46 protein-coding genes and 4 pseudogenes (1 of these 50 only partly in view) are annotated in these 57,671 nt (G+C 52.0%); 26 read left to right on the top strand and 24 right to left on the bottom strand.

Features of this window, described 5'->3' with window-relative positions; genetic code table 11:
- Positions 1-538: 538 nt before the first annotated feature.
- The gene (locus KAJ71_RS09310) at positions 539-1,507 is read left to right on the top strand and encodes an acyltransferase family protein (protein WP_248945453.1); all 969 of its coding nucleotides are present in this window, start codon (positions 539-541) and stop codon (positions 1,505-1,507) included.
- Here KAJ71_RS09310 and KAJ71_RS09305 read toward each other — a convergent pair.
- Positions 1,469-2,974, bottom strand: a complete 1,506-nt coding sequence (locus KAJ71_RS09305; protein ID WP_248945452.1) for a Na+/H+ antiporter NhaC family protein — start codon at positions 2,972-2,974, stop codon at positions 1,469-1,471. The two genes, KAJ71_RS09310 and KAJ71_RS09305, sit on opposite strands and share 39 nt — an antisense overlap.
- Before the next feature lie 201 nt (positions 2,975-3,175).
- Positions 3,176-3,304, bottom strand: a pseudogene (locus KAJ71_RS09300) (hypothetical protein); the annotation flags it as partial.
- Between the two features lie 101 nt (positions 3,305-3,405).
- On the opposite strand from KAJ71_RS09300, the gene KAJ71_RS09295 reads away from it, so the two are divergent.
- Positions 3,406-4,827: an MFS transporter gene (locus tag KAJ71_RS09295; protein WP_248945451.1), complete on the top strand. Its 1,422-nt coding sequence runs from the start codon at positions 3,406-3,408 to the stop codon at positions 4,825-4,827.
- A gap of 17 nt (positions 4,828-4,844) precedes the next feature.
- Positions 4,845-5,207: pseudogene (locus KAJ71_RS09290) on the top strand (flavin reductase); the annotation flags it as partial.
- Between the two features lie 5 nt (positions 5,208-5,212).
- Here the strand turns inward: KAJ71_RS09290 and KAJ71_RS09285 are convergent.
- A complete protein-coding gene (locus KAJ71_RS09285) occupies positions 5,213-6,091 on the bottom strand; it encodes a DMT family transporter (RefSeq protein WP_248945450.1) in 879 nt (292 codons plus the stop codon).
- Positions 6,092-6,186: 95 nt separating this feature from the next.
- Here KAJ71_RS09285 and KAJ71_RS09280 point away from each other — a divergent pair, with 95 nt between their 5' ends.
- Complete coding sequence (locus tag KAJ71_RS09280; protein WP_248945449.1) at positions 6,187-7,524, top strand: aminotransferase-like domain-containing protein; 1,338 nt, start codon at positions 6,187-6,189, stop codon at positions 7,522-7,524.
- 13 nt (positions 7,525-7,537) lie between these two features.
- Here the strand turns inward: KAJ71_RS09280 and KAJ71_RS09275 are convergent, their stop codons facing one another.
- Positions 7,538-8,236, bottom strand: coding sequence for a LysR substrate-binding domain-containing protein (locus KAJ71_RS09275; protein WP_248945448.1), 699 nt, complete (start codon positions 8,234-8,236; stop codon positions 7,538-7,540).
- A 195-nt stretch (positions 8,237-8,431) separates the two neighbouring features.
- On the opposite strand from KAJ71_RS09275, the gene KAJ71_RS09270 reads away from it, so the two are divergent.
- The 13 genes from KAJ71_RS09270 to bhsA all read left to right on the top strand — a co-directional run bounded on the left by KAJ71_RS09270 (position 8,432) and on the right by bhsA (position 29,284).
- Complete coding sequence (locus tag KAJ71_RS09270) at positions 8,432-12,307, top strand: DUF4132 domain-containing protein (RefSeq protein ID WP_248945447.1); 3,876 nt, start codon at positions 8,432-8,434, stop codon at positions 12,305-12,307.
- Between the two features lie 59 nt (positions 12,308-12,366).
- Positions 12,367-13,467: an ATP-binding protein gene (locus KAJ71_RS09265; RefSeq protein ID WP_021177950.1), complete on the top strand. Its 1,101-nt coding sequence runs from the start codon at positions 12,367-12,369 to the stop codon at positions 13,465-13,467.
- A gap of 12 nt (positions 13,468-13,479) precedes the next feature.
- Positions 13,480-15,864, top strand: coding sequence for a DUF5682 family protein (locus KAJ71_RS09260; protein WP_248945446.1), 2,385 nt, complete (start codon positions 13,480-13,482; stop codon positions 15,862-15,864).
- A complete protein-coding gene (locus KAJ71_RS09255) occupies positions 15,864-16,988 on the top strand; it encodes a VWA domain-containing protein (RefSeq protein WP_248945445.1) in 1,125 nt (374 codons plus the stop codon). Before KAJ71_RS09260 ends, KAJ71_RS09255 begins: the two co-directional genes overlap by 1 nt.
- On the top strand, positions 16,985-19,045 hold the full coding sequence (locus KAJ71_RS09250; RefSeq protein ID WP_248945444.1) for a YehQ family protein: 2,061 nt from the start codon (positions 16,985-16,987) through the stop codon (positions 19,043-19,045). Before KAJ71_RS09255 ends, KAJ71_RS09250 begins: the two co-directional genes overlap by 4 nt.
- Complete coding sequence (locus KAJ71_RS09245; RefSeq protein WP_248945443.1) at positions 19,036-19,248, top strand: hypothetical protein; 213 nt, start codon at positions 19,036-19,038, stop codon at positions 19,246-19,248. Before KAJ71_RS09250 ends, KAJ71_RS09245 begins: the two co-directional genes overlap by 10 nt.
- A gap of 234 nt (positions 19,249-19,482) precedes the next feature.
- Entirely contained in the window at positions 19,483-20,598 is a 1,116-nt protein-coding gene (locus KAJ71_RS09240) for an efflux RND transporter periplasmic adaptor subunit (RefSeq protein ID WP_283106691.1), read from the top strand.
- Positions 20,595-23,771 (top strand): efflux RND transporter permease subunit, encoded by a 3,177-nt coding sequence (locus KAJ71_RS09235; RefSeq protein WP_248945441.1) that lies wholly within the window; start codon positions 20,595-20,597, stop codon positions 23,769-23,771. Before KAJ71_RS09240 ends, KAJ71_RS09235 begins: the two co-directional genes overlap by 4 nt.
- A complete protein-coding gene (locus KAJ71_RS09230) occupies positions 23,768-25,237 on the top strand; it encodes an efflux transporter outer membrane subunit (protein WP_283106690.1) in 1,470 nt (489 codons plus the stop codon). The genes KAJ71_RS09235 and KAJ71_RS09230 overlap by 4 nt, the downstream gene beginning before the upstream one ends.
- A gap of 76 nt (positions 25,238-25,313) precedes the next feature.
- Positions 25,314-27,869 carry a heavy metal translocating P-type ATPase gene (locus tag KAJ71_RS09225; protein ID WP_248945440.1) on the top strand — a complete coding sequence of 852 codons (2,556 nt, stop codon included), beginning with the start codon at positions 25,314-25,316 and terminating at the stop codon, positions 27,867-27,869.
- Positions 27,870-28,239: 370 nt separating this feature from the next.
- On the top strand, positions 28,240-28,749 hold the full coding sequence (gene cueR / locus KAJ71_RS09220; RefSeq protein WP_174334053.1) for a Cu(I)-responsive transcriptional regulator: 510 nt from the start codon (positions 28,240-28,242) through the stop codon (positions 28,747-28,749).
- Positions 28,750-28,805: 56 nt separating this feature from the next.
- Positions 28,806-29,003: a heavy-metal-associated domain-containing protein gene (locus KAJ71_RS09215; RefSeq protein WP_024486782.1), complete on the top strand. Its 198-nt coding sequence runs from the start codon at positions 28,806-28,808 to the stop codon at positions 29,001-29,003.
- Positions 29,004-29,023: 20 nt separating this feature from the next.
- Positions 29,024-29,284 (top strand): multiple stress resistance protein BhsA, encoded by a 261-nt coding sequence (bhsA, locus tag KAJ71_RS09210; RefSeq protein WP_248945439.1) that lies wholly within the window; start codon positions 29,024-29,026, stop codon positions 29,282-29,284.
- A 141-nt stretch (positions 29,285-29,425) separates the two neighbouring features.
- On the opposite strand, the gene KAJ71_RS09205 is transcribed toward bhsA, so the two are convergent.
- Positions 29,426-30,604, bottom strand: coding sequence for a hypothetical protein (locus KAJ71_RS09205; RefSeq protein ID WP_248945438.1), 1,179 nt, complete (start codon positions 30,602-30,604; stop codon positions 29,426-29,428).
- A gap of 130 nt (positions 30,605-30,734) precedes the next feature.
- On the opposite strand from KAJ71_RS09205, the gene KAJ71_RS09200 reads away from it, so the two are divergent.
- From KAJ71_RS09200 to KAJ71_RS09190, 3 genes are all read left to right on the top strand, one after another.
- A complete protein-coding gene (locus tag KAJ71_RS09200; RefSeq protein ID WP_248945437.1) occupies positions 30,735-31,109 on the top strand; it encodes a DUF1801 domain-containing protein in 375 nt (124 codons plus the stop codon).
- A 626-nt stretch (positions 31,110-31,735) separates the two neighbouring features.
- Positions 31,736-32,347, top strand: a complete 612-nt coding sequence (locus KAJ71_RS09195; protein WP_248945436.1) for a DUF6630 family protein — start codon at positions 31,736-31,738, stop codon at positions 32,345-32,347.
- A 97-nt stretch (positions 32,348-32,444) separates the two neighbouring features.
- Positions 32,445-33,275 (top strand): HAD family hydrolase, encoded by an 831-nt coding sequence (locus KAJ71_RS09190; RefSeq protein ID WP_248945435.1) that lies wholly within the window; start codon positions 32,445-32,447, stop codon positions 33,273-33,275.
- A 339-nt stretch (positions 33,276-33,614) separates the two neighbouring features.
- Here the strand turns inward: KAJ71_RS09190 and KAJ71_RS09180 are convergent, their stop codons facing one another.
- The 4 genes and pseudogenes from KAJ71_RS09180 to KAJ71_RS09165 all read right to left on the bottom strand — a co-directional run bounded on the left by KAJ71_RS09180 (position 33,615) and on the right by KAJ71_RS09165 (position 36,728).
- Entirely contained in the window at positions 33,615-34,661 is a 1,047-nt protein-coding gene (locus tag KAJ71_RS09180) for an NAD(P)/FAD-dependent oxidoreductase (protein WP_248945434.1), read from the bottom strand.
- 59 nt (positions 34,662-34,720) lie between these two features.
- Entirely contained in the window at positions 34,721-35,275 is a 555-nt protein-coding gene (locus tag KAJ71_RS09175; protein WP_248945433.1) for a GNAT family N-acetyltransferase, read from the bottom strand.
- 59 nt (positions 35,276-35,334) lie between these two features.
- Positions 35,335-35,728 (bottom strand): annotated as a pseudogene (locus tag KAJ71_RS09170) (NUDIX hydrolase).
- A 67-nt stretch (positions 35,729-35,795) separates the two neighbouring features.
- Positions 35,796-36,728, bottom strand: coding sequence for a LysR family transcriptional regulator (locus KAJ71_RS09165; protein ID WP_248945432.1), 933 nt, complete (start codon positions 36,726-36,728; stop codon positions 35,796-35,798).
- Positions 36,729-36,794: 66 nt separating this feature from the next.
- Between KAJ71_RS09165 and KAJ71_RS09160 the strand changes: the two genes are divergently transcribed.
- Together KAJ71_RS09160 and KAJ71_RS09155 are read left to right on the top strand one after the other, a co-directional pair.
- A complete protein-coding gene (locus KAJ71_RS09160) occupies positions 36,795-37,412 on the top strand; it encodes a LysE family translocator (protein WP_248945431.1) in 618 nt (205 codons plus the stop codon).
- A 49-nt stretch (positions 37,413-37,461) separates the two neighbouring features.
- Positions 37,462-37,920, top strand: a complete 459-nt coding sequence (locus KAJ71_RS09155) for a GNAT family N-acetyltransferase (protein ID WP_248945430.1) — start codon at positions 37,462-37,464, stop codon at positions 37,918-37,920.
- A 92-nt stretch (positions 37,921-38,012) separates the two neighbouring features.
- Here the strand turns inward: KAJ71_RS09155 and KAJ71_RS09150 are convergent, their stop codons facing one another.
- On the bottom strand, positions 38,013-38,909 hold the full coding sequence (locus KAJ71_RS09150) for a PhzF family protein (protein ID WP_248945429.1): 897 nt from the start codon (positions 38,907-38,909) through the stop codon (positions 38,013-38,015).
- Between the two features lie 178 nt (positions 38,910-39,087).
- Between KAJ71_RS09150 and KAJ71_RS09145 the strand changes: the two genes are divergently transcribed.
- The 3 genes from KAJ71_RS09145 (at position 39,088) to KAJ71_RS09135 (ending at position 42,054) form a co-directional block, all read left to right on the top strand.
- Positions 39,088-39,843 carry an alpha/beta fold hydrolase gene (locus tag KAJ71_RS09145; protein WP_248945428.1) on the top strand — a complete coding sequence of 252 codons (756 nt, stop codon included), beginning with the start codon at positions 39,088-39,090 and terminating at the stop codon, positions 39,841-39,843.
- Between the two features lie 140 nt (positions 39,844-39,983).
- Entirely contained in the window at positions 39,984-41,132 is a 1,149-nt protein-coding gene (gene blaSFDC / locus KAJ71_RS09140; RefSeq protein WP_248945427.1) for an SFDC family class C beta-lactamase, read from the top strand.
- A gap of 448 nt (positions 41,133-41,580) precedes the next feature.
- A complete protein-coding gene (locus KAJ71_RS09135) occupies positions 41,581-42,054 on the top strand; it encodes a DUF2846 domain-containing protein (RefSeq protein WP_059200813.1) in 474 nt (157 codons plus the stop codon).
- Positions 42,055-42,170: 116 nt separating this feature from the next.
- On the opposite strand, the gene KAJ71_RS09130 is transcribed toward KAJ71_RS09135, so the two are convergent.
- Positions 42,171-43,496, bottom strand: coding sequence for a glycoside hydrolase family 10-like protein (locus KAJ71_RS09130; protein WP_248945468.1), 1,326 nt, complete (start codon positions 43,494-43,496; stop codon positions 42,171-42,173).
- Positions 43,497-43,825: 329 nt separating this feature from the next.
- On the opposite strand from KAJ71_RS09130, the gene KAJ71_RS09125 reads away from it, so the two are divergent.
- Positions 43,826-44,176 carry a hypothetical protein gene (locus KAJ71_RS09125; RefSeq protein WP_248945426.1) on the top strand — a complete coding sequence of 117 codons (351 nt, stop codon included), beginning with the start codon at positions 43,826-43,828 and terminating at the stop codon, positions 44,174-44,176.
- Between the two features lie 243 nt (positions 44,177-44,419).
- On the opposite strand, the pseudogene KAJ71_RS09120 reads toward KAJ71_RS09125, so the two are convergent.
- From KAJ71_RS09120 to tssH, 13 genes and pseudogenes are all read right to left on the bottom strand, one after another.
- Positions 44,420-45,346: pseudogene (locus KAJ71_RS09120) on the bottom strand (FAD-dependent oxidoreductase); the annotation flags it as partial.
- 266 nt (positions 45,347-45,612) lie between these two features.
- Positions 45,613-46,641: a hypothetical protein gene (locus KAJ71_RS09115; RefSeq protein ID WP_248945425.1), complete on the bottom strand. Its 1,029-nt coding sequence runs from the start codon at positions 46,639-46,641 to the stop codon at positions 45,613-45,615.
- Between the two features lie 52 nt (positions 46,642-46,693).
- A complete protein-coding gene (locus tag KAJ71_RS09110; protein WP_248945424.1) occupies positions 46,694-47,788 on the bottom strand; it encodes a DUF2169 family type VI secretion system accessory protein in 1,095 nt (364 codons plus the stop codon).
- An 18-nt stretch (positions 47,789-47,806) separates the two neighbouring features.
- Positions 47,807-48,607, bottom strand: a complete 801-nt coding sequence (locus KAJ71_RS09105; protein ID WP_248945423.1) for a hypothetical protein — start codon at positions 48,605-48,607, stop codon at positions 47,807-47,809.
- Positions 48,608-48,619: 12 nt separating this feature from the next.
- Entirely contained in the window at positions 48,620-49,372 is a 753-nt protein-coding gene (locus KAJ71_RS09100; RefSeq protein WP_248945422.1) for a hypothetical protein, read from the bottom strand.
- 5 nt (positions 49,373-49,377) lie between these two features.
- Positions 49,378-50,088, bottom strand: a complete 711-nt coding sequence (locus KAJ71_RS09095) for a hypothetical protein (RefSeq protein WP_248945421.1) — start codon at positions 50,086-50,088, stop codon at positions 49,378-49,380.
- A 20-nt stretch (positions 50,089-50,108) separates the two neighbouring features.
- Positions 50,109-50,516, bottom strand: coding sequence for a DUF4150 domain-containing protein (locus KAJ71_RS09090; RefSeq protein ID WP_248945420.1), 408 nt, complete (start codon positions 50,514-50,516; stop codon positions 50,109-50,111).
- Entirely contained in the window at positions 50,516-51,808 is a 1,293-nt protein-coding gene (locus KAJ71_RS09085) for a TIGR02270 family protein (protein WP_248945419.1), read from the bottom strand. Before KAJ71_RS09085 ends, KAJ71_RS09090 begins: the two co-directional genes overlap by 1 nt.
- Before the next feature lie 14 nt (positions 51,809-51,822).
- The gene (locus KAJ71_RS09080) at positions 51,823-52,275 is read right to left on the bottom strand and encodes a DUF6484 domain-containing protein (protein ID WP_248945418.1); all 453 of its coding nucleotides are present in this window, start codon (positions 52,273-52,275) and stop codon (positions 51,823-51,825) included.
- Positions 52,276-52,292: 17 nt separating this feature from the next.
- A complete protein-coding gene (locus KAJ71_RS09075) occupies positions 52,293-52,658 on the bottom strand; it encodes a glycine cleavage system protein H (RefSeq protein WP_248945417.1) in 366 nt (121 codons plus the stop codon).
- On the bottom strand, positions 52,648-54,933 hold the full coding sequence (locus KAJ71_RS09070; RefSeq protein WP_248945416.1) for a type VI secretion system Vgr family protein: 2,286 nt from the start codon (positions 54,931-54,933) through the stop codon (positions 52,648-52,650). The genes KAJ71_RS09075 and KAJ71_RS09070 overlap by 11 nt, the downstream gene beginning before the upstream one ends.
- Before the next feature lie 144 nt (positions 54,934-55,077).
- Positions 55,078-56,448 carry a serine/threonine protein kinase gene (locus tag KAJ71_RS09065; RefSeq protein ID WP_248945415.1) on the bottom strand — a complete coding sequence of 457 codons (1,371 nt, stop codon included), beginning with the start codon at positions 56,446-56,448 and terminating at the stop codon, positions 55,078-55,080.
- Between the two features lie 39 nt (positions 56,449-56,487).
- A protein-coding gene (tssH, locus tag KAJ71_RS09060) for a type VI secretion system ATPase TssH (RefSeq protein ID WP_248945414.1) crosses the window boundary here: on the bottom strand, positions 56,488-57,671 show its final stretch. It continues 1,483 nt past the right edge of the window; 1,184 of the gene's 2,667 nt are visible here — the last part of the coding sequence; its start codon lies off the right edge, out of view; its stop codon occupies positions 56,488-56,490.

Here is a 57,671-nt window from a genome sequence, read left to right as displayed (position 1 = left end):
ATAAAGTTTTGCGTAATTAAAGGATAACGTTACCAACCGACCTACGATTAAATCATAGTCATAACCGGAAAATTTTCCTGTCGCAAATAACTTTTTCTTCAACATCAGCACGGTTGATTCGTCGTAAAGGTGAAACCACTCCGTCTAATGGAATAAAAAACCAAATGCAGGAATATTCTTGATTAACAACTCGTTAAAGGAGATTAAATCAATTTAAATGCTTTATTTTGGCATGCGTAAACTTATTGATATAATCGGATTTAATATTTTTGTAAGTAAAATCAATGGGGTGTAAAAGGCTGGCGGATTGTTTCTAGCCAGAGAAATCAATGTGCTTTAAGCATGAAAATGAAGGTTTCATAAAAATAATTAACATATAAACCCAGTTCATTGATCCCTAGGAAAACTCCCATGGAGTGGGTATTCATTCGGATCATTGTTAAATATGCGCGTTGTGCCGTGGGTTTTAATGTACTAAGATTATTTTTATAAAAAACAGCAGGGTGTGTCACATCAACCCGGTGATGGATGGAAAACTATGATCAACAATGTTAGCCAGCAGGCATTAAAGAGTTTGAGTTGTTTTGCCGCTGTCACCTTCTTCTCGACCAGCCAAATGTGCGCCTTCGAGTGTTTCCTCCATGCCAATACCATGGGGGTGTTGTACTTCGTGTCTATTATTGCCAAACCGTTGTTTTTTATAATTATCGGTTACATGGATGAGGTAGAGAAACTCACCAGGAGGGAGATTGTGGTGAAAATAAAATCCATCATCCTGATCATTATTTTCTGGAACATCGTTTCATCTTTAATAAAAACCCAATACATTCATCAGGGTTATATTTTACAAAACGGCATATTATTGAGTATGGGTATTATCTATTTAATTTACCCCATCATCCTGAGGGCTATTAAGCATTTAAAAATAACTGCGGCCGTGTTTGCCGGGTTGGTTGCCGTAATTGCCCTGTTGGACATTTTCAGCCCTCTGGATACTCAGGACGATCCACTGTTTATCTCCAGCTATTCGTTCATTTGGATTTGGGGTGGCTATTACATTTTTGGCCACGTTTTGGGGGAAGCTCCGGGCCGGCGTTTCACTAAGAGACCAGGCGTGTTGTGGGCCGCCAGGGTGCTGGTGATCCCTATTGGTATCTCCATGTATTTCTACGAACGCTATCTATCAACCCATACCCAAATCAGCGTCGCCGGCTGGTTTGTGTTGGAGCACCTGCACCTGTTGGGTATGAGCCTGGCACTGTTTATCCTGTTTGATAATATCGCCATCCAGAGCCGATTGCTCACCCGCGTCGTTGAGTTTATTAGCCCTGCGATGGTGGGCGTCTATATCGTTCACTACAGCGTCTTCTATTTTATTACCACGCTGTATGATTTCAACGACGCCACGCTTAAGTTCACGCTGTTGATCCTGGTATTTATTGCCTCGGTGCTGATTTCCCGACTGTTGCTACTCAACCGCTTTACGGCTCGGATTATCTCCTTTTGACGGGGTGGCAATGGGGATATGGCGAATATTAAAGCCGGTGATACCTAGCGCCAGAGTGATCAGCGGTGCGGCAATATTAAAGATGGCAAACGGCATGTAGGCCATGGTCGAGACACCCAAAACCGCAGCCATATAAGCTCCGCAAGAGTTCCAGGGAATCAGCGGGGAGGTGACAATCCCGGCGTCCGAAACGATGCGTGACAGGTTTTCTGGTGCCAGCCCGCGCTTGGCAAACTCGGCACGGAACAGCCTGGTGGGCAGCAATAGGGCAATATACTGATCGCCTGCCGCAATGTTCAGCCCAATGGCGGTGGCAACCACCGAGGTAAACAGCTTGCCGACGGTTCTGGCCCGCAGCAGCAGCGGCGTAACCAGTTTGTTCAGCAGTCCGAAGTCATCCACCATAATGCCAAACGTCACGGCACCGATGATCAACCAGATCGTCAGCAGCATACTGTCCATACCACCGCGGGAAAGCAGGGCATCGATCTGCTCGATACCGGAGTTCTCCTGGAAACCGGTCGCCATCGCCAGCCAGGCCGCCTTGATGGCCAACAGCGGGCTGGCAAGATCGGGCTCGACAATAAAGCGTTCGATCACCTGCGGTTGCATAAAGGACGTCATGATCCCCGCCATCAAGGCTGAGCACATGATGGCCAACGGGGCTGGCACCTTGGCGACCGATAATGCCAACAGGAAAAGCAGCGGCAACAGGTTCCACGGTGTGATGTGGAACAGTTCGTTAAAGCGGGTCAGTTCGTTGTTGGTGACGGTGGCATCAAAGGCACTATGCTGATTTAGCCCTAACAGGATAAAAGCGATTAGGGCAATGACCGCCGCCGGAACGGTAGTCCAAAGCTGGGCGCGAATATGTTTATACAATTCGACGCCGTTGAGTTGAGCGGCCAATACGGTACTTTCAGACAGCGGCGAGATCTTGTCACCCACGTAAGCGCCGGAAATTACCGCCCCGGCCGTAATTTCTGGTGATAACCCCAGCATATTGGCCAGCCCGACCAATCCGACTCCCAAGGTGCCCGCCGTGGTCCAGGAACTGCCAATACTTAAAGAGACGCCAACGCAGACCAAAAAGGCTATCGGATAGAACCAGTTGGGGGTGATCAATATAATACCGTAATACACCATAGTGGGAATGGTGCCGGACATGTTCCAGGTGCCAATCAGCGCCCCGACGGAAAACAGGATAAAAATGGCCCCCGAGACGGTGGCAATGCCCTTGCGTCCAGACTCGGAGATCTCCTCCCAACTATGGCCATTCTTCAGGATGACTATCGCGGTGATCATGGTGCTGAGGATGATGGCCACCTGCAAAGGACCGTTGACGGCTTCAAGCCCAAACAGCGCAACGGAAGATCCGACCAGCAAAATCAACGTGACTATCGGCAGTAGAGCATCCAGATAGCTTGGGGCTTTAACAGGGCGGGGAGTTTTAGCTGATTTGCTCATGGGCACGGCTCCACAGACAGTTAAGACAGGAGGGTTCAGGCAACAGCGATACCTGCGGTAGCTACTGCGGTAAGTATAGCCACAGGCGGTATAGGGCAATGATTATTTTCACTATTGCGGGTCGCTGTTGAAGCTCTGTAAGCGTGCAACGATTTGCCGATCCAGTGGCAGACAGCGGAAATCGGTCATGATGTGCAGTTCTGCCGTCGAATTGATGGCGGCAAAGTAGTCAAAGTAATCGAGCATCAACCCGGCACAGCCGCCACCAATCGCCATGGCAATTTTGGTGATGAAATTGAAGAAGCCGTAAATGGCCCCCTCGGTACGCACATAAGGCGTTTGGTGCACTTATAAGTTGCACATCATGCGCCTTCCGCCATGTTATGGTTTGCCTTAGGCTGACTGAAAGTTTACTCAGGAGCCTACCCACCATGAAAACCGGCGCACAAAACGTCATCTCTCTGTCACCATCGGCTCTGCGCGGCGGACTCATTAGCCTGGCCTTGCCAACGCTGCTTTCCTCTCTGGGCAGCAGCATCACCAACGTTAGTCTACCCACATTAGCGCAGGTGTTCGGCGCTTCGTTTCAAGATGTGCAATGGGTGGTGATCGCTTATCTGCTGGCAATCACCACGCTGATTGTGGGCGTCGGACGGTTGGGGGATATCATCAGCCGTCGCACGCTGTTACTGGCCGGTCTCGGCCTGTTTATGCTCGCCTCACTGGGTTGTGCTGTCGCTCCGACCATCTGGTGGTTGATTGCGGCCCGTGTTGCGCAAGGGTTAGGGGGCGCAGTGATGATGGCCATCACTCTGGCACTAGTTGGCGAAACCATCAGCAAGGATAAGGTCGGACGGGCGATGGGGTTGCTCGGCACCTTATCCGCTGTGGGGACCGCGCTTGGCCCTACGCTGGGTGGCGTCTTGATTGCCGGATTTGGCTGGCAGTCAATTTTCCTGATCAACCTGCCGCTGGGGGGCGTCGCGCTGTTTTGCGTTTATCGCTATCTCCCGCAAACTGATCCGCAGCAGGTAACGAAACAGGCGCGTTTTGACTTCGTCGGAATGGCCTTGCTCGGTTTGACACTGGCGCTATTTTCGCTGGCCATGACGTTGGGGCACGGCCATTTCGGCTCGCTCAATAGCCTACTGTTGTTGGGGACAGCCGTTGCGGCCAGCGCCTTCGTCTGGGTTGAGAGAAAAGTGGCAAGCCCGCTGGTCCAACTGGCCCTATTGCGTCAGCCAATCCTGAGCAGCGGCCTGCTAACCAATATGCTGGTGAGTGCGGTGATCATGACGTCATTCGTGGTGGGGCCTTTCTATCTTGCACATGGGTTAGGTTTAGCGCCACAGATGGTGGGTTTGGTGATGTCCGCTGGGCCGCTGATTGCCGCATTGGCGGGTGTGCCATCGGGATATCTGGTCGACCGCTTCGGGGCACCGCAGATGATTAGCCAGGGATTACTGGGCGTTTGCCTGGGAGCATTAACCTTATCGATGGTGTCACCTACGCAGGGCGTTTTGGGCTATATCTTGCCGATCTGCCTGATCACCGCAGGCTATGCCTTGTTCCAGGCGGCCAACAACACGGCGGTGATCAAACAGGTTGGCATTGAGCGGCGTGGGGTGGTATCTGGTCTGTTAAATCTGGCGCGCAACCTTGGCTTTATCATCGGGGCTTCCGCTATGGGGGGGATATTCGCTTTAGCCTCGGCTGCTAGCGATATACGGTTAGGGAGCGCGGCAGGTTTACACTTGACCTATCTGGTGGCTGCTGTTTTAGCGGGGCTGGGGTTGTTGATGGCGCTGTGGAGCCAGTTTCATCGCCGGGGCCAGCCTGTTACACAAAAGTGACGCCGTCACATATTAAGCTGCAACTAACCACTGTGGCTCAGCTACAGCTGGCCTATGAGGTCGGTAATCGCAGCCTGCATACCGAACCCGACACACTGGCAAACTGTGGCGTCGAATTGTTCAGTTTTGACGATCGGCCACTGCCTTTTGTGGCAGGGTGCTCCGCCTGGCTGGCGTGTCGACTGATCCCGGAGTCCCATAATCAGCAGGCCCACGATCTGTTTATTGGTGAAGTGACCGGGGCCTGGTCCGATACTCGTGTATTTAAAGATGGCCACTGGCATTTTGACTCAGCCGATCCTGCGCTGCGCAGTTTGCACTACGTTGCCGGTGGGCAGTTCTACGCTATCGGTGAATCGCTGATGGCCAAGGTGAAGTGATCCGATCATTTGGCGAATCGGCGCGATCCCGCCACGCAGAGGATAATCCCCAACGTGGTGGCCAACATCAGCAGGCTGACGGGTTCATGCAGTAAGCCTGCTGCCAGCGCCAGGCCAAAAAAGGGCTGCAGCAATTGCAGTTGGCCGATGCTGGCAATACCGCCCTGAGCCAGGCCCCGGTACCAAAAGATAAACCCGATCAGCATGCTGAACAGCGAAACGTAGGCCAGACTTATCCAGGCTGGCAGGCGGATAGCCTCCAAGGATGAGGGTATCAGCAGCAGTGAGGTCGTCAGCATCACGGGTAATGCCAACAGCAGAGCCCAACAGATCACCTGCCAGCCTCCCAGCTCACGCGACAGTTTAGCCCCTTCGGCATAGCCCAACCCGCAAACCACCACCGCAGCCAGCATTAAGGAATCCCCGATCACCGAAGCGGACACTCCCTGAGCAAACGCAAAACTCATCACCAACAGGCTGCCGATAATAGAAAAGAGCCAGAAAGCGGGACGAGGGCGCTCACCACCCCGTAGCACGCCAAATATCGCGGTGGCCAAGGGCAGCAGGCCGAGAAAGACGATGGAATGGGCCGAAGTCACATGCTGCAACGCCAACGCGGTCAACAATGGGAAGCCCACTACCACGCCCAATGCAACGATCATCAGGGAGAATACCTGATCGCCTCGTGGCCGCTGTTGTTTAAACAGCCCTAACAGCAGGAACGCGAACAGACCAGCGATAGAAGCACGAGCGACTGTAAGAAATAGAGGATCAAAACTGAGCACGGCGATTCTGGTGGCGGGGAGTGAACCACTGAAGATCACCATGCCCAAAAAGCCATTGAGCCAGCCGCTGACGTTATTTTGCTCGATCTTCACCTGCATGGGACACCCTTATTTTCGATGCTGGAGGATTGTGGATCGGCATGTTATGCCGCAAAATCATGACAATCAAAAAATTGTCATGGATACAAGTTGCTATGGCACGAGCCCGTTACAAATCGCTGGTCGATAGTTTTGCCGCTGATATTCGCGCAGGGCGTCTTACGCCAGGGACACGTTTACCCACTCATCGCCAGCTTGCCGCCCAGGAACGCATGTCGTTGGTCACTGCCTCACGGGTGTATGCGGAACTTGAAGCGATGGGGTTAGTCAGCGGGGAAGCGGGCCGGGGGACCTTTGTCCGGGAGATTTCGTTGCCGCCGGGTTTGGGCATCGATCAGCAGGCCGTCGCCACGGACATGCTCGATCTGAACTTCAATTACCCGACGCTATCGTCACAAAGCGAATTGCTGAGAGCAGCGTTGCGTCAGTTGGCTTCCTCCGGCGATCTGGACGCATTGCTACGCTATCAACCCCATGCAGGTCGGCCACATGAGCGGGCGGTCGTAGCCAGACATCTGAACCACCGTGGCTTAAACCTGGCGGCAGAGAACGTTTTGCTGGTAAATGGCGCTCAACAAGGGTTAGCCATCACCGTGATGGGGCTGTTGCAACCGGGCGACGTGGTCGCGGTTGATGCCTTGACCTATCCGGGTTTTAAAATCCTGGCCGAGAGCTACCATCTTGAGTTGGTCGCCATTCCCGCGTTGAGCGATGGCCCTGATTTGGCGGAACTTGAACGGCTATGCCAGCGCTGCCCGGTGCGAGCCGTTTACTGCATGCCAACGCTGCATAATCCGCTTGGCTGGGTGATGAGCGAGCCACAGAGGCACCGGTTGGTGGCGCTGGCTCGCGAACATGGGCTGCTAATCATCGAGGATGCCGCGTACGCCTATCTGGCAGAGCAACCGCCACTGCCGTTAGCAACTCTAGCCCCTGAACACACGGTATATATTTCCGGTTTTTCCAAGAATGTCGCGACCGGGTTACGTGTTGGCATAGTCGCTGCCCCGGAAAAATGGATCCCCGCATTGGAACGAGCCATCAGGGCAACCACCTGGAATACCCCGGCGATCATGACCGCGATCCTGTGTGAGTGGATCGAAGACGGCACCGTTATGCGGCTAGAAGACGAAAAACGCCAAGATGCCCGGTTACGTCAGTCAATAGCCAGGGAAGCACTGAGCGAGCTGAACTATATCGGCCACCCTGATTCTTATTTTCTGTGGGTGCCCTTGCCAGAGGAGGTCAGGGCGGATCGCATCGCCGCTGCCTTGTTAAAAGAGCGTATTTCGCTCTCTACCGCAGAACCTTTTGCTACCTCTGCTCATGTGCCACATGCCCTGCGTTTGGCGTTGGGTTCGCTGCCGCTGCCAACCCTGCAACAAGCATTAGAAGTGGTCAGCCGGGTGATCCAACTTCACTCTTATCTTTAACCATCAGCCAGCACTAAAGTGGGTGCTTCCGGGCAAAGACTTCGGCGAACCAGTCTATAAATACCCGGACTTTAGGTGATAGGTAGCGCCGGTCAGGATACAAAAGAGATACCGGTTTAGTGACAGGGGTATAATCGGTTAATACTTCAGTTAGCTTACCTGACTGGATATGTGGTTCCAGCGCCGCCCTTAACGCATGAACCATACCCAGTCCCGCCAGCCCACTCGAGAGAAGCACGTCTGAATTGTTAACCAACATATTGCTTCCTGGACGTCGTGAGACCACTTCCCCATTCATGGCGAACTTCCACTCCATCACTTCACGACTGTGTTCACTGAAAAAATTAATGGCTTTGTGATGTACAAGATCATCCGGCGTCATGGGGATCCCGTATTTTTCAAGGTATGACGGCGCAGCGCAGGTAGCCATATCGACGTTGCCCACACGGCGTGAGATAAAACTTGAATCAACAAGTTCCCCTAAACGGATCACGCAGTCAATCCCTTCTGAAACCAAATTCGTCAGGCGATCTGACGCAGTGAGGACGATATCAATTTGAGGGTAGAGGGCCTGAAGCTCACCTAAAGAGGGGATCAGGATATCGTGCGTCAGTGCAAGCATCCCTATCTCATACTGATCAAAGGCTCCCAAATTGGGAGCCTTTGAACTGCTGATAAACGTCAACCCGCTCAGTACGCAGGGGCGCTGCATGCTGCGCCCGTTAATAATTAGCTTGGGGTGAATAGTCCGCCTGTTACAAATTCTGCAGCATTGCCGCTTTGTCATCCATCTGGCCGCATGGCGTTTTTCTCAAATTCCATGCAGTTCCTCTATTCATCGCCTAAATATCTGATAACTTAATCCCACGCGTTATTTTATGGATAATTGATCCCCAGGGAGACAGCGGTGCGTCATTTCGAATTCAAAGATGATAAATCAAACAAATTTTGGCAAATCGAGCAGTCGGACAGTGATTTAAACCTGCGCTGGGGCAAGATTGGTACGCAAGGGCAAAGCCAGACCAAGAGTTTTGATAACGACACCAAGGCCTCGGCTGCCATGACGAAGCTAGTGAAGGAAAAAACCGGCAAAGGCTACGTTGAAATTGCCGTTGATGAAAACGCCACCATTGGCGCCACAACGCCAAAACCGAAGGTTGAACCAGCAGAAAAACCCCGCGCTGAGCCAATAAGCGATACCCCAGCAGAAAGTACGCCTCAGGTCTCTGCTGCCACCATACTCTCGCAATCCGTTATCTCTTCGGACATCGCCAAACCTGCTGGCGAAACACCACCGTGGTTAGCCAAGGGTGAACCGATTTCCTTACCGAAGAATTTAAGCGTTCAGGCATTGGCCAACCGAGCCCATCCGGGCGAAAAGCCGGAGCTAAACGATAAGCAGAGCTGGATCAAGCTTCGCAACCACCTCTATAAAAGTGACGATTTTCAGACTGACTTTGACTCTTCGTCTGCGGAGTTGCGCCAGACTTATGTTGCAAGCTGGCAACGGTTGGCCGATCAACAGATGGACGGCACCATTGAGTCAGATGCGGTGTTGTTTGCCCTGGCATGCAAGGCCGGTACCAACCGTTATTACGGCGACAACAAGACAGATATTACCGACTTTTTAGTAGCCAGAAAGGGATTGCCGTACGCGATTGATGTGCTGCTACTGGCGCAAGGGATCTGTGTTGAATCCAACTGGGATAGTGATGCGCAAAAACACAGTTACTACCTCAATACAGATATCGCAGATCCGCTAAGCAGTTCGTGGATGGCCCCCTATAGCAGCGCTGAGCTACATTTTCGTAAGTTCCTGGCTTGTGCCGATGAGGCCGAATGGCAGATTTGCGTGGATAAACTGCTCGCAGGCTTGCCGCAGCTGCATGTTAGCCGCCAGCCGTTGATTGCCTTGTTACTGCCTGAACGCCCAGATATCGCGAACCGGTTAGCCGGTGAGTTGCTCCAACAGGGGGATAGTGACGTCACGCCATGGCTACAGTTGGTTGCCACCGATGAGGCTGTTCTGAAGTCGTTAGGCGTAATGAGCCGTTCTACCTATCGCCACGCTGCATTCCTTAACTGTGAATTTAGTATCGCTACGCTGATTGCAGAGCGCGGCGTTAACGCGGTGCCAATCCTGGCCTACCAGCCGGAAATCACCCTTACCGGTGATGCTCTCGCCTGTATTGGTACACCGGCGGCAATTACCGCACTGGCGCAGGTTTCCGGTCAGGGTAAAGCGTTTCTGGCGCGGTTTATCGACGCCGCACACCGTTGGCCACTGGCATCGATCCCGGCGCTTGCCGAGCTGTTGGCCTCTAACAACAAAGATAGCGGCATGTTGAGCGCCTGCTTAAGCAATCTGCTGCTGGCCAATCCTGAACAAGTGGCCCAGTTACTGCCCTGGATGAGCGGGGCAGCGCAAACTCAAGTGCAAGACTTGATTGCCCGCGTATCTGGCCCGGTTGAATTAGCCGATGAGGCTGATTTACCCCTGGTGCTGGTCAGCCCGCCTTGGCTACAGAAAAAGAAAAAACGCGAAGCGGCAGTCCTGGCACTTGAGCCACAGGTGCTGGCACCGGTACTCGATTTAACCGATGAAGAGAAAAAACGGTGGTTAGCGCTGAATGGCTGGGAAGAAAAACGCTATCAGGCTGCCGCAAAAAATATGAACACGCTGGCCAATGAGCTGGGTTTCCAGATTTATCAATCAGGTAACAGGAAGAGCCAGAACGAAACGGCAGCCGTTGCCATCAGAAACCGGGATACGCAGGGCCTAATTGATGCCTGGAAGGCTCAGCTTGCAGAAACCAGTTGGTCAAACTTTAGTATGCGCTTTACCTCGCTGTTGCCCGATGAGATGGCACTGACCTTATGGAGCAGTTTATCTACTCACCAATGTAGCGGTGAGGAGTATATGGTGGCCAAATTTGGTGAAGCGGCGCTACCCGGCCTGATCAACGCGGTACGCTCTCGCCCAACAGAACTGAGCAATGTCTGGGGCCACGTGGGTGCCAGCGAATTGGCCCCGCTTATCGCCCGTGCCTACCTCAAGCTGAAAACGCTGCGTAGCGAAGCCCAGCAGTGGCTGTGCAAATATCCGCACCACAGCGCTATCGGCCTGATCCCTGCGGCATTAGGCAAAAAAGGGGAAGCCAAAGATTGCGCAACCTCGGCGTTACGGATGCTGGCCACGCAGGGGCACGAAGCGTTGATTATGCAGACCGGTGAGGCTTACGGCGATCCAGAGGTTATCGACGCACTGCGCGCCATGCTGGATGAAGATCCGCTCGATCGCTTCCCGAGTAAAATCAGCAAATCTCCTGACTTTTATCAACCCGCAGGTTGGCGTCGTCCGTTACTCAAGGCCACTAACCGAGCTTTACCGGACAGCGCGTTGGAACACTTAGGCACCATGCTGCGCTTCCCGGTCAGTGAGGGACGGTATGAAGGGATCAATCAGGTAAAACAGGCTTGCGATCCAGACTCACTGGCGGACTTTGCCTGGGATATGTTCTCAGCATGGTTATTTGCTGCGGCACCGTCGAAAGAGGGCTGGGCCTTTATGTCTCTGGGCCTGTTTGGTACCGATGACACCGCACGCAAGCTTACGCCGTTTATTCGAGCCTGGCCAGGAGAGGCTCAGCATCAGCGGGCGGTTAACGGCCTGGAAGTGTTGAATCAGATCGGATCCGACGTGGCGCTGATGCTGCTGAACGGCATCGCGCAGAAGGTCAAATTTAAAGGCTTACAGGATCGGGCACGGGAAAAGATTGCGGCCATTGCCGAAGCCCGTGAGTTAACCATTGAGGAGTTGGAAGACCGTTTAGCGCCGGATTTAGGGTTGGATGAAAACGGCTCGCTGCGGCTGGACTTCGGCGATCGCCAGTTTACCGTCAGCTTCGATGAAACCCTGAAACCGTTCGTGCGCGATAGGGATGGCACCCGCCTGAAAGATCTACCGAAGCCGAAAAAGACCGACAATCAGGAACTGGCCAATGAAGCGGTGAACATCTTCAAGCTGCTGAAAAAAGATGCCCGCACCGTGGCCGCCCAGCAAGTTGTGCGCTTGGAAATTGCCATGTGCCAGCGCCGCCGCTGGACACCTGAACTATTCGATCTGTTCTTGGTGCGCCATCCGCTGGTTCGCCACTTGGTGCAACGCCTGGCTTGGGGCGTGTATCTGGTGGACGATGATTCTACTCATGGCGGCAAATTGGTGGATTGTTTCCGCGTTGCCGAAGACGGCAGCCTGACCACCGCAGAAGATGACGAATACACCTTGCCGCAGGGCGATAACGTGCGCATTGGTATTCCGCACGCGTTGGAGTTGCCTGAGCACCAGGCGGCAGGTTTCGGCCAACTGTTTGCTGATTATGAACTGTTGCAACCGTTCGTCCAGTTAGGCCGCGATACTTACAGCCTGACCGATCAAGAGCGGGAAAGCCGTGAGCTGCTGCGCTGGAAAGGGGCCGTAGTCCCCACTGGCCGTATTCTTGGGCTGGCTAACAAAGGCTGGCGCCGTGGCGATGCCCAGGACGGCGGCGCGATCATGGACTTCATCAAGCCCATCGATCGCCAGTTGGGGTTTAGCCTGTCGTTTGACCCCTGCATTATCGTGGGTATGGTCGATGAATACCCTGAACAGACGCTGGAGAGGGTGGTGATCGACGACGGCCAGTATTACTGGCAGCGAACCGAAGAACGCAAACCGTTCACTATTGTGGATGACATCGTTATCAGCGAACTGATCCGCGATATGGAAGCCCTGCGTGCCTAAACTTGCCTTGATCCCGACGCATGTCGGGATCGTACCGTCTACCAAGAGAATCCATCCCTATGTCTGAACAACAAAAAATGCAGCGGCCACCAGCGGAAATTCAATACGCAGAACAACTTGCCCTGTTGGCAGAATTGGATAACCAGCCGCGCCCGCCGGGCTGGGCACTGAGCCTGAATGCCGCTCGGCGCTTTATTCTGGGTGACGAAAAGTTAGGCATTGAGCGCAAAATTGTCGCCGACGTGGCCTCGATTGAGCGGATGCTGGTTACGCTGGCGACTGGCCGCGGCCTGATGTTGGTCGGTGAGCCGGGCACGGCCAAGTCCATGCTGTCTGAACTACTGGCGACCGCCATCTCCGGCACCTCAAGCCTGACGATCCAGGGCGGGGCATCGATTACCGAAGATCAGATCAAGTATTCATGGAACTACGCCATGCTGATCAATGAAGGGCCTTCGCTGAAAGCGCTGGTTCCGGCACCGCTTTATCAGGGCATGCGCGACGGTAAAATTGTGCGTTTTGAAGAGATCACTCGTGCGCCGTTGGAAGTGCAGGACTGCCTGCTAGGTATGTTGTCCGATCGCGTGATGACCATCCCCGAGCTGAATGATGACCATAACCTGCTGTATGCGCAGGAAGGGTTCAACATTATCGGCACCGCCAACACCCGTGATCGCGGCGTGAACGAAATGAGTGCCGCCCTGAAACGCCGCTTTGATTTTGAGACCGTATTTCCGATTATGGATTTCCAACAGGAACTGGATTTGGTGGCTACGGCGTCCAACCGGCTGTTGGAAAAGAGCGCCATTCCTCATACCGTCCCCGTTGAGGTGCTGGAACTGCTGGTCACCACCTTCCGCGATCTGCGCGGCGGTGAGAAATCAGCGGGTAAAGGCGGCGACAGCGCCATGGATCGGTTAACCGCCGTGATGTCGACCGCCGAGGCGGTGAACGTGGCCCATGCGGTGGGAGTGCGGGCATGGTTTCTTGAACAGCGCAGCGGTGAGCCTGCCGACCTGGTGGAGTGTATCGCCGGGACGGTGGTCAAAGACAATGCGGACGATCGGGCAAAACTCAGGCGCTATTTTGAGCAAAAGGTCGCGAAAAAGCCCGGTAACCATTGGCGGGCCTATTACCAAGCCAGACACCGTTTGCCTTAAAGGCGCTGCGTAATGAATAAAACACCGGAAATCATCGGTATTCGCCACCACAGCCCGGCCTGTGCCCGGCTGGTAGCGGCGAGAATTAACACGCTAAAACCGCGCTACGTGCTGATAGAAGGGCCGATGGACTTCAACTCCCGGCTTGATGAGCTGTTTTTGCCCCATCAGCTGCCGCTGGCTATCTATAGCTATGGCGTGCCGCAACAGCCTGGGCAGGGTGTGCGCAGAGGTTCCTGGTCACCGTTTGCCGAACATTCTCCCGAGTGGCAGGCGCTGCAACAGGCGCGGGCGATCAAGGCGGAAATACGCTTTATGGATCTGCCGGCCTGGCATGCAGCGTTTGCCGATATTGCTAACCGCTACGCCGATTTAGCCGATGCCGAACAGCAGCAACGGGCAGAGGATTTTGAACAGGCACTGAGCCTGGAGCTAGGCATTCAGGGGCGCGATGCGCTTTGGGATCGGTTATTTGAAGATCAGTGCGATGTGCAGGAGTTGGAGCAACGTCTAAGCCACTATTTCGAACGGTTACGCGGAGAGGTTCCCGGTTCGCAGGGCAACCAGGATCGTGAAGCCATGATGGCCCGTTGGATCCGCTGGGCCATGGATCAACAGGACGGGGCCGTGTTAGTGGTGTGTGGCGGCTATCACGCACCCACCTTGATGAAGCTGTGGCAAAACCTCCCCAGTGAAGAACATGAGCCTGAACTGCCCGCTATAAGCCAATGTTTTGACGATTGGCAAGGCGACACTCAATACACCACTGGCTCTTATTTAGTGCCTTACAGCTATAAACGGCTGGATGCTTTCACCGGCTATGCTTCGGGCATGCCGTCACCGGCGTTCCAGCAGTGGGTGTGGGAATTTGGCTTGGAGCAGGCAGGGCTATACGCCTTCCAGCGCATACTTGAACGGCTGCGCAAACTTAACCTACCCGCTTCAACCGCTGATATGGGCGCGGTTTATTTACGGGGTCAGGCACTTGCACGGCTGCGGGGCCACCAGTTGCCGTTACGCAACGACTGGCTGGATGCCATGGCCGGTTCGCTGGTGAAAGAGGCGATGGATGTCCCGCTGCCGTGGAGCTATCGCGGTCCTTTACGGCCAGGAACCGAGCCCATCCTGGTGCAGATGATGGCAGTTTTAGCTGGGGAGTCTCACGGCAAGCTGGCAGCCAATACGCCACGTCCACCGTTGTTGATTTCGCTGGAGCTTGAGTTAGCGCGGTTGGCGATAACCATTCCCTCAGAGGTCAAACTCGACCTGCTTAAACCTGAAGATCGTCAGCGCAGCAGAGCCTTGCATCAGCTAGCGCTATTGGCAATCCCGGGGATCCACTGCCTGAAAGGGGTTGGGCAGGCTATGTCGGGCGAAATGAGCGAGCATTGGCAGCTTCGCTCTCCGCTTGAGCAAGTTGCTGCGCTGATTGAAGCGGCCTCCTACGGCGCGACGCTGGCCGATGCGGCACTGGCCAAGCTGGAAGAAGCCTTGCTGGAGCTGCACGGTAGCCAGGGGATGGTGGTGGCGCTGGTTAAATTACTGAATCAAGCTGCGTTGGCCGGTCTGGCGGATTTCAGCAACCGAGTAGTAGAACAGCTCACTGCGGCGGTGAGCCAGGAAGGGAACTTTGAAGACCTGGGCTTGGCGCTGGAAGCGGCCCACATGCTCTATCGCCACGGTGAAAGCGTGGGTATGCAAGGAGCGGCGATCTTGTTGACGGTGATCCAAATAACCTTCGACCGCGCGTTATGGCTATGTGAAAGCTATGGCAGCGTGAACCCCGCCGACAGCCATCGGCACATTGCGGCATTTCAGGCGATCCGCTTGGTGACGCGGGATCTGCTTGCGCTGCCTGATGCCGACCGCAATACATTATTTCCCGCGCTGGAAGCCGATCGCGCGCTCACCGTTTGGCAAAGAAAAGCCGCGTCTACCGATGCCGATCCGCTTAGCCGTGGTGCGGCATTGGGCGCATTGCTCAGCCTGAATGACACCCAGCCTGATACCGCATCACCGAACGCACAGCCGTTAGCGCTGCTGGCCACCCTGGCAGCCAATAAAATGGGCGATGCGCTCAGCGGATTGATTGCGTTGGCGCGCCACCAGTTGACCCAGGATTTAACCTTTGTTGACGGGCTGAACCAGCTGGTTACCGCCCTGGACGACGAAGACTTCCTGCTGGCCTTACCCGCGATGCGCGGTGCATTTGCCTGGTTGCCACCAAGGGAGCGCGGTGAGTTTGCCCGTCAGATACTGGAACTCCATCAGGCGAGTCATCTACCGGTTTCGTCATTAAATCGTGAAATTACTGCCGCAACGCCGCAGGAGATTGCTGCTATGCAACAGGCCGAAAAGCGGGCACTGGAAATCCTTGGTCAATGGGGGCTGGCGTAATGGCAAATCAATTAACTCCAGAGTTACAGCGTTGGCGCTTGCTGTTAGGCGAAGCCGCCGAGGCCTCGTTGGGTGAGTTAGACGATCACTATCGCTCCGTCGATAGCGCCCTGGAATGGCTGTATGGACGGGACCCGGAGCGTTTGGCCCGCGGTGAGCGCGGAGCCAGCCTGGGTAAATCCAACCTGACCACGCCTGAGTGGATTAATGAAATTCATCAGTTGTTCCCGAAAGAAGTGATCGAACGGCTGGAAGTGGACGCGGTTGAGCGCTACGGCATTGACGATGTGGTCACCAATCTTGAGGTGCTGGAACGTATTGAACCCTCGGAAGCGTTACTGAAAGCGGTGTTACATACCAAACATTTGATGAACCCGCAGGTGTTGGCCGCCGCACGCCGGTTGGTGGCGGAAGTGGTACGGCGGATCATGGAACGCCTGGCGCGTGATGTGCGCCAGTCATTTTCCGGCAGCCGCGACCGCCGCCGTCCCTCGCAGGTCAAGGTGGCGCGTAACTTTGATTTTAAACGCACCGTTGCCGAAAACCTGCACCGCTGGAGCCCGCAGCACGGTAAGCTGTTTATCGAAAATCCGGCGTTTATGAGCCGGGTTAAGCGCCATAGTGAACGTTGGGACATCATCTTGCTGGTAGACCAGAGTGGCTCCATGGTGGATTCGGTGATCCATGCCGCAGTGATGGCGGCCTGCCTGTGGAATTTACCGGGCATGCAAACGCGGCTGGTCGCTTTTGATACCGCAGTGGTGGACTTGACCGCAGACGTCAGCGATCCGGTTGAATTGCTGATGAAGGTGCAGCTCGGTGGCGGCACCAATATCGCCAAGGCGGTGGGTTATGCCCAGTCCTGCATCACCAATCCTCAGCGCACGATCGTGGTGGTGCTGAGCGATTTCTTTGAAGGTGGCAGCGAAAGCGAGCTGGTACGGCGGGTGCGTACCTGTATTCAAGCCGGAACCAAAGTGCTGGGGCTGGCAGCGTTAGATCATCAGGCCAACCCACAATACGATCGTGACATGGCTACCCGGCTGGTCGCAGTCGGCGCGCAGATTGGCGCTATGACGCCCGGTGAACTGGCGGCGTGGCTCGCTGAAAAGGTACAAGGATGACTAAACGTTCCGATTTACTCGAACTCACGCCCGAAGCGCTGATGGCGTTAAGCAACGCGGGCTTCGTTAAGCGTGCACAGAAAGAGGTCGCCGAAGGAAAATTGCCTGAACTAACAGAGCGTGACGATGGTTGTATTGATGCCAAGTTCGGCGACGGCAACCAAGTCACTTTTCCGCCAGGCAAAACCTTGCGGGATGCGACTTGTAGCTGCCCCGCCAGCAGCATGTGCCGCCATCGGGTTACGTTGGTGTTTGCCTATCAGGCGTTACATGCCACTGGGGTGCCCCCAGCATCTGACGATACTCAGCCGCAGGAACCTGCACCGGGCTGGTCACCGGCCAGGTTTAGCCAACAGCTTAACGAAGTTCCGCAATCGGTCATTAGCCGGGCTAAGAAGCTGATCCAGGGCAGCGTAGTGGTGCAATTGAGTAAAGGTAGCGGGGCGCAAGCCACTCCGTCCGCGCGTTTACCAATGTGCGATGTACGGTTTTTCTCCCGCAACAGTCTGGCCCATGCACGCTGTGACTGTATTCAGGAGACGATTTGTGAACATATTGTGATGGCGGTCTGGGGTTTTGAGCAGGCCGAACTCAGCCAGCCGGACTTTGAGCAGTTAACACTGCAAATCCGCTTGCCCGACGGCGAACAGGCACAGGCAAACGCCTTATTCGACCAGCCAGAGGCGTTGTTATTACAATCGTCGTTGGATAAATTACTGCTCAAACTGTGGTCGGACGGCAGCAGCCAGCCGGATACGGCCATCAAACCTCTGATGGCGGAAGTGAGCCGCCATGCCCAGCAGCTTCAGTGGCGCTGGGTTAGCGAAAGTCTGGCGGATATTCAGCAGGGGATAGCCGATCAACATAATCGTTCAAGCCGCTATCATCCGGTCGATTTCTTGCAGCGCATCAGTGGGCTTTCCGCCCGGTTAATCGCGGCCAGGTGCATGGATCAACAGGCACAGCAGCAGACCTTGCCACGCGCTCCGGCGGCAGAAATTCTTGGCCTGGGCGTCAAAGGTGAAATCCAACTGGAACATCTGAAACTGGTATCACTCGGCGCGCGTTATTGGGCCGACGAGCAGCAGGAAGGGGTGGATTTGATCTATACCGACCCTGACTCCCAGGCGCTGATGGTGATCGAACGCCAGTGGCCTAAAAATAGCGATCCACAAGGCGTAGCGACGCCGATAGGCAGCCGCAGGATTGCTGGCCACCCGGTAAAAAAACTGGCGTCCTGCCAGGTGATCACCAATGCCGCCAAGCGCCGGGCAAACGGGGCGTTAGACATTGCCAGCGGTAAGCAATATACCAGCGTGTTGCCGCTCTCTTCCCGGGCGTGGGAGCTGTTGGGGGAACCGCTCAGGCAGCCTGATGCGGCAGCGCTGAAACGTCATCTCCAGCAGGCATTGCCGGATTTTGTACGCCCCAGACAGCCGATCGAACAGCTGCATATCTTACCGGTTAGCGAGGTGCTCGACTGGTGCTGGGACCCGGCCTTGCAGTGCCTGCAGATTGATATCTTAAGCGGAGAGGATCGCGATGACAATTTGGTGACGGTGTCACTAAATTACGATAGTGCCGCCCCTCAGGCTACCGAGGTATTGGCCAGGGCAATGCTCACGCCAGCAACTCCACCACGGTTGATTTCAGGCAGGGTGAAGATCGAGTCAGGCAAGCTGTTTATCGAGCCATTGGCCGTAGCCAGTGACACCCAGATATTCTCGCTGTGTGCCGATGAGGCCGAGCCTTTCCCGATGGAGCGCCAGGCCGATCTGCAACAGCGTTCAGGTATGCAGCAAGCGTTGGCAGACACCGAAACGTTGCTGGCCCAGTGGTTACAGCAGGGGATCCGGCACCAAGGGGCGCGTGGGATTGACAGGGTGGAAACCCTGGCCGAGGCGCTGAATGGCTATGGCCTGGCGCAACTGTCCGAATGGTTAAACGAGTTACCCGAGCGCATTCGCTCCAATAACCACACGGAATTGGCCAACCGGTTGATGACGATTTATCAAACGCTGCGCCTGGTGAAAGACCGGGAGATTAATTGGCTTTGACAGAGATATTACCCGCCATCGGGATATTATTGACGCCATGGCAACCCCGGCATGAAGTGCTGATCGGGGTGTTTATTACGCTTTCATCGGCATTCTGGCTGTGGATCAACGCCAGAAACAAAAATCTGAAAGTGTGGATGCTATTTATTAATGGGGCTTTCTATTTCGCTTATATTATCGCCTCAATCTCATTTAGCGGCTAAAAATCAACCCTCCTGAAATGCTGTTGCAGCGGCCCGCTCACGTTGACGTCGGAGCCGCTGCGATCAACGTGACTCCGTTCCAAATAGCCTGCCGTAAAAAATACTTGACCTTCCAAACGTGACAAGCCGGATAAAGGCAGCCTGCCAAACCTACTGTCGACCCTCGTCGCGAAAGGTAAACCGATGCAAGTCAAAGCTATAACCCTGCTCACTGCGGCGATAAGCGCCGCGTTCATGATCTCCGGATGCGAAGAGGCGGTGCCCTCCGGTGCAGCTCCCAAACCGCCTAGCGTTCCGGTGGCCGAAGTTGTCGTGCGCCCGATAACGCCTTTTGTGGAATTTACTGGCTCGCTTACTGCGGTCAAGCGGGTTGAACTCCGCCCGCGAGTCGCTGGCTATCTCCAGGAGGTTAGCGTGCCCGAAGGGCGCTTGGTTAATCAGGGAGACCGGCTGTTTCTCATTGATCCTCGGGAGTTCGTAGCCGCTGTGAACGTCGCCAAAGCACGCCTACGCGAGGCTGAAGCGGCCTCGTTACTCGCCAAGGCGGAATATGCACGCGCCGAGAAGCTGTTTGCGCAAAAGGTCGTCGCTCGGGCGTTTCTTGATACCGCCACCGCCGCAGTAAACGCGGGCAAAGCTCAGGTTGATGCCGCCAAAGCCGCGCTGGATGCTGCGCAACTGGATTTGAGTTTCACCCGCGTCACCGCGCCCATCAGCGGACGTGTCGGCCAAACCCTGGTCACCGAAGGTAACTATGTTGCCAGTGGTGTGACGCCGTTGACTACCATCGTCTCGATCAATCCGCTGCATGTCTATTTTGATATCGACGAACGAACTTATTTACGTTCGCTCGCCGCTGGCCGAACCAATGCAACCCCAGAGTCGGCAAAGGCAACCAAAGTCATGGTGGCGCTGATCGCCGACAAAACCTACTCGCGGTCCGGCCATGTCGATTTCCTTGCCAACGCTGCCGATCGCGGTACGGGAACGGTGCGGGTACGCGCGGTGGTGGACAATCCGGATGGGCAATTAACTCCCGGGCTGTTCGCCAAGGTCAAAATGGAGACCGGCACTCCGCAGCCCAAGGTACTAATTTCTGACCTGTCGATTGGCACCGACCAGGGCAGCCGCTATGTGCTGGTCGTTGGCAAAGGCGATACAACAGAATACCGGCCGGTCGAACTTGGCCCGATGGCCGATGGAATGCGGGTGATCGAACAAGGTCTGCAAGCGGGTGAGCGGATCGTCGTCAAGGGATTGGTTCGCCCTGGGATGCAGATTACGCCACAGTCCGCGGCGATTGACGGTACGCCTATTGCGCTGCCGCAAACCTCAGGAGGCACGCAATGAGCTTTCCACGTTTCTTCATCGATCGGCCGATCTTTGCCATCGTGCTCTCGGTGCTGATGGTGTTGGCTGGCACCGTTGCCTTCTTCCAATTACCGCTCAGCGAATATCCGGCCGTGACGCCACCAACCGTGCAGGTGACTGCCTCCTACCCGGGCGCCAACCCCAAGGTGATCGCTGAAACGGTGGCCGCGCCGCTCGAACAGGCGATCACCGGGGTAGAGGGCATGTTGTACATGTCGTCGCAATCGGCCACCGATGGCCGGATGATCCTGACCGTAACTTTCGCCCAGGGAACCAATGCCGATATGGCGCAGGTTCAGGTGCAAAACCGGGTCGCCCGTGCGTTGCCGCGTTTACCTGAAGAAGTGCAACGCCAGGGCGTGGTTACGCAGAAAACCTCGCCAGATATTCTGATGGTGGTGCACCTGCTATCGCCCGATAAGCGCTACGATCCGCTGTATATTTCCAATTACGCCTACCTGCAGGTGCGCGACGAGCTGTCCCGTATTCCGGGGATCAGCGACGTACTGGTCTGGGGTGCGGGTGAATACAGCATGCGGCTGTGGCTCGATCCAAACCTGATCGCGGCACGTGGGCTGACGGCTGGCGACGTGATAGCCGCGGTACGCGAGCAGAACGTACAGGTGGCGGCGGGTTCGGTCGGCCAGGCTCCCAATTCTACCGCCGCCTTCCAGGTGACGGTGAACACCCTCGGGCGATTGACCGACGAAGAACAGTTCGGCGATATCATCATTCGCACCGGCGCGGATGGCCAGGTGACGCGCCTACGGGATGTTGCCCGCATCGAGATGGGCGCTGATGCCTACGCTTTACGCAGCCTGCTTGATGGTGAGCCCGCCGTGGCGCTGCAAATCATTCAAAGCCCGGGAGCCAACGCGCTGGACGTTTCGCAGGCGGTTCGGGCCACTATGCAGCGGCTTGAAGGCAACTTCCCGGCCGGACTCAGTTCGCGCATCGCCTATGATCCGACGGTGTTTGTCCGGGCCTCGCTGGAATCGGTAGCTACCACGCTGTTGGAGGCCATCTTCCTGGTGGTGATCGTGGTGGTGCTGTTCCTGCGCAACTGGCGGGCGTCGCTGATCCCGCTAATGGCCGTGCCGGTATCACTTATCGGCACCTTCGCCGTGATGCATCTGATGGGGTTCTCGCTCAACACCTTGTCGCTGTTTGGTTTGGTGCTGTCGATTGGTATCGTGGTCGATGATGCGATCGTGGTGGTGGAGAACGTCGAGCGGCATATCGAAAATGGTGAAGATCCTCCGCAAGCCGCCAGGAAGGCGATGGACGAGGTCACCGGGCCGATTATCGCCATCACCTCGGTGCTCGCCGCGGTGTTCATTCCCACCGCCTTCCTCAGCGGTTTACAAGGTGAGTTTTATCAACAGTTTGCGCTCACCATTGCCATCTCGACCCTTCTGTCGGCGGTGAATTCGCTCACCCTCAGCCCGGCGCTTGCCGGTCTCCTGTTGCGGCCACGTAAGGTGGGGATCACTCACGATCCTCGTAGCCTGCGAGGTCGTGTTGAACGGAGGTTTGAGCGGTTGGCCCGGCCTTTCCAACACGCACCGGACGCCTATGGCAACACGGTCCGCAAGGTTGTGCGGGTCAGCGGCCTGGCCCTGGTGGTTTACGCTGGGCTGCTTGCGCTGACCTTCTTCGGCTTCAAGGCCGTACCGCCGGGCTTTGTCCCCATGCAGGATAAATATTATCTGGTTGGCATTGCCCAACTTCCCTACTCCGCATCGCTGGATCGCACCGAGGCCGTGGTTAAGCAGATGTCGAAGATCGCACTGGCGGAACCCGGTGTTGAAAGCGTCGTGGCATTCCCGGGGCTTTCAATCAACGGTTTCGTTAACGTGCCAAATGCCGCAGTGATGTTCGTGATGCTTGACCCATTCAAAGATCGCACCACAGACGATCTCAGCGCGATGGCAATCGCCGGGCGCTTACAGGCCAAATTTGCCAGCATCCCCGACGGTTTCCTTGGCGTATTCCCGCCGCCACCGGTGCCAGGGCTGGGTGCTACCGGCGGTTTCAAAATGCAGGTTGAAGATCGTGGGGGGGCCGGGCTGGATGTCCTGGTTCAGCAAACTCAGCTCCTGATGCAGAAAGCCAGTGGCACGGGGCAGGTGGCCGGGCTGCTCACCAGCCTTGACGTCAATGCACCGCAGCTCGACGTCAGTATCGACCGCACCCAGGCGATGAGCCAAGGCGTTCGTCTGGCGGACGTCTTTGAGGCACTCCAGGTGTATCTCGGCTCGCTGTATGTCAACGACTTCAACCGCTTCGGCCGCACCTACAAAGTCACGGCTCAGGCCGATGCGGATCACCGCATGCAAGCTGAAGCCATTGGTCGGCTGCAAGTGCGCAATGCGGCCGGGGAGATGCTGCCGCTGTCCGCGTTTGTCACCGTTACGCCAAGTTCCGGCCCGGATCGCGTGATGCATTACAACGGTTACCTCTCGGCGGATATTTCCGGCGGTGCCATGCCGGGTGTGAGTTCCGGACAGGCGGTGGCGCTGATGGAACAACTGGCGCAGGAAGTGCTACCTGAAGGCATGAGCTTCGAATGGACCGATCTCACCTACCAGCAAAAGCTGGCCGGAGATTCGGCGCTGTTTATCTTCCCACTCTGTGTACTGCTCGCTTATCTGATCCTCGCCGCGCAGTACAACAGTTGGCTGCTGCCCCTGGCGGTATTGCTGATCGTACCGATGTGTCTGCTGAGTGCGATCGTGGGCGTCTGGTTGGTGGGGGGAGACAACAACGTGTTCGTTCAGATTGGGCTGATCGTGTTGGTGGGGCTGGCTGCCAAGAACGCCATTCTTATCGTTGAGTTTGCGCGCAGTCTCGAATCCCAGGGTTCGAGCGCACTTGAGGCGGTTATCGAGGCTTGTCGACTGCGGTTACGGCCGATCCTGATGACCTCCCTGGCCTTTATTGCTGGCGTGGTTCCGCTGGTGTTGGCCAGCGGCGCAGGGGCGGAAATGCGCCACTCCATGGGCATTGCGGTGTTTGCGGGTATGCTCGGCGTGACGCTGTTTGGCTTGTTCCTGACCCCGGTCTTTTACGTGGTGATGCGTGGTCTTGCCGCCCGCGTCGAGCATTATCGCTCAACATCAAAACAACGCATCAAGGGGAGCCAGCCATGAGAGATCGCTATCAAGCTGTGCTACTTCCTCTGAGTGCGCTGTTGTTGCTGGCTGGATGCTCGGCGGTGGGGCCTGACTATGCACCACCATCGTCGGCGCTGCCAATCAGCTTTGGTGAGCCAACTGCCGAGCTCGGTACGGGGGCCGTCGAGGTTGAGTGGTGGCGTACTTTCGACGATCCGGCGTTAACGGCCTTGATCCAGCAGGCATTGGCCGCGAACCATGATATTGGCATCGCGGCCATGCGGCTGGAAGAGGCCAAGGCCATGCTGCGAGAGGATCGCCAGAGCTTCCTGCCCAGCGGCGGCCCCGCGCTTAGTTATGAGAACCGCCGTTGGGGAGAAGTGGAAATTTCACCTGACCAACCGCGTCAACGCGAAAGCTATCGCGGAGCCATCGATGCCGCTTGGGAACTCGATCTGTTTGGGCGCGTGCGGCGTTCGGTGGAAGCTGCACAGGCACAAACTGGCTCACGCGAGGCGTTACTGCGTGAAGTGCAGGTGAGCGTCATTGCTACGGTGGCCGCTACCTGGTTCGAATTGCGCGGTCTCGAGGCCGAAATTGCCGCTGTAACCGACATCAACCAAAGCCAGCGTGAAAGCCTGAAGCTGGTTGAGCAGCAGGTCAACGCCGGTTCCGCCAGTGAGTTTGACCGACTGCGTGCCGAGGCGCTGTTACGTAATGTTGAGGTGGCCATGCCTGAGTTGGAACGCCGCCGGGCGGCTAGCATCAACGCACTGGCCATCCTCCTCGGCACAGTCCCTCAGTCGTTCAGGCCGCCAGCAATTGTGCCGTTGGATGATTCGTTGGCCGTGCGAACTATGGCCGTGGGCGATCCCGTATCGCTCCTCTCGCGGCGTGCCGACATCGCGGCGGCGGAACGCGATCTTGCTGCGGCTACCGCCCAGATTGGCGTCGAGACGGCCGCGCTCTATCCCGAGATCCAGGTGCAGGGATCGCTCGGCTTTGTGGCTGGGAGTCTTGATGCGCTGAACGGTGCCGAGGCGCTGTCGGGTTTTATCGTGCCGGTTATTCGCTGGTCGCTGCTGGATATTGGCCGCACGCGCGCCCGGATCGCCGCCAGTGAAGCCCGCAGCAAACAGGCCTTGATCGTCTATGACCAGGCCGTATTGCGCGCCTTGCAGGAAACGGACGATGCCTTTAAAGCCTATGGCGCTGCAGGCAGTACGCTTGAGCTGCGCCTGTTGGAGTCTGCGGCCAATCGCGAAGCTGCTCGTCTGCTCCAGGTGCGGTTTGCCGAAGGTGACGGTCTTTATCTGGAGGTGCTCGATGCCGAACGCGCTGACTTTGCCAGCCAGCGCGCGCTGGCCGTCGCACGGACTAATCATCAGCTTGCCATTGTCAGCATCTATAAGGCGTTGGGCGGCGGTTGGGAAGTCTGTACCCAGACGGAACGCAATTGTAATGGGGCCAGCGGCATAGCCAATTCCCCCTCACAGAACTGATTGCTAACAGGCCTTGACCTTCCCCTGGTGGGAAGGTTTAAGCTTTTTGTTACCGAAACTTCCCAGGAGTAGAGCCATGGCTTCCGTTTCCCTCCCATCAGGTTCCAATCAAGCGGCTCGTCTGAGCCTGCCGGTCGAAGGAATGACCTGTGCATCGTGCGTTGGCCGTGTCGAGCGCGCACTAAAAGCCGTTCCAGGCGTGCAAACGGCCACGGTCAATCTTGCCACCGAGCGGGCAGATGTCAGCTTTAGCGACGTGGCCGATCCACAAGCGGCGGTTAGTGCTATCGAAAGCGCCGGTTACGCCGTCCGTGAAGAGACTACCGAACTGGCGATAGAAGAGATGACCTGCGCATCCTGCGTCGGAAGAGTTGAGAAGGCGCTGACCCAACTTCCTGGCGTCCTCTCAGCCAGCGTCAACCTGGCGACCGAGCGTGCGCGGGTACGGCACCTCGCCGGGGTTATCTCCACCGCTGACCTTGAAGCGGCGGTTGTGCAGGCGGGTTACAAGGCCCGTCGTTTGTCTGCCGAAACGCCGAATGTAAACGATCAGGATACTGAACGCCGCGAAAACGAAGCGCGCGGCTTACGCCGCTCTTTGCTGATAGCGGGCATTCTCACTTTGCCGGTCTTTATCCTTGAGATGGGCTCGCACCTTATTCCCCCGATGCACCATTGGGTGCAGGGCGTTTTGGGTGAACAGACGAGCTGGTATATACAGTTTGTACTCGCCACTCTGGTGCTGTTCGGCCCGGGCCTGCGCTTTTTCCGCAAAGGTATCCCGGCGTTGTTGCGTGGTGCTCCCGATATGAACTCGCTGGTGTCGGTGGGTACGGCAGCGGCGTACGGCTATTCGGTGGTGGCGACATTCATTCCCGAGGTGCTGCCTAAGGGAACCGCTAACGTTTACTTCGAAGCCGCCGCGGTCATCGTGACCCTGATCCTGCTTGGGCGCACGTTGGAAGCTCGCGCCAAGGGGCGAACGTCGCAGGCCATCAAACGACTGGTCGGGCTTCAGGCCAAGACCGCGCGCGTTGAACGCAACGGCGAGACCGTTGAGATCCCGCTCGATCAGGTGACCACCGGTGATGTGGTGTTCGTTCGTCCAGGGGAGAAGATCCCTGTCGATGGAGAAGTCGTCGAGGGGGCATCTTATGTGGATGAGAGCATGATCACCGGCGAGCCGTTACCCGTATCGAAGGGCGTAGGCGCTGCCGTTGTGGGTGGCACCATCAACAAGACCGGTGCTTTCAGCTTCCGCGTCACCAAGGTTGGGGCCAATACCGTGCTGGCGCAGATCATCCGCCTGGTTGAGGAAGCGCAAGGCTCCAAGCTACCGATCCAGGCGCTGGTCGATAAGGTGACCATGTGGTTCGTCCCGGCAGTGATGGCTGCCGCCGCGCTGACGTTCCTGGTCTGGCTGATCTTCGGCCCGGATCCGGCGCTGACCTTTGCGTTGGTGAATGCGGTTGCAGTGCTGATTATCGCTTGCCCATGTGCCATGGGGCTGGCTACGCCGACATCAATTATGGTCGGTACCGGGCGCGCCGCTGAACTTGGCGTGTTGTTCCGTAAAGGTGAAGCCTTGCAGGCGCTGCGTGACGTGAGCGTTATCGCCCTCGACAAAACCGGCACCTTGACCAAAGGACGCCCAGAACTCACCGATCTCGTTCCCGCTAAAGGTTTTGAGTACAGCGAAGTGCTGGCTTTGGTTGCGGCGGTTGAAACCCGCTCCGAGCACCCGATCGCCGAAGCGATCGTGTTAGCCGCCAAACAGCAGGGCATCACGCTGGCCACCATTGAAGGCTTCGACGCCATGCCGGGCTTTGGCGTAACGGCCAAGGTAGATGGCAGGGTGGTCTCAGTTGGTGCAGATCGGTTCATGACGCAGCTTGGTCTTGATGTAGCAAGCTTCAAGTCTACCGCCCAGCGCATGGGTGAACAGGGTAAGAGCCCGCTCTATGCCGCTATCGACGGTCGCTTGGCGGCGGTGATTGCGGTTGCCGATCCGATTAAGGAAACCACGCCCGAGGCTATTAAGGCGCTGCACGTGTTGGGCCTCAAAGTGGCGATGATCACCGGCGACAATGCGGCAACGGCGGTGGCGATCGCCAAACAGCTCGGTATTGATGAAGTTGCGGCAGAGGTGTTGCCCGACGGTAAGGTTGCAGCGCTGAAAAAGTTCCGGGTCAATGGCGCGCGAGTGGCCTTTGTGGGGGACGGTATCAACGACGCCCCGGCGTTGGCGGAAGCGGATGTTGGGCTGGCTATCGGTACCGGTACGGATGTGGCTATCGAGGCGGCCGACGTGGTGCTGATGTCTGGCGACCTGCGCGGAGTGCCGAACGCTATCGCACTCAGCCAGGCGACGATCCGCAATATCAAACAGAACCTGTTCTGGGCCTTTGCCTACAACGCGGTGCTGATCCCGGTGGCGGCGGGCGCGCTTTATCCGTTAAACGGCACTTTGCTTTCGCCGATCTTCGCGGCGGCGGCGATGGCGCTCTCCAGCGTCTTTGTACTCGGCAATGCGCTGCGGCTTAAGCGCTTCCAGGCTCCGATGACGATCGAAACCCTTAGCGAAACGGCGGAAAGCGGGGCGGAGATTATCCCCGTTATCGCAAGTAAATGACCGATGTCGGGTCATGGTGATGCCCCTCACCCTAACCCTCTCCCACAAGGAGAGGGGACCGACCGTGCTACAACTGGATTCAAGTGTTCACCTTAGCTCCGGAGCTTCGAGGCTGTGTAAGTTGGTCTCCACACCTGACCGCAGCTCCGTATCAGCTACCTCTCCTTGGGAAGAGCGGACCTGACGTTCAACAACTGGATTCAAGTGTTCACCTTAGCTCTGGAGCTTCGAGGCTGTGTAAGTTGGTCTCCACACCTGACCGCAGCTCCGTATCAGCTCCCTCTCCTTGGGGAGAGGGTTGGGGTGAGGGAGACCAGCGAGCTTAACCAGTAACAATAACGCTAATTGTAGCCCTATGAAGGAGTGAACGATGAATATCGGTCAAGCAGCCAAATCCTCTGGCGTTTCAGCCAAAATGATCCGCTACTACGAACAGATCGGTTTGATCCCCAAGGCCATACGCTCGGATGCGGGCTACCGCCATTACAGCTCTTCGGACGTACATAGCCTGCGCTTTATCCGCCGCTCACGCGACCTTGGGTTTTCTGTTGAGCAGATCTCTGCGCTGTTGGTGTTGTGGAACGACCGGGACCGCGCCAGCGCCGACGTCAAAGAAATGGCGCTTTCCCACGTCGCGCGGCTAAAAGCTAAAATTGCCGAACTGCAGGCGATGGCAGAAACCCTCGAGTTCCTGGCCGATCACTGTCACGGTAATGACCGCCCAGACTGCCCGATCCTGGCTGATTTAGCCGAGCCAACCACAGCGACGACAGTGCCAAATAAGGCACCAAAGTTCGGTGTTGCGTCCGGTGTGCTAAAACGTGGGGAAAAGGGTTTTGCTGTTGTAACGAAAGAGAAAATTTTGCAGAAAAACCTTTGACCTTGCCACGCTGGTAAACCTCATAGTGATCTGACACCAACCCGATGGAGATCAATATGCATCATTTCACTGTTCCCAATATGACCTGCGGCGGCTGCGCTAAATCCGTCACCAAGGCGCTACTGAGCGTTGACCCACAGGCCCGTATCGAAACCAATCCGGCAGCGGGCGAGGTAAAGGTCGACAGCACTTTGGCAGCAAGCGAGTTACTTGCGGTACTTGGCAAAGCGGGTTACCCGGCCCGACATATCTGAATAGCAAAGGAGATCCTGATATGAAACCTGTCAAAATGGTCATCGCCGCACTCGCGTTGGCAACGCTTTCATTCTCTGTCATGGCGGCCACGCTGGTTGACGTTGCGCCTGCCAATCAGCAGAAAATCGGCGTGATTAGCGCCTGTTCAAGCAGCAACAGCTTGAGCAGCCTCCAGCGTGAACTGGAGAATAAGGCTAAAGCAGCGGGGGCAAGTGCCTATCGTATTATCGGCGCTTCCGGCAACAACCGTATGTGCGGTACGGCCGAGATTTACCACTGATTGTTGTCCCTAGAGAAGCCGCTTGATGCGGCTTCAACCGAGGTTACCTAAGCGGGCGCAGCATGTGAGCCTATTGGGGGTATCCGCAGTCTCGTTACTTGCGCCTCTTCGGCGAACTTCACCACTTTATCATCAGGCGTATTAGGATGCTGGCAGGGCTGGATTCTGGATAACCTCTTGCCTCAACGCCTCAAATGGGCACTGGCTGAATAAATGGAGGATCGCTACCGGAGTCAAAGGGTTGAGTGCCAGCGAACGGTTAAACTGGAACAGGCTGCTGGCAGTGTCGTACAAACTGGTTTCAGAAGCCGGAAATTGAGAATAACCAAAGGTGCGGAATGGCGGCGTTTTATCGCGCACTTGAGGACACCTAACCGCGAGTTGTTCCACCCAACGAGAAAAGATTGGCCAATCTATGATGTTATCTTCCGCCAATGCTGCCATACCGGCAAAGCACTCCTCGGTAAAAACATAAGGATGCTGCGCCAGCTTTTGCCATACGACGCGAGCGGCGGTGCTCGGATTTGGATTAAGGAAAAACTGCCGGTTATGAGCCAGCCTGCTCAGAACAAACAGATCCATCGATTGGCTAAGCTGGGTCAATATAGGGCTGGATATCGCGCGTTCCGCCAGTTCACCTCTGACCCAGACATTGACGTCGTCCAGTAGTTCCATCATCAACGCTTCATCTTCATGATAGCGAGAAACCAGCCGGCACCTGACCAAATGAGAAGGATCTTTGGTCAGTGACTGCAACAGGGCCTGAGAAGGATTAACCAGCCGGAAAATCATATTTTCACGCACGGTTTCATCCGGATGATAAATAGCAATATTTGCCCAGCACGCTGGCCAACCTGGGTTGTTATCCAGCTTATCGAGGATCGGGCCAATCGGATCCATAACATAGTCGGAGTAAACTTTGTCCGCAGCACAGTCTTGATCCGCTATCGATGCCATAGGCCGGCTGACAAGTCCCTCAATCAGCGCAGAAAAGCCTGAGGTTAACGCCTCCCATGCCAAAGTTTCGCTGGCATACTCCCAGGGCTGCCAACGCCAGACCAACTCTGGCCATATCATGCAGGGGACAATAAATGGCTGCTTGCTTTGCTGCGCCACCTGGATTTTCAGTTCCAGCGAAAGCGCAGGCAGCATATCAAGCAAGGTCTGCGTGGTGGTGTCCTTCGAGTTAGCGACAGCTTTGAGAAAACGATCCGGGAACGCCGCCCAGCCGTGTTCAATCAGCAGGGCCGAAAAATCAGGCGCATTGAGAAGCTTACTGACGGTGTTACTGCGGGCTTGGCTTAAGTCTGAGATGTCCATGGATCGCTGCTTTTGATTATTCCTTCAGTGGGGGAATACTATCCGATTCGCGGTACGCTGGATAGGCTGCACCAGCCGCGGGAAGATGACTAAACTGAATGCTAGGTTACATTGCGCCTGGAGAACTTTGATGGATGCCTCGTTACAGATTGACCAACTTATCGCAGCGCTTACCGACTGGCGTGGGAAGACCTTGGCGGAGATCCGTAAGTGCATTGTTGCGGCTGACTCGGAAATCATTGAGGAATGGAAGTGGAGAGGGAGCCCGGTGTGGTCACATCACGGCATTATCGCGGTTGCTAACGCCCATAAAGCCAAGGTAAAGCTAACCTTTTACCACGGAGCCAACCTGGCAGATGCCGATAAGCTGTTTAACGCTGGCCTGGATGGTAACGCGTGGCGGGCGATTGATTTCTTTGAAGACGATCTGGTGGGTTCAAAAGCTTTAACGGCTTTGGTGCAGGAGGCCGTTGAGTTTAATTTACGTAAGAAGAAGGCCAGGTAACTTGATACTGCTGACAAACCCTCACCGGGCTCACAATGATGGGGAGGTGCATGCTTCTTCCATTATAATAATCAATTAGTTATTCAGATTACCAGTACATCGCAAACAAGCGTGGGCAAAGTTTTGCCATTATTCCCTCATCATCTTCCCAGGCTGTACCGGTTGGTTCACTCGGGAACTTAATGGTTTTATAGGCGGTTTGCTCAAGTAACGCTTATTCGTATTCAGGATAGAGATCTTCAATAATTCGGCCTACCAGGTACGAGTATCAAAACCCACGGAAGTTGGGATTCTTAAGATTTCCCCGACTTATCAGGTAGGTGTTAGCCACTGGGAAAGGAGATGAGCATCATGTACGAACGGAACGATTGTGAAGCCTTCATAAACAATAAATTTGCGATAGCTCATTGTTTTCAACCTTGATGCTTGATTTTACATGCATTAATGGCAATCTTGATACATTAGTGACATTGCAGTATTGGAAGCCGCATGCTGGGCCGTGGGATCTGAGGACGGTAGCGTGTGTGATGAAGAGGTATGCGCCACGGTTATGGCTAATGTGTAACCTTATCGACCAGTAATAGAGCAAAAAACTAGATTTTTGTAACACCAATGGAGAAGGCATTATGGACGAAGATATAGAGTATAACGTCGTATGGGATGAAGAAGAGGCTGAGTTCCTTAATGAACTGGCACTGGCCATACTTAAAGACAAATATTCGCTGTGGCCTGACTTGCTAACCAAGATCATTGAAGATCCTGCTGGTTTTGAAAATGAGGAGGTTGATACATACGGCATTTTTGAAATCATCGAGGATGAGGGCGGCGAGCTGAGAAATGGCAACCTGATGGAAATTTTCCTCCGTGTTCTCTCGGGAGAAGACCTCACAGCCTATGTCGATTGGAAGTGTGAAGACGAAGAAGGGCAACTAGCACGGTTTGCAGCTAAGCGAGTTAGATCGTTAACAAAGAATGAGGATTTAGCGGCAGCGTTGGAAGCTCAGCTTTTACACTCGACAAAGTATGATGAAATAGACAAAGCCTGTGAAGAGGGAGACCGATATCTTGATGAGATCTTTGAGAGAGTTCAGCAGGCGCTAAATGAACAGGGTTTTGAGATCGCCAATCTTAATACTGGAACAGATTCATATAATGTGTTTGTTACTACGATGGAAGATTATGAACGAATTGCTAGTATCGATAACTCACTACTGACGGTGCAAAATTTTCTTAGCTAATGGTTAACGCTAAAACAAGTTAACTTCTGATTTTAAGTAATCACCACTAATAAATTTAGATATTAATTCCGCATTGAAATTTATTTAAGGACAGTAAATGAAGTGTGCTTTAATTTATGATTTTGATGGAACCTTAGCTGAAGGTGATTGTGCGCAACATGGGCTTATGCCTGCGCTAAGTATTAACATGACTGACTTCTGGGACGAAGTTAAACAACGCGCAAAGAGTGATGATGGTGATGAAATTCTATCTTACCTAGGGTTGCTTGCCGAAAAAGCAAACGCACTCAATTCTGATGAGTTGAGTGAAAGTAACTTAATCAAGCATGGAGGGGCCATACCTTTATTCTCTGGAGTTGACACCTGGTTCGACAGAATTAATAAGTATGCAAAACAACATGGATTGGAACTTAATCATTATATAATCTCCAGCGGGTTGGATGCAATGATTAGAGGAACAGTTATTGGAGATAAATTCCGTAAAATTTACGCTTGCAAGTATCATTACTCTCCCGACGGCAAAAAAGCGATATGGGCAGCGCAAGCAGTGAATTACACGACAAAAAATCAGTTTTTGTTCAGGATAAACAAGGGAATAGGCAACTCGTGGGATAATACTGCTGTAAATAAGTTTATAGAACCAGAATTACGCGAGATTCCTTTTCAGAACATGATATTTTTCGGCGACGGTGATACGGATATTCCATCTATGAAAATGGTCAGATACCAAGGTGGTTTCTCCTTAGCAGTATTCGATCAGAAAAAGTGGGGGAGTTCTGCTACACAAGGAAAGGTAGAAAAACTGATAGCTGAAGAGAGAGCCAATTATGTGGTTCCAGCCATATATGATGAGGGCAGTCAACTAGATGTGACAGTTAAAGGATTATTGCAATTGTTTAAAAGAAAGGCGGGGCCAGATTCCCAATAATACCGAAAGACTCTATATTCATTAGGAACATCAAGTTGAATGACACAACTTGATGTTCGGTGTAGTAGGGATATGAAATTGCTTACTATCAGACATTCTTAACCTCGTAGTGTGGTAGAAAATCACCCCACATGAAAGCATCAAATGTATGCCGAGGTAAAACGAATTGCGTTGCTAGCAAGTGAAAACGATAATCATCGCTATAGCGCCTTTAAGATGGACTTCATTGAACATCATCTTCGTCTGGCGCTAATGGACCAAGCACGATAGAAAGAGCATCCCGCCCGAATGTTATGTCTAATCGTGTTAAATAATGAAGGTTTCAGATGTTATCTGAATTTAGCCATGAGTCGTTAAACGAGTAGGTCGATAGCTTTCAGGAATTTCCGGGTTTTTACCGATGGTCAGTTCTTCACTCACCATCCTTCCGACCGTTGCCGCGCAGGTTACGCCAGGGTGCATGACCGCCACGTAAATGCCCTTTATATCATCAATAAACCCAATGACAGGATGTCCGTCCTGCGGTACAGGTCGTTGTCCTACCGACTGCCTGAGAAGATAGGCCGATGCCGTTCCTTGTAGCCTGCTTTTTATCGCCGTGAGGGTGTCAGATGCCACGGCTTCAGTATCACCCGTAACCGGATAATCCTCGGCTGCCAGGAGATCTCCGTTAAATGCATGGCGAACTTCAATGTCATCGCCGGATATTAGGGTATTAACAACGTGCTTTGTCACGCGGTAACGGAGGAGAATGGCTGGCGAAGCCACGATCGGGAGCGAAATCCCTATCATGCTCAGCAACGAGGTTATACCCGTCCCGCAGGCCAGAATGACACAATCCGCGTCTAATATGCCTTCCGCTGTTTCGATGCCAATTATTCTATTTCCCTCTTTCCTAAACCCGGTGACGAGCGTCTGTGTTTTCAACTCTGCGCCAAGACAGCAGGCCTTATCCAGCAGGGTTCGGGTGGCCTCTGTCGGATCCATTGCGCCATCCTGAACGGCATAATGCGCCCGTGAAGGTGGGGCATTCATCGCTGGCTCCAGCCGGGATATATCAGACTGCTGAAGCATTTTCGACTCATCTTGTTCGCAAGGCGAATCGGCCCCGTAACTTAGCGCACCAACCCAACGTATACAAAGCTCCTGGATTTCTTTTTCTAACCTGTGCCAGTCTTCCGCCGACGCTCGGCGAAGAAGTGCATCCGGGGCATCGTCACTCACCGTGGTGTGGATCCAGCCAAAAGCGCTGCCGGTGGCACCAGAAGCTGGATGCGCTCGATCGATAACGGTCACTTTTATTCCGCGGCTGGCCAAATGATAAGCGATTGAGGCCCCTATAATCCCCGCGCCCACAATAATCATATTTTTTTTAGTGGAACACATACCATTTCCTCGCATAAAAGGGCCTAGGCATTAGCAAAATCCGCCGTAAACACTCGACATCAGTTTTGTGACCATTCTTGCTTTAGCAGCGCATAAATCAGCTCATCGCCCCATTGGCCATCAAAGCGATCGTTCTGTTGTAAATGGGCCTCTTTGCGCATTCCCAAGCGTTCGACCACGCCGATAGAGCCGCGATTGGCTGCATCAAGTCGGGCAAAAATGCGGTGGAAACCCGCCTCGGTGAATCCACGTTCCAGCACTGCACGTACAGCTTCTGCCGCATAGCCCTTACCAGCATAAACAGGGTTAAAGATATAACCGATTTCTCCTTGTAGCGCCGCGCTGCTGGCCAGTTTAAGCAACACTTCACCAATGAGTTCGCCGCTATCCTTCAATGTGACGGCACAATAAAAAGTGTCACCATCTTCACTGAAACGTGAGGCTACGGCCTTTGCCAACCGATTTTCCATTTGCGCCTGCTCCGGTGGTGGAGCATACAAGTAGCGGTAGACTTCAGGCAGGTGATGGTAAGCCGCATAGGCGTGGAGATCTTCAGGGGTAAAGCGGCGTAGCCGCAGGCGCTCGGTGGAGAATGGCAGGGTAATCGAATGCAAGAAATTATCCTTTTCTAATGTGTTGTTATGGTGAAGGGGTCGATACTACCAATGACCCGTTAACGTTCCAGCATAGAAAGAATATGATTTTTGGTTAGCGGGGCCAGTTGCACCAGCTGGTTGCTAGAGGGTTCAAACCATATCACTTCTTCGATTTCTGCCGCGGGCAGAAAGTGGGTCTCTTCAGTGCTGACTCTGAACATGTCAGCAATCAGCATATGTCCAGGCTCATTGGCTGCGAGATCTGTAAAACGCCCTAGTGGGATCGTTGAAGGAGGCATTCAGTTCCTCTTTCAATTCACGTGCAAGTGCCACCTCCGGCCGCTCACCGGATTCAATTTTTCCACCCGGTTGCATAAACCACGCCGTGTTGCGTTTTCTGACCAGAAGGACCCGGCCAGCCCGATCGGTGATGACGGCTGCAGCTATATGAATTTGCTTACTCTCTGACATTCGAAACCCCGTAGAAAATCCCCTCCGCGTGAAGGCATCAAATGTACCAGAGTAGGGACGGTGATCCCTAGCATTGCTCACTCAGGGTGCGAAGCCAGGCAAGTAGTCGGGCCTGCAGGCTCCCAGGTTCGAAAGGTTCCGGTGACACCAGATAGTAGCGCGAGCCGTCTTCTATAAAGCCCAGCGGTGCCGCCAGTACGCCACTTTCGACGTCGTCACAGACCTGATACCACGAGCCGATCGCTACGCCAAGCCCGGCGACGGCCGCCTGCAGGCTGAAGTAAAAGTGATCGAAAATCTGCCCGCTCGTGTCGGCAACGGGAAGCCCTGCAGCGACGGCCCACTCCTGCCAGGCATTGGGGCGCGTGCGGGTGTGCAGGCGTTCTGTCCCAGGAGCTGGCAGGTGGCCGGACTCTGTAGTGATAAACCACAGGGGAATTTTGTCCGGGCGGCAAACCGGGCCGACCTTTTCCACAAACAGGAGTTCGGCATGGTAGCTATCCGGCCAATCGAAATCATCGCGCCGGATAGCCAGATCCAAGCCGCTTGCAAACGAAAAAGGCCCACCGCCAGCGGCCAGATGAATGTTGTTACCAGCATGCAACACCTGAAAGGCTGGCCAGCGTGGTATCAGCCACCGCATCAACAGTGTGGGTTCACAGGAAAGCACCCATCGCTGATGCTGGCGTGCGCTGGCACGCAGGCCATCAACGGCTCGCTGTATGACGTCAAGGCCCTCGCCAACCGCGCGGGCAAGGGTGCGCCCAGCATCAGTCAGAAAGACACGTCGGCTACGCCGCTCAAAGAGAAGTACGCCCAGTTCGTCTTCAAGCAGCCGCACGGCCCGGCTGACTGCGCCGTGAGTGATATGTAACTCAGCCGCCGCGTGGCTGAAGTTCTCCAACCGCGCAGCGGCTTCAAAGCTGCGCAAAGCAATAAGAGACGGTAGGCGCGAGGAAGTTAATGGTGATCCAAGCTCACCATGTTTGTCAGAAAACATCGCTATTCACCCAGATAAACAGACCGTAACATTCCGTATATTCATTGATTTATATCGGACGTAATTATGACTGAATTGCTAGCTGTTATCACCATAAGTATACTTGCTGTTATCAGCCCGGGGCCCGATTTTGCGATGGTTTCTCGCAACAGCCTGATGCTGTCGCGCCGCGCAGGCTTACTCACCGCATTAGGGATAGGGCTGGGGGTTTTAGTCCACGTTTCCTATACTCTGCTCGGCGTAGGGCTGTTGATCCAGCAGTCTCTCTGGCTGTTTAACGCCATCAAACTGGCTGGTGCCGTTTACCTGATTTATCTGGGCATAAAAATGCTTCGCACAAAAGCGGGCGGCGCGGTGACGGACAGCCGCATTGCCCCTTTGTCGGATCAGGCTGCTCTGCGCATCGGTTTTCTGACAAACGTGCTGAATCCCAAAACCACAATTTTCATTGTCAGCCTGTTCATGCAGGTCGTAAATCCTGAGACACCGCTTATGATCCAAGCCGGCTATGGGCTATTTATCTCGGTTGCGCATATGGTTTGGTTTGGCCTCGTGGCGCTTTGCTTTTCTGCGGGCGTTATCCGTGACCGCTTTCTGGCAGTGCGGCACTGGATAGACAGAGCCTTCGGTGGCATGCTGGTAATTTTCGGAGTGCTGCTGGCGGCGGCTAGCCGGACACGTTAATACCAGCATGACTGTAGCTTCATGGTTGGAAACAAAGCAAGGATTAAAGATGGAAATAAGCTGGAAGGCATTGAGGGGGAGCAGCCTCAGCGCGCAGCAGTTGCATGATATTCTTGCGCTGCGCATCGCGGTGTTTGTTGTTGAGCAAACATGTCCGTTTCAGGACATAGATGGACAGGATCTCCTTAATGGAACCCTGCACGTTGCCGGATACTGCGACAGTACGCTTGTCGCCTACGCGAGAGTGTTGCATGTAGATGATTCTACGGATGCGATCAAAATTACGCGGGTGATTGTAGATGGCTCCGTCAGAGGCCAGAAACTTGGCGTGAGGCTGATGGAAAAAACGATGTCCTCTATCAACCGTCACGAGCCATATAAGGCCATAAAGCTCTCTGCACAGTCTCACCTTGTCAGATTCTATGAGGGTATTGGCTTCAAGGCGGTATCAGATGTGTATCTTGAAGATGACATACCCCATGTTGATATGGACTATGCTGATTCGTAATCTATATCGGCTAAAACGGTCCGGCTCGACCTGCGTCGGGCCGAGCTCACCTCAGTTTTATTTATGCAGGAGGCAGTGAATTATCACCACCGCTAAATATTCAACCAGCCAGTAATCAGCGTGCAGCTCTGCCCACCAACCCAAGGCTCACCGTCAATAAAACGAATGCTAACCCGGCCATCTCGATGTAGTCGGGTGCCTTGTCGAACCTGGTACCCCTGTGCCGTCGAGCCACCATCGGGGAAGTTATTGGCCTTCAACAAACGGGCCAGGCACGCATTGGCACTGCCAGTCACTGGGTCCTCAACCAACTTGTCCCATTCAACCAGAAACGCTCGCATTTCATAATCTGCTGGCTCACCTGATGAATAGGCACCATAAATCACCACGCCATCAACTTGATGATCAGTTTGCAGCTTCTTAATCATGGCTTGATCCGGCCTCATCGTCAGGCAGGATTGAGCGCTTGGCATACGTACCATCAGCCAGCGAATACCCATGTCGGCAATCACCGGTATCGTATCGGCTTCAATAACCGCAGGCTGAAAGGCGGCCATTAGCTGTTCTCTTTCCTCAGCAGTAAGCGTTCGAAGCGTTACCGCAGGTGCGGCAAACGCCAGCGTTCCTTCAGGTGAAATATTGACCGCAACCAGACCAACCCCGCACTCTTGCATCACCACACCCGGCTGTTTGGTCACCAGCCCAGCCTCCAGTAATGCATGGGCCGTGCCCAATGTCGGATGTCCGGCAAAGGGTAGCTCTTTTTCGGGGGTAAAAATGCGCACCTGATAATCGGCTAGCGGATTAGTCGGTTTGAAAACAAACGTCGTTTCCGAAAGGTTGGTCCAGCGAGCTAGTGAAAGCATCTGCATTTCATTCAAGCCCTCTGCTTCCAGGATCACCGCCAAGGGATTACCCTGCAATGGCGAAGTGGTAAATACATCCACCTGTTTGTAGGCGCGAGGTTTCACATCATCTTTTCTGAGCATTTGCCGTAATCCGCTAGGTATAAGGCTTGATGATAGCGCTATTAAATGACTGTCATCAATTGCTAATACCTTAAATTGGTTGGCTTTTGTGATACATTCGCACTCATTGAGATAGCCACGGCAACACCAGAGAAGTGTGAACAGTTCGACTCCCCGGAAATTAGCAAAGGAATACTACATGCAGAGTTTATTTTCGTTAACCGCTGGCGCCAGTGTGCGTTGGCACGATTTGCCAGGCCAGGGTATCCCGATTGTGTTTATTCACGGGCTTGGGTGCGCTTCTTCTTATGAGTATCCACGCATTGTGGCAGATCCGGCATTTAGGGGACGACGCGCCATACTGATTGATCTTCCTGGATATGGTTTTAGCGATAAACCTCGTGATTTTGATTACAGCATTACTCATCAAGCAGACGTTGTTATCGAAGTGATTAATGCATTGAAGCTGTCACATTGCCATCTCTATGGTCACAGTATGGGGGGAAGCATTGCGATTGAAGTGGCAGAACGATTGGGTGAACGAATAGGTAAACTGGTGGTTTCGGAACCTAACTTTCGTGCCGGTGGCGGCGTATACAGCCGCCTACTGGTGGAGAGACCAGAAGCTGAATTTATCTCGCAAGTGTACGACGAAATGCTGGCAGACCACACATCCCCCTGGAAAGGTTCGGCCCAAAATGCGGCCCCCTGGGCAATGTGGCGGGGAGCCAAAAGCCTGATTGATGGAGCTTCACCGTCATGGATGGAGACCTTCCTCAATCTGTCCTGTTCACGCGCACTGATTTTTGGCGAACAATCCTTACCGGACAGTGATTTTGAGTATGTCAGCCATCAGGGCATATCGGTAGCAACGGTGCCACAAGCAGGGCACTCTATGTCCTGGGAAAATCCGTCGGCACTGGCCGTGGTGTTACAGGAGGAATTTAACGATTGATTTAACGCCATCGGTTATCATCCAAGCCAATAGAAAAACTTTCAACAGATGCTAAATTTTACCGTTTGCCGCCGATCATCAAGTTCTACAAACTAAGCGCGTCTGATAGAACCTTTAGCCCTCAATGATGGAAAATCGCAATGTTGAAGAAATCCCTATCCTGTGTGCTGTTGCTCGCCACCTCAAGTTCAGTGTTTGCCGCACCTCAAACGGAAAAACAGATAGCCGACATTGTGAATCGCACCGTTGCGCCATTGCTCAAAGAGCAGGGCATTCCCGGCATGGCTGTGGCGGTGATTTATCAGGGCCAGCCTTACTACTTTACCTGGGGATTGGCAGACGTTGCCGGCAAGCAACCCGTCACGCAGCAGACCTTATTCGAGCTAGGTTCGGTCAGTAAAACGTTCACAGGAGTGCTGGGCGGTGATGCCATTGCTCGCGATGAAATCAACCTAAGCGATCCAGCTAGCAAGTACTGGCCAGCGCTGTCGGGCAAGCAATGGCAAGGTATCACTTTGCTGCACCTGGCAACCTATACCGCCGGTGGCTTACCGTTGCAGATACCGGAAAATGTCACCGATGAAGCATCGCTGCAAAATTACTATCAAACCTGGCAACCGCAGTGGGCTCCGGGCACCAAGCGCCTTTACTCGAACGCCAGTATTGGCCTGTTTGGCGCACTGATGGTCAAACCATCAGGCATGAGTTTTGAACAGGCGATGACCAAACGCGTGTTCCAACCGTTGAAGCTATCGCAAACCTGGATAAACGTGCCGCAGCAGGAAGAAAAGCACTACGCCTGGGGCTATCGCGATGGGAAGGCGGTTCGCGTTTCTCCGGGCATGTTTGATGCCGAAGCCTATGGCGTGAAGTCATCGATAGAGGATATGGCAAGCTGGGTGCAGGCCAACATGGCGCCTGCCAACGTGAAGGATGCCTCGCTGCAGAAGGGGATTTCGCTTGCCCAGTCGCGCTACTGGCATGCCGGTGATATGTATCAAGGTCTGGGTTGGGAAATGCTGAACTGGCCGGTTAAAGAGAAAACCGTGGTTGAGGGTAGCGATAATAAAAACGCACTGGCACCATTGAGCGTCACAAAAATCACTCCTCCAGCGCCACTATCAAGCGCCTCCTGGGTACATAAAACCGGCTCAACCGGCGGGTTTGGCAGCTACGTGGCCTTCATTCCTCAACAGGATCTCGGCATCGTGATGCTGGCTAACAAAAATTATCCTAACCCTGTGCGGGTTGAGGCGGCTTATCGCATTCTTGAGGCGTTGCAGAAGTAATTGAATTAGACGGGCGCAGCATGTGCAGCGCCCCTACATTTTTAGCCCAGCAGTCTCAGGGGGCATATTGTCCCCTCATCTAACCCAAGTCCAAGTTATTTTCCATCACAAAAACCAGATCAATCACCTTAATCAAACTGACAGCCTAGCTCGCTCTGTTCTATACGAAGGGTGATTCTGGTTACTTAAAAAGCATTCGCTCACGTAAACCTTGAGCTTTATCATAAGTTTTCTGCATACCTGATTGATTATCTTGACCTATCATTAATTTGTGGCAACATTCAGACACATCTTATCTCGGACAAACTTCAGCAAAAATTGGTTTTGATCTTGATTAATAACCAAGAGTAATCAATGACCGTAACTATTATTATTGAAAGTTTATGCCACTTGGGGATAGGTTGGATATCATAAAGTATATTATTATTTTTCAAAGGGATGTATTTTCATGAATATAAAAAGTTTATTTTTATCAGTATCTATTTTGGGTGCCTTACTTCTAAGTGGTTGTGCTAGTGTCCCACTTGCAACAGAGCAAGAGTCCGTACAAGCTAAAAGCTTCACAACTCCGGATGAAAATAAAGCAGGTTTGTATATCTACAGGGATAGTTTTGTTGGCAAGGCGCTAAAAAAAGATATCTATGTTGATGGTAAATGCATCGGTGAAACAGCAGATAAAACGTTTTTCTACACACAGGTGACTGGTGGGGAAAAGCATAAAATTTCAACGGAGTCAGAGTTCTCCCCAAATGACCTGTCCATCTTTACTGAGTCTGGAAAGAATTATTTTGTCAGGCAATATATAAAGATGGGGGCTTTTGTTGGTGGTGCCGGCCTCAGTCAGTCGACAGAAGAGGAAGGGAAAAGAGTAATCTCAAAGCCAGGAGTTAAGCTTGCCAAAGAAGGACGTTGCGACAACTGATACGACCCGGTAAAAGTAGCAAGGTGCCGTTACCTTTAAAAGGTGGCACCTTAAACTCTCTGCTTTGGCATGCAAGTAGGGTGAATGTGGGTGAGCTAACGCACAATCAATGACCCTCAACTACCCCAACGATTTTTCAGGTAATTGACGGCCTGCTGGGTCTGTGGTTGATTGAGATAGTTCTCTCTGAACAGGATCGTGCCGTTAATTTGCGATACGGACTCGTTCAAATCCAGCTGTTTTTGTAGCTCCTGTACGCCACCGTTGACCATCCAATCTGGCTCATTCTTTGACGGAATCCCCACTTTATACAGCGCAACGCCAATATAAAGACGCGTATTGGTGGAGGTCACCACATTCGCCCACCATTTGGCGAGCACATCATAACGGGCCGCGTCGCGCGCGAAGGGCCAATACAGTTGCGGGGCAATGTAATCCAGTAACCCAAGCTGTACCCAACTGCGGGTATCGGCATAAGATTCATCATATGCCGCTGCACCTCGCGTATGGGAACCTGCCGCATCGTGTGAGTGATTACGCCATACACCAGAAGGGCTGACACCAAATTCAACGTCGGGTTTCAGCTTCTTGATAGTACGTGAAACTTGTCCAACCAATTGCTTAGTATTGTCTCGCCGCCAGTCCGCTTTGGCACCAAAATGTTGACCATACCTTTTGAAGGTCTGGCTATCGTTGAGCACGGACCCTGGTGACTCTGCATAGAAGTAATCATCAAACTGCACACCGTCAATATCATAGTTGGCGACAACTTCCGCCACGATGCTGGTGATCCAGTCCCGCACCTCCGGGATACCTGGGTCGAGCACAAATCGCTCGCCTGCGGTGCGGATCCAGTCGGGGTGCAGCACATAAACGCTGGCTGGCTGCTGCGATAATGTGCGGTTCAGTTTATCAATGGTTACTGGTTTGGTGTTAACGGACACCCGATAGGGGTTAAACCAAGCATGGACTTTCATACCACGCTTGTGGGCTTCATCCAGCATAAACTGCAGCGGATCATAGCCTGGATTGTCGCCAATATTCCCCGTCAGCACATCTGACCAAGGTAAAATTTTTGATGCCCAAAGGGCAGTGCCATCAGGCTTAACCTGGAAAAAAACGGTGTTGATACCCAGCGTCTTCAGTTTATCCAGCTTGCCTTGCAATGCTTCCTGCTGTTGTTGAATGCGGATGGCTGGGCTGCTGGCGTTGAGCGATGTCACTGGTGGCCAATCGAGGCGGGAAACGGTTGCCAGCCAAACGCCGCGCACCGGTTCCTGGCTTTGCCGTGATTTATCCGGATGCGGTTGTTTTGCCACCGAAGGCAACGGAGTGACTAAGGATTTCGCAGGCTCGTTGGTGCAACTGGCTAGTGATAGCACACCGGCAAGAAGTACGCCTAGCTGTTTAACTTTGGTAAAGCTCTGAGAACAGGCGATGATTCGCTCCGGCTTCTATTGATTACTCACTGGGGATATCCCCAACACAATCCTATCATTCTCTTATTATTAGAATTTTAGTCAATACCGCTAGGGCAGATTGATCGGACGCCGGCCTATTGTCGTGACCTGCTGCATCGATCCCTCTCAAGGAGTTGGAGTACGGCCGTTAATCTGCCGTTTAAATCCGTTACACTATTATGTCCTCTATACCAAGGGTTTCACCGTTGCCGTGACTCACCTGTCCGATAAAGTTCTCTATCTCAGTAAGTTATGTTTCAAGCGTTCTCTGCTAACAAAGTAGTTCCTTCAATTTAACTAAAGAAAATTTTATGAATAAATGCCTGTTCGCTGTTTTCCCCGCCATTATTCTGTCGGGCTGTGCTGCCACATGGGAACCGTTAGGTACGCCAACACTGCCCCTTCAAGAGGCGAATAACCTTTGCGATACTGAGTCATTAGCTCAGTACCCGGTTAAAAATGAGGTCGCTACCAGAAGCGTTGAAAAGCAGGTTTCATTGAAATGCAATAAAGATGACGATGGATGTAACAGTAGTGGTTATAAATATGAAAATAAACTAGGCGTTGAAAGCTACCCCTTGGACGTTAATATAAATAGCCGGAAAGCCGCATTTACTGCCTGCATGGCAAAAAAGGGTTGGAAAAACACCAGCTGGCTATAAATAACAGGCCGCGTTTCTGAAGTCTGCATTTTTGATGCAAAGAGCTGTGCTCCAGGCTGATACAACGCCCGGAGCACAAAATGGGATTTTGCGGGTAACGAAATCTTTGGTGGGGACCGAAAATGCCACAATTTATTTAGTACACTCCTCTTCTGTATCAACTCTATCGCAGATCACCTCTACACCAGAAAACGACACCTTACCAGCTCCCTCTCCCTGTGGGAGAGGGTTGGGGTGAGGGGCCAGTAAAGCCAGTGTTTCAAGCCGTGCCGGGGTCAAAGGCACTCTTGGCTGCGGTATGGGCCAGTCAAACAGATGTCGAGCCGCTGTGGCGCAGATTTTCCCCTGGCAGGCCCCCATACCGCAGCGACTATGCAGTTTGGTGGCTGCCCAGCCCGTTGCGGCATCAATCTCCCCCAGCGTTACATCCTCACAGCGGCACAGTAAGGTGTCGGCTGCGCCGAGGGTTTTCAGCGTTGGGTTTAGCACAAAGGTCTGGCTGACTGCGGCGGCAAAACGCTGCCATATGCTACGTTTTGCCAACAATGCCTGAGCACGTACGATATTACCGCTGGCGGCATACCCGGCAATTGCGCCTTCCGCCAAGGCCAGTTCACTTCCCCCCACACCGGTGCATTCACCCGCCGCATACAGGTTGGCCACACTGGTTTGTTGCAATGCATCAACGGCAATGGCCGCATTCTCTATTCTGCATCCCAATAGCATGGCCAATTCGATATTCGCCACCAGTCCGAATCCACAGGCAAGTCGATCGCAGGCGATTGTACGAACCTGCTCCCCTTGTTGGACGCGAACTGCGGTCAGCCGCTGCTCGCCTAGCGCTTCCACTACATGGCTATTGAGGCGATAGCGGCGGTTAATTAAGCGTAATGACTGCCGTACTTTCGCTGGCCAATGCCACAACCCAATGGCGAATCTCGCCAGGCGTTTCATCGAAACTTGTTCGGCCAGCAGTATGACCTTACCACCCGCTTTGGTGACGCTATCGGCAACCGCCAGTAGCAACGGTCCGCTGCCTGCAATGACAATCCGCTCGCCTTGCAGCGATAAGCCATTTTTGATCTGCGCCTGTAAGCCGCCAGCCCCTGTCACGCCCGGTAGCGTCCAGCCAGGGAAGGGCAGTAACAGCTCGCGCGCGCCGCAACTAATATCAAAGTGCTATTGGTTTTGTGGATTTTCCTTTGGTGTTGCAATTATAGATGAAATAAGCAATATAACAAGAAATACAGATGATAACTTGTTCATCAAGATAGTATCTGATGGTGGATTGTTGCAGATAACTATCAACCCCCGGCACAATGCAATACTCACAGCCTATTTTTGCAGCAAGCAGCGCACGAGCCAGTCTTGCTAAAGCTGAAACGCTTTAAGGATGTTAAATGTCGCGAAAATCGTCTCTTATTATAAAAATATTATTATCTAAAGTTCGCAATTAGTGCGCCACGCTCACACTCATCATTGCCAACATGTAACAGTAAATGCTCCCCGGGGTTATATCCCTTTTGCCTAGAATCCAATGCAACACCTAATAAAAGAGGAACAATAGCTGCACCGACCTCACCTATATACTCGATAGGATGCCAAATATTATCAATAGACACGGGCTTGTCATGGCGACTAAAGCGAGACGTGGCAATCGTCATCTCATTAAATTTATAGTATTCACCATTAAGGTCGGAAAGTGACAAATTGATCCGGTTTAGTTCAATTCCTGAGTCTGCAACAGCAGATTTTAATGCTTCTGTCATTCCTGTTGCTCTAAAGGGTAAGTCTGTTGTAAACACTGTTGATGGCTCATTACCTTCACCAAAGCCAGTGATATGTAATGTTGATTTTGGAAATTTTTTGCCAAGTCCTACAAGAACTGCGGCTCCGGCTTCACCGGGGAAAAAACCATTAGAGTTATCTGTTGTATAAATACGACGATGTCCAATATAATAGTCGAAAATCTCGTCCTGTAAGTAGCTGTCCGTACCAGCGATAATACAACACGGCACTTGCTCATCAAGCAACGTTTCTGCTGTCAACTTTAACGCATGGATCCCCGATATTTGCCCTGATGGAATAATTTTTGAGTATCTATGATGGGATAAATTCAACTTACTTTCCACTATGTTCAAAAGGTTGTCATAATCGCTCAACCGTTTTTTATGGGGTAAAGAAATACCGAGGAAAATTGGGATGTGGTGATGCCATTCAACAGGGATAGCTTGCAAGCATTCCCAAATAGCGGGTGCGGCAAGATTGACGAATTTATATAAACTATTCCACCATTGGGGAAGGTTAACCTTAGCTCCGCGTAATTTATCTGTACTGCCAATGTATTCTGATATATTAAGCTCCTCGACACCGCTAATTCCTGCCCTGATAGCGGCGCAGCTGGTGGGGGAATTAAAACCAACCGCAGTGACCATCCCTGATGCTAAAACAGCTAGTGGTTCCATAATAAATCTCCTTTTGACTCACTATTCTTTTGCAAAAACCTATGAACTACTATCAGATCTTGTTACATAACTCCAATAAACTGGAGTAATGTTTTTTATGCGGAGAATATCTAATTCTATACCATGAGCTAGACATTTCGCCCACAATCACTTCCTTAATTTCATGAAGGCTTTTCTTAATTGGCAGAACAGCTCTGGAGGTCATAACCACTCTTCCCAGTTCGGGCTCGATTAAAATAGTGTCAACCATACTTTGAAGCTGCTTATCAGAACCTACATGGGGAATAAAAATAACCGGGATCTTTTGTTGCGGTAGTTTAAATTTGAGAACGGCATTTTGGGAGAAATTTAATAACGATACAATCTCTCCCCCCTGAGGATAAGGTATTTGTTGGTCTGGTGGTGTAGATTGAAAAAAACGATAGTCAAAATCATCAGGGCAAAACGGCATGATGTTTTGTATCCAGTGATCATCATAGGTACCTGCATAGCGGCTGCGTATCGGCCATGATCGGCCCACAGCACCTAAAGCCATCGGGCGATAATGACCACCAGGGGTACGGATTGGGTTACCGATTTCTTCGGTGTTAGCCAGCAGGGTACCCGCTAACTTGGTTTTATGATGAGAATAACCTCTTCCCACTGGGTTATCTTGATAAAAATAAGGATGAGTGAGCTTGGTGTTATCTATCCCGCCAAACGCATTATCATAGGAGACCGGCATTTTAGTAAATGGCTGTTGCGACGACGGTCTAAAGGAAATCACTCCAGGCTCCCAATAGCGATCGCCCTTAACCATAAATCCTTTACTCAACAATGTATTGTTCTGATTATTGACTTGCAACAATACCGGCACTTCTTTAACCGGCCTGTCAGAGGGTGAGTAGGCGCAACCATTAACCAGTACATCGCAACATGGTTTAAATGTTGCGTAATCGCCCTCATATAAGGTAGCAGAAAACCCCGGTTTGCCAGTAGAAATATCTGCCTCTATTAGGGGGGTTTGCATGTCAGCCAGAACCAAATCCTGCCCAGAATGCGGTAGTTCCCAGGTGACTTTAATGATGACAACTAATTGTTCCCTACCATTTTTATCAAAACCAGGGCTCCAGTCTACACTATACGGGGTTGTGTTATTAAAAAACATGCTGACCTCCTTTCGCCATTAAATATCAGTTAAACGATAAGGATGTTTTATTCTCTTTTTTAACTCTTTTGGGGGAACCAGCAAAGGATTATGATGATAATCGACTTGTTGTAAAAAACGATCACAAAAATCAATCAGCTCTTTATTACTATACTGACTTCCCAGCACCAATATTTCTCGCGAAACATAATCGCCAAACCATATCAATTCATCCGGCTCTGTGAATAAAAACTTAAAGGGGTCAATCTCTTTTAGTTTATAATTTTTTTGCAGTTGATTGATGTTTTCCTCCAGCCACTGTTTGAAAAACAACCTCCTATCCTGAGGTAAAATATGTAATGCCAGAGTGATTAATAAGGAACATTCATCCAAAGCATCTGATGGACTGTAAGACTCAAATGTATAATTCTCATCATTTTTTAGATAGGAATTATAGGCAATATGATAATGACCTGTTAACCCTGCATATCCCGCACACCATAAAACCCCATCAACAGGCCCTTCAAAGTCATCACGATCAAGCTCAAAATCCCCTGCAAGATAGTATGGATTGATATTGGCACAATAGGCTGCCTGAGCGATATTTTCAAAAATATCTTTGTGTTCGGTATAGTTTATCAGTCTGGCAAGTATCCACTCATAAATGCCATTCATTAACAGTAACCTTGCCCGTAGTGATACCGTTGCTAACTTTTCAGTCACCTGTTCTCCATAATGAAAGTCCAGATTTTCTTCAACCTGAGAGTCATCCCAGACATAATCAATGGGCTCATGACCCAAATTTTGCTGATTGATATAATCAGGAAAAACATAATCCATTTTATGTCACCTTTATAATTGATACGGAGTGCCAATGAATCCTTTTTGGATCATATCCTTTGGTTCGTAAAGATATTGACTCTTTGTATGATCCACCTGTTTTAGCATGTTTTGTTGTATTTCAAGTAAATTGGCATTGGTATAATCAAACGCCATATCAAAAAAAAACTCACGAGGGATAAAAGCATCCTGAGATGAATCATAACCATCGATAGGCTCATTTTTTCTGTCTACTGATTTATTGGGGAAAAGCGGGATTGCTCTGCCAAGACAATCGGCCAGCCAATGATCAAACAATTCATTTTGTTCTGTAACATGTCTGGCCAGCATAATAAGATTACATGCTCTGTGATGCAAACCAAACCGCGTTCTTATATACCAATCACGGCTGAAAAATGAAAATCTAAGTAATTTCCATATTGGACCTTCAATAGTATCAGAGGCTAAATATTCCTCTCTTTGATAAAAATTTCTTAGATAATGTTTATCAATAAGCCCAATATATTGCGCTTCAATAAAAGATTTCTCTTCATTCATATCCTTTTGTGAGGCGATTTGCCGATGATCTTCTAAGCGCCATGTAATCCATTCGGCAGCAGCAGTAGCAAATCCCATCACGGTTTTAAAATTTAATTTCAATAATTGAAGCATCAAACGTGGATTCCTTTCCTCCAAAAGATGATACTCAATATTATCATTCCACGCATAACTGACCGGTTTATTTGAAATGTCGTGCTCAATAAAAATTTTTGGTTTTTTAATCATAATATTTACTTTATTCCCTCACCAGTTGCTGATGTAACGTCCTCTTCAAGATCATTATAATCTTTAAATTTCGCGTCTTCTTTAATAGATTTAGGATTATTTTCTTCATCGCATATATGTATATCGATGTCACATGCTTCAGATACCTTTTTCATTAATTCATAACAGTTACGGCAAGGCATGGTTTCTTTGCCAGGGTTTGGCCAGTTTATCTTAAAAAGCAATTGATTGGCACCGGTTAAGCATCCTGCTTTTCCTAGCGTTGTCAGGATTGCGGATTCTGCATGACCGGTACAGGCACGAAATTGCCCCATGACATTATTAGAATCAAATGGTTTATGATTTTTCAAGTTATCACAAAAATCGACCCCTTTGGCTGTTTTTGGTTTATTTCCTTTTATTTCCTTGGCCGTTGGAGCAAGTGCAATGCCTTGTTTAATCTGAATGAGTGACTTTCTTTCATTACTAGTTAATAAAGTCCGTCGTATAGTACCAGATATAGATGTTCCACTTAATTTATCCGTAACAATTTTAGAACATGGAGGGTAAACAAATGCTGTGGCAACAGTAACCTCTTCTCCTTTTTCATTTTTTTTCTCTGTCGCCTTTTCTACATGTTTTTCATTTCGTGTGTCCTTATTACCATCATCTAATTCCTTGCAATCTCTTTCTCTTGGCGGTAGGGGGCAAGAGTCCCCTTTGTTAGTGCCTGCCATAATGTGACCTCCACTCATTGTTATACGGTATTTTTATCGTTATGCCTTGAACCATCTAACTGTCTGGTAACATTTTTACCTTCAACTCTGACATCAAAACTCCAACCGGTTGCATAACATTTTCCTTTAATTTTTCCTGAAATAACCCCTTCTTTAAGCTGGTTGGTTGCAACCTCATTACCGCTGCTTTTTTTATAGTAAGATGTGTTTTTCAACGATATCGGCGCGCCTTTTATATTCACGGTTTTAGAGCCTTGCGCCAAAGTAGACGACTGACTAAAGTTAGGGTAAGGAATGGGTATCCCTATTTTAGGTGTGGGTGGCGGGGGGGGTGGAGAATGACAGATATCAATGGGTGGACAAAATCGTGTATCCCCGCTTTTTTTCGAGGAAACCTCCCGACCATTGGCAAATACTTCCTTAGCCATCAGTACTTCCCTCCTAATCCATAATGTTGTTGTTTACTGCCTTTGACACTGGTTGGCAAAAAGGTATGTGTGGGGTCGGATAATGCCAGCTCCAGTGCGGCCGCTTGCCTTTGCCGGCCACTTTGTAATAGCGTAAGCAGGTTACCGTCATTGATCGCGTTGCCGGCCAAATAACGTGTTCCGGCCTTGAAATCACGCTGATACTGCTGCCACCATTTTGCAACTAATAGCGGCTCGGGGATAGGTAAATTCTGTTCATCTTCGTCAATATTATCATCGTCATCGTCATCATCAAATAGCTCGTTATTGTCGTCATCTTCCGCTTGCTCCTTCACGAGATCGTTATACTCAAGATCCACTCCGGTTATCAGACTGAATGCTTCACCGGCGATCCGTGCCAGTTCCGGTTGCTCCATCATTTTGATTAACCAGCCGATGCCATCAACATATCCCGCTATACCGGTTGCGGTGATGGCGCTCTTGAAAAAGTGGCTTTTCGCTAAGGTGTAGATCAGCCGTTTACGGCCATCCGGAGTGGCAATCCGTATGGCCACTTGCAGTGCTGGTTGGTAATAGGCCGAATCTGGATGGAGGCAGCTCTCCAGCACCGGTAACGCATGATAGCGTTCCCCTAACAGGGCCAGTGACCAGGCAGACCAAAAACGGTAGGCCTGGTTTTCTGCCCGCAGGTAGTGAGCCAGTTCAACCTTCAAGTCATGATATTTCAGCTCACCGATTAACTGGATCACCCGCACCTTGAGTAAGGGAATAGGGCTTTGTAACAGCTGCTGTATCGCGACACTCGGCTTTTGCCGGTGTAGACCACAGGCGGCAACCCCCAAGTATTGATAAAAGGGACGGGTACTGTTGAGTAGCTGCTCAATAACAGGTTTTGCCTGCGCATAGTCTACCCATCCCAGCGCACCGATAAACATTTCCGCATTTTCACTGTTCACCGTTTTTAGCAGTTGTTGCTGCCGGCCTGGATCCTGGCTGCGTAATGCCATCACCATTGCGGGGAAAAGATACTCTTCGCCATCGGTTAGTTGAGTTTGGCAAAGTTGCCAGCCTGTTTCCCCAGCAAGATAAATCCCATCCAGATTAGCCTCCAGAGTGTTATCCAGCTCAACAATATCTTCCAGAGTGTAATCCGGGCGCTGGACAGCATCGGTATGCTGTAGCCATTGGAACCCGGCTTCATCCACATGTTGTTCCACAATGCTGCGGTTGATCATGGTGCTAATACGCTGGGGCGGGATCGCAAAAACCGGAGTCAAAGTTGCCTGCTTCATACTTGCTCATTCCTTTAGTTAAGCTCAACGGAGCCGCCCTGAATACGGTTAGCCTTTTTGGCTCGGCTTAGCAGGTATTTGCCTCGCAGGGTGATTTTTCCCTCTTTGGTGAGCGTAATGCTCGTTTCTCCGCATTGAATACTGATCCGCTCCGCCGCCTTTAAGCTGATAGCATGGCCATCCACCGTGAGTAGGTTGGGCGGGGAGAGTGGGGTAATATCAAGCTCAACCGGATCGGCCTCAATCACACCGGTGATCACCGGGTTGTTTTCCCCGGTCATCAACAGGATCACTTCCGCCCCGAGCTGACTTGGGGAAAGTTTTACACAAGAACGTGCCTCAAGGGGTTGTGACAGCTGCTCGGCATTCACCTCGACTATCGGGCATTGATGTTCATTAAAGGCGATTAAGCGCCCCAAGGTGGTGTAGGTAAACAGCGCCGGACGTGTTTTAGTCTGTTCCTTCATGGTTATTTCCTTAGTAACTATATTACTGGTGCGGTAGTGAGCAGGCTTTGCCACTCCTCGGGCTGCGTGAGTTGCAGGATAAACAGCCAGCCCTGTTGCTCAGCAGAATGGTTAATGAGTTGTGGTGCGCCCTGTAATTTTGGGTTGATTGCTATCACCTCGCCGCTGCAGGGGGCCAGAATATCCACTACTGATTTACGAGACTCCACACAGCCACAAGGCTGATCTTTGACCAACCTCTCGCCAACATTCGGCAGCTCAACATAAACGATTTCCCCCAGTAGCTGTTGCGCCGTGTCGGTCAGCCCAACCAGATAGCCAGAGGAAGGGTGACGGCGTATCCACTGAAAATAGGGCGTATATTTGTTTGGCTCAGTTTTCATGGATTTTCTTACCTTTTAACCGGATATCGCCACGAGCCTTAAAGGTTTGCTTAGCCGTGGTGGTGACGGTGAGCTCTTGGCCATTCAGGGTGATTTTGCCGCTTTTATCCATCACCAGTTTTGATTTTCCACACACGACGGTAAAGGAACTACCGGCTTGAAACTTAATATGCTGCCCGGCTTTAATAATATTGTTTTTAGCAACAACGGTGGTTTTGTTGTTATTGATATGCTGGCTGTAGTCTTTGCCGACCATCAGTTTTTTACTGACGCCGATCTGTGAACTCTGGTTTAACCCCACGGAGGTATTCATTAAGGCCGCGACCGAGACTTGATAAGCAGCACCAATCGTCAGGGCTTTGGCCGCACCGATCGTTTCTGCTTTGCCAATAAGGACGGTTTCTGCCTGGTTTTGCTTGATGAAGAGGGTCTGATTACCGCCAATGGTTTCAGTTTGGCTACCATGTGCAGTTTGAGTTTGATCACCATCAACGTTAACCGTTTGGCTACCATGAATGGTCTGATCCTGATTGCCATCAATGGCTTCAGTTTGGCTACCATGAATGGTTTGGCTCTGATCGCCACCAATCGTTTCGGTTTGATTACCCTGTGTGGTTTGAGTTTGATCACCGTCAATGGTTTCCGCCTGGTTACCGTGAATTGACTGAGTCTGATCTTTCTGGATTTCGATGGTTTGCTGACCGCCCACCGATTCGGAATGATCATTGCCGACTTCAGTTGAGCGGTCATTGAGAACCACCGTGTTCATATCCTTTTGACCACGGATATAGACTTCTTCCTCACCAGGTTTATCTTCAAATCGTAGAGCATTTGCTTGACTGGAGGCACCATCCTTAGTCCGACTATAAAATCCCATTTGGGTTGCATTGGCCGGTAAATCCCAGGGGGGCATATTGGCTTCGTTATACACCCTGCCGGTAATAATCGGCCTGTCTGGATCACCGTTGATAAAATCAACCACCACTTCATCATTAACCCGTGGGATCTGGATCCCGCCAAATCCCTGACCAGCCCAGGTGCTGGCAACCCGAACCCAGCAGGAGCTGGTATCATCACCTTTGGCCTCTCTGTCCCAATGGAACTGGACCTTTACCCGGCCATATTTGTCTGTCCAGATAGATTGCCCGGCAGGGCAAACCACTTTTGCAGTCTGAGGACCGTAGGTACGTGGCCAGCGTGCTACAACCGGGGGACGGTATTGAATGTCAGCCGGAATAACCATGAATTTAACGGTTTGATGTGTTTGCTGATCGTCACCGCTGGCATAGCGGTTTTCCCTCAACTCATAATGGGTTGAAATCACGAGATATTCTTTATTGTCATCTGCCTGTGGGGCTTTCAACAGATTAAAGGTGTGGCCAGAAGCGATCCCCAGGGCAGTTGCGGTACCACTTAACGTTTGATGTGAAGACTGCCATAGCTGTTGGCGAATGCGCGAATACTGTTCCCCTTGTCCGGCTTCTACATAATGTCCGGGCCAGTCATAAACATCAATATTACCCGGCTGTGGCGAAGCGGGATTTTGGCGAGCCTGTAGTAACACAGCATAAGGTTTACGGAAGTCATAATCATTCAGGCTGTACAAACCGGGGGTGACGCCACGATGAAGGCTCCATTGACTAATGCCTTCTTCGCTTGTAGTGCCACCAGAGGGGGTAGCCTGGTAGTTAATGGTTTCATAACCCGCAAAGGGTTTGTGATTGGCGTTATCATCAAGCAGTATCAACTTATGTTGTCCAGCTTGATGTTCAAAATAGTAATAGATTCCCTCAAGCTCCATTAAACGGCTAATGAAATTGAGGCTACTTTCTTGATATTGAACACAATACTCCCAAGGGGAGTAGCTTCCCATTAACTTATCTTCAACAACAACATTGTTCTCACTCAGTAATTTTTTAATGATCTCCGGCACAGATTTATGCTGAAAAACCCGCTGATTACGGTCATGCATTAAGGGCCAGAGATCCGACTCCATACGCAGGCGATAAAGCGTATAACGTGTACCACTCAACTCTTGGCTACTGATATTTACGCCAGTGATTTTACCATTGAGATAACGCTGGCTCGTCAATTGAGGTAAGGGGATGTTGATGGTGATTGACTCACTCAGCAGGGCCATTTCATCGAGTCTTGGCTGTTCGCTTAATAACTCAACCTCAAAAGTAAAAGGTTCTGATAGCTTTTCACAACCAGAGAGCGACCAGAATAGTAATGCATCAGATTGAGGGGTCATAGCGGTGATACGATCTGACATAATAAACTCCCTTTCCCAACATCCATATTATGATTCAAGTGTTAGGTATGTTAGCGTGCTCGCCACTCCAATTACCCGTGGCATATAATGATTGAGGTGCTCATCTATAACGTTCAGATTTATATTCTTATCAGCGTACTAATTTTAAATGTTTATTAGCCATGTCCCTGCATTTTCAATAGTAAATTTTTTCTGGCGCTGGTATTTATTAGTACGAATTTCTGCCTGATAGTGACCCGGGCTCAAATTCAAATAAATGAAGCCGTTGTTGTTTGGCGTAACATTCTGTTTGTTATCATTAATGTAAAGTTCTTCACCCGTTTGCAGTTTAAAATACACTACAGCTACCGGTGCTATAGGGGCTGGCGTTGAGGTGACTGCAGATTGTGGTTCAGCGACCGGAGCGGTTATCGAATTGTTTACCACTGGCGTGGGAATAGGAGACGAACTATCCCTGTTCAACCAGGTAATGATCCCAGCGATAAACACAACGGTAACACCTGCGCCAATCATCAGTGGGCGTAAGCGTGATGCATAAGTTGTATCCTCCTGCGGCATCACCACCGGCATCAGACTTGTTGTTGCGGGCCCGGTGCCGATAATTTCATGCTCGCTGGCAATGGACAAGTGTAAGAGCTCAGCCATTTCAGAGATTGTTTGCGGTCGATCTTCGGGCTTTAATGCTAATGCGCGATCGATCACATCCAGCAGGTCTAGTGAGTACCCCTTTGGACGGCGTTCGGTCAGTGGTTGGTAACCATCTTCGATGCTGCGCACCACGCTGACAGGAGGGGGACTCCCCACGATCAAAGTATGCAGTACTGCGCCGAGCGCATAGATATCGGTCCACGGCCCTTGTTCGCTATCGCCATTGTCAGTGTATTGTTCGATAGGGGCAAAACCGGGTTTGAGCATGATCCCCATTTCATCAGACAGGTTGCCGATCTCTTTGCGAGCAGAGCCAAAATCCAGCAAGACCGGTAACTGGTTTTCCTGAATCTGGATATTATCCAATGAGATATCCAGATGCAGATAACCTTCCTGATGGATGGTGTCAATCGCGCTGAGCAAAGTGGGCAGCAAATTGCGGATCCAGTTTTCGTTGATTTTCTCCGGGTGCTGAGTCCGGAACTTTTTCAATGTTGTACCACTATAAAACTGTGTTCCCATGTAGGCGGTGCCATTTTCTCGCCAAAAACGTAGCACACGGAGCAGTGCCGGATGAGAAAAACGGGCAAGCAAACGTGCTTCTTGAATAAAACTGTTCAACCCGGCTTGAAAGGTTCGGTTAAAGCGCTCACCACGCAGGCTGAGCGTAAAATCTTCATTACGCATAACCAACGAGGAGGGGATGTATTCTTTGATGGCGATAATACGCTCTAACTGATGATCATACGCACGATACACAATGCCAAAACCCCCTTCACCAATGACCTCTTTTATTTCAAACTCATTGAAACGATAACCAATGGGTAGGCTATTTGAATCTGGTTTTATTTTTCCGTTTCCTGACATGATAACTCTCTGTAATCAAATCGATGTGAATGGCCGATGTTATGCTTGAAATTGGCAGTTAAACTCGTTGCTCTGTAATGAAATATGCAACTGACGATAGCTGTGGGCATTAGCATTGGCGACCAATAGGGTAGAGCTTATTTGTGGTAACAAGGTGTTGGTGAGAATTGCATCGATCATACGTCCACCGGACTCGACTTCGGTACAGCGGCTGACGATCTGCTTCACCACGCTATCGTCAAACGTGCAGGTGATACCGTGGTTTTCTGCCAGACGGTGCTGGATGCGGCTCAGTTGTAAGTACACGATATTGCTTAATGTGGCATCGGTCAGTGGGTAATAAGGTACCACCAGCAAACGCCCAAGCAAGGCGGCCGGGAAGACCGACAACAGCGGTGGCCGCAATGCTGTGCCAAGCGCTTCTGGTTCCGGTAGCAAATCGGGATCGGCACACAGGCTGGCTATCAGTTCACTGCCAATATTAGAGGTAAGAATGATGATGGTATTGCGGAAATCGATACGCCTTCCTTCACCGTCCTCCATCCAGCCTTTATCAAATACCTGAAAGAAAATCTCATGCACATCAGGATGCGCCTTCTCGATCTCGTCCAGCAACACCACGCTGTAAGGACGCCGGCGTACTGCTTCGGTCAGGCGTCCACCGTCACCAAAGCCAACATAGCCCGGTGGTGCGCCTTTTAAGGTCGATACGGTGTGCGCCTCCTGAAATTCGCTCATATTGATGGTAATTACATTCTGTTCACCACCGTAGAGGGTTTCAGCCAATGCCAGTGCGGTTTCTGTTTTACCTACGCCCGAAGGGCCAGCCAGTAGAAATACACCAACGGGTTTGTTGGGATCGTCCAGACGAGCGCGTGAGGTGCGAACCCGCTGGGCAATCAGCTCCAGCGCATGGCCTTGACCAACGATGCGTTGATTTAGGGTATCGGAGAGCTGCAACACGGCTTCAATCTCATTTTTTACCATGCGCCCCAGTGGGATACCGGTCCAGTCAGAGATGACTGCGGCAACAATGTTGGCATCAACCGCGGCGAAAATAAGTGGCGTTTCTCCCTGTACTTCATCCAGCTGTTTATGTGTTTCTGCCAGTTTGCTGCGCAATTCCTCTTCAGAGACAGCCGCGTCCTCACGATAGCTCTCTTCAAATACGTTCTCTGCCTGTTCATTTTGTTGCCGATGTAATTGAGCCCGCAGATCGATAA

The sequence above is a fragment of the Serratia silvae genome (assembly GCF_023282985.1).
Lineage (GTDB): Bacteria > Pseudomonadota > Gammaproteobacteria > Enterobacterales > Enterobacteriaceae > Chania > Chania silvae.
Note: the sequence above shows the minus strand (reverse complement) of the source record. Positions and strands in the feature narration are given on the sequence as shown.

Coding starts and splice junctions, on each gene's coding strand:
- KAJ71_RS09310 (WP_248945453.1), top strand. CDS start 539: ATGATCAACAATGTTAGCCAGCAGGCATTAAAGAGTTTGAGTTGTTTT.
- KAJ71_RS09305 (WP_248945452.1), bottom strand. CDS start 2,974: ATGAGCAAATCAGCTAAAACTCCCCGCCCTGTTAAAGCCCCAAGCTAT.
- KAJ71_RS09295 (WP_248945451.1), top strand. CDS start 3,406: ATGAAAACCGGCGCACAAAACGTCATCTCTCTGTCACCATCGGCTCTG.
- KAJ71_RS09285 (WP_248945450.1), bottom strand. CDS start 6,091: ATGCAGGTGAAGATCGAGCAAAATAACGTCAGCGGCTGGCTCAATGGC.
- KAJ71_RS09280 (WP_248945449.1), top strand. CDS start 6,187: ATGGCACGAGCCCGTTACAAATCGCTGGTCGATAGTTTTGCCGCTGAT.
- KAJ71_RS09275 (WP_248945448.1), bottom strand. CDS start 8,236: ATGCAGCGCCCCTGCGTACTGAGCGGGTTGACGTTTATCAGCAGTTCA.
- KAJ71_RS09265 (WP_021177950.1), top strand. CDS start 12,367: ATGTCTGAACAACAAAAAATGCAGCGGCCACCAGCGGAAATTCAATAC.
- KAJ71_RS09260 (WP_248945446.1), top strand. CDS start 13,480: ATGAATAAAACACCGGAAATCATCGGTATTCGCCACCACAGCCCGGCC.
- KAJ71_RS09255 (WP_248945445.1), top strand. CDS start 15,864: ATGGCAAATCAATTAACTCCAGAGTTACAGCGTTGGCGCTTGCTGTTA.
- KAJ71_RS09250 (WP_248945444.1), top strand. CDS start 16,985: ATGACTAAACGTTCCGATTTACTCGAACTCACGCCCGAAGCGCTGATG.
- KAJ71_RS09240 (WP_283106691.1), top strand. CDS start 19,483: ATGATCTCCGGATGCGAAGAGGCGGTGCCCTCCGGTGCAGCTCCCAAA.
- KAJ71_RS09235 (WP_248945441.1), top strand. CDS start 20,595: ATGAGCTTTCCACGTTTCTTCATCGATCGGCCGATCTTTGCCATCGTG.
- KAJ71_RS09230 (WP_283106690.1), top strand. CDS start 23,768: ATGAGAGATCGCTATCAAGCTGTGCTACTTCCTCTGAGTGCGCTGTTG.
- KAJ71_RS09225 (WP_248945440.1), top strand. CDS start 25,314: ATGGCTTCCGTTTCCCTCCCATCAGGTTCCAATCAAGCGGCTCGTCTG.
- cueR (WP_174334053.1), top strand. CDS start 28,240: ATGAATATCGGTCAAGCAGCCAAATCCTCTGGCGTTTCAGCCAAAATG.
- KAJ71_RS09215 (WP_024486782.1), top strand. CDS start 28,806: ATGCATCATTTCACTGTTCCCAATATGACCTGCGGCGGCTGCGCTAAA.
- bhsA (WP_248945439.1), top strand. CDS start 29,024: ATGAAACCTGTCAAAATGGTCATCGCCGCACTCGCGTTGGCAACGCTT.
- KAJ71_RS09205 (WP_248945438.1), bottom strand. CDS start 30,604: ATGGACATCTCAGACTTAAGCCAAGCCCGCAGTAACACCGTCAGTAAG.
- KAJ71_RS09200 (WP_248945437.1), top strand. CDS start 30,735: ATGGATGCCTCGTTACAGATTGACCAACTTATCGCAGCGCTTACCGAC.
- KAJ71_RS09195 (WP_248945436.1), top strand. CDS start 31,736: ATGGACGAAGATATAGAGTATAACGTCGTATGGGATGAAGAAGAGGCT.
- KAJ71_RS09190 (WP_248945435.1), top strand. CDS start 32,445: ATGAAGTGTGCTTTAATTTATGATTTTGATGGAACCTTAGCTGAAGGT.
- KAJ71_RS09180 (WP_248945434.1), bottom strand. CDS start 34,661: ATGTGTTCCACTAAAAAAAATATGATTATTGTGGGCGCGGGGATTATA.
- KAJ71_RS09165 (WP_248945432.1), bottom strand. CDS start 36,728: ATGTTTTCTGACAAACATGGTGAGCTTGGATCACCATTAACTTCCTCG.
- KAJ71_RS09160 (WP_248945431.1), top strand. CDS start 36,795: ATGACTGAATTGCTAGCTGTTATCACCATAAGTATACTTGCTGTTATC.
- KAJ71_RS09155 (WP_248945430.1), top strand. CDS start 37,462: ATGGAAATAAGCTGGAAGGCATTGAGGGGGAGCAGCCTCAGCGCGCAG.
- KAJ71_RS09150 (WP_248945429.1), bottom strand. CDS start 38,909: ATGCTCAGAAAAGATGATGTGAAACCTCGCGCCTACAAACAGGTGGAT.
- KAJ71_RS09145 (WP_248945428.1), top strand. CDS start 39,088: ATGCAGAGTTTATTTTCGTTAACCGCTGGCGCCAGTGTGCGTTGGCAC.
- blaSFDC (WP_248945427.1), top strand. CDS start 39,984: ATGTTGAAGAAATCCCTATCCTGTGTGCTGTTGCTCGCCACCTCAAGT.
- KAJ71_RS09135 (WP_059200813.1), top strand. CDS start 41,581: ATGAATATAAAAAGTTTATTTTTATCAGTATCTATTTTGGGTGCCTTA.
- KAJ71_RS09125 (WP_248945426.1), top strand. CDS start 43,826: ATGAATAAATGCCTGTTCGCTGTTTTCCCCGCCATTATTCTGTCGGGC.
- KAJ71_RS09115 (WP_248945425.1), bottom strand. CDS start 46,641: ATGGAACCACTAGCTGTTTTAGCATCAGGGATGGTCACTGCGGTTGGT.
- KAJ71_RS09110 (WP_248945424.1), bottom strand. CDS start 47,788: ATGTTTTTTAATAACACAACCCCGTATAGTGTAGACTGGAGCCCTGGT.
- KAJ71_RS09105 (WP_248945423.1), bottom strand. CDS start 48,607: ATGGATTATGTTTTTCCTGATTATATCAATCAGCAAAATTTGGGTCAT.
- KAJ71_RS09100 (WP_248945422.1), bottom strand. CDS start 49,372: ATGATTAAAAAACCAAAAATTTTTATTGAGCACGACATTTCAAATAAA.
- KAJ71_RS09095 (WP_248945421.1), bottom strand. CDS start 50,088: ATGGCAGGCACTAACAAAGGGGACTCTTGCCCCCTACCGCCAAGAGAA.
- KAJ71_RS09090 (WP_248945420.1), bottom strand. CDS start 50,516: ATGGCTAAGGAAGTATTTGCCAATGGTCGGGAGGTTTCCTCGAAAAAA.
- KAJ71_RS09085 (WP_248945419.1), bottom strand. CDS start 51,808: ATGAAGCAGGCAACTTTGACTCCGGTTTTTGCGATCCCGCCCCAGCGT.
- KAJ71_RS09080 (WP_248945418.1), bottom strand. CDS start 52,275: ATGAAGGAACAGACTAAAACACGTCCGGCGCTGTTTACCTACACCACC.
- KAJ71_RS09075 (WP_248945417.1), bottom strand. CDS start 52,658: ATGAAAACTGAGCCAAACAAATATACGCCCTATTTTCAGTGGATACGC.
- KAJ71_RS09070 (WP_248945416.1), bottom strand. CDS start 54,933: ATGTCAGATCGTATCACCGCTATGACCCCTCAATCTGATGCATTACTA.
- KAJ71_RS09065 (WP_248945415.1), bottom strand. CDS start 56,448: ATGTCAGGAAACGGAAAAATAAAACCAGATTCAAATAGCCTACCCATT.